Genomic DNA, 57,671 nt, shown 5'->3' with positions numbered 1-57,671 from the left:
GGCAGGGGCTGTGGTTGCTCCACCTTTGTCGCCGCCAGAACAACCGACAAAAAGTACCGTGGCCATTGCCACGAGAAAGAGAAATTTTGAAATGCTTTTCATTTTAAAAAAAATTGTGGGATAAAAATGTGTTGGATAAATAGATTGGTGATGAATCGATTACATGCGTAAACGATGTTCAACGCTACCAAATTAGTCAACGATAGCAAATCCACAAAAGCGCAATCGATTATTTTCGGACCACGCATCTGCGAGAACTAAAAGGGGAATTTTGAATTCGCAGTCGTAACCTTTTGAGCCAAATGCGTTAATTTTCCATGATGCGGCCTCGGGGAATCTTCACTTTGATATTCTGCACCTTTTGGTGCGGCCTTTCTTCCGTTTGGGGCCAAAACAGCTATTCGAAGCGGCTCAACCTCCAAGTTGTCGAAGTTCCGTCCTACGAATTTCAAAACACCGCCTTGCAGCCCTTTGTCTATCCAATGGATTTTGCAGGCAGCCGCATCAACAAAGCCGACTTGGCCGGATTTTCCAATACCAAATTCAGGCAGATCGACTTGGTTTTCACCTTGTATCCCAAAAGCCCCTCCGAATGGAAAGTGGGTTATGACAGCCTGATGGAACGCCGCTTCCGAAGTCTCGAAGGACGGATTGCCCCTGCTTTCCAAGACCCAGAGGTCAAATGGCGACTCGTGATTCAAACCGGCTGCAATTCGTTGGAGGCCGCGAAGTCGATGTTTCATGGGTTTGTGATGTACCCCGCCGATGCGGCTTGGGATACGCTACCTGCCGACTGGTCGATTGACCAGGTTCTCGACGATACCTTCAAAATTTTGCGATTTGATACGGTGAAGCTCCGGGAGAAATTCAACTTGACCACGCGGATCATTTCCGGGGAAAAGGTATTGCCCGACAGCACGGTGATCAAAGTTTTGGAACGCCACCCCGAATGGAAAAATGCCTTGGTGGTGGTCGACTGGACGGCGAGCATGTACCGTCAAGGCGCTTTGTTGGTGCGTTGGCAGCAGGAACATTTGGCAGAAAGCCGCATTCGGCACTTTGTCTTCTTCAACGATGGCGACCAAAAATTTGACGACGAAAAGGTCATCGGGTCCACGGGAGGCATTTACGAGACCCCGGCGGATTCCTTGCACAGGATGATGCAGGCCATCGAAGCCGTTACCATGGGCGGCGACGGCGGCGACCACCGCGAAAACAACCTCGAAGCTGTGCTCGAAGGCATCGCAAGTTGTCCCGAATGCGAACAAATCATCCTGATCTCCGACAATACGGGTCCGGTGCGGGACATGGCCTTACTTGAGATGATCGACTTGCCCGTGCGCGTGCTGCTTTGTGGCGTTTTCAAAGACGAAATCGAAACGGATTACCTCCAAATTGCCGATCAAACCCATGGGAGCCTGCATACGCGCGACCGCGACCTCGCTGATTTGAATTCACTGATGGTCAAAGGAATCCTTGCCGTCGGCGAAAAGCAATACACCAAAAAAGGTCAACGCTGGGTGAAATACGAACCCCGGATGTAAGGAATGAGTATTCAATAAAATCCAATCTTATGCTTGTCTTTTTGGCCCCTGACTGCGTTGCTCGAAACGGCCCGTAGCGCTGCTACGACCCGTTCCAAGCGCCTTGTCTGGAACCAAAAATCCTACGCATCATCATGGATTTTATTAAAAACTCATTCCTAATTGCTGATTTCAAAACAACCATCCGAACCAAGGCTGCATGGCATCTTGCGCAATCGTTGACATTGAACAATCTTAGTTTTCTCAATTCTACTTTCCTCGCTTACCTTTGGCATTCGGAAAAAGCGTCCTTCGGAATGAAGATTTGCCAAAGCATATTCGGTCAACGGGCCAATCTCGGAAATCCAGTAAAGCTGGGGTTCTGGAGAATGAATGTGTTGCTGATCTCCATTCTCTTTTGGGCCTCACAAGTCGCTGCACAAACGCAACCCGGTTCGGCATCCGACTCCGATGAGCCTTATCGCGCGACGTCGGCATCGGCCATGGATGGCTATATCTTGGTCGATTTCTACACGGTGACATTGACCTTGCCCGTGATTCCAAAGATTGGGATGTCGCTACCCAAGGAAATGAACGATGAGGCCTACCGGAACATTTATGCCCATTTTGAAAGCACTGCCTACCACCCGTTTCTCAAAAAGCTTGGCGACTATCGCCGAGGTATGTCAATCGGCGACTGGCATTTCTACCTGATTTTGGCTGAGTACTCCGAATTTGCATTCAAAGACCAAGGAGGTGACTTTCCGATTCTTTTTCAATGGTTTATCCTGCGAAAATCGGGAATCGATGCCCGTTTGATGAAAGCGGCCGGCCATCTTTTTCTGAATGTCCGGACCGAGGACATCGAATTTGGATTTTACCTGATGGAGCAAACAGGGCAAAAATTCGCAAACGTCACAGCCCGTCGGGACGGCCTCAAGCTCGACAATCTGGCAGGCACCATGTCGGCTGCAATGGTGGATGGTGCTGATATGCCCTTCACGATGCGCATGTCGCAAATGCCCCGCTTATTGGTTACCGACACCGTTGAACGGCTGATTGAATTTACGCACAAGGGAAAAGCACACCGCGTGAAGGTCAAGCTCAACAAAAATTGGCTCCAAGTCATGGACGACTTCCCTTATTACAACCAAAAGAGCTACTTTGAAGTGGGCATGAGCCGTGAGGCTGAAAACTCGCTACTTCCTGCGCTTCGCAAGTTAATTGAATACAAATCCGACATTGAAAAGGTAGAATTCCTGCTTTCCTTTACGCGCACCGCCTTTTTCTACAAGGAGGACGCCGGCCGCTATGGCAAGGAAAAACCGATGACACCTGAGCAGACGCTCTACCATTCCTACAGTGATTGCGAAGACCGCGCTGCCCTGTTTTTTTATCTTTGCCGCAAACTGATGGGGTTGCCCGAGATCGTTTTGGACTTTGAAACCCATGTCGGTTGCGCTGTAGCCCTCGAAGGTGTCACCGGCGACTATTACAAGTACAAAGGCAAAAAATTCATTTACTGCGAACCCACAGGACCGCAAGACATTCTCAAACCCGGCGAAATGTGGGAAAAGGTCAAGGCACAGAAGGCAAGCATACTCTTTGAATATTTACCCGAATGAATCCACGCTTTCGCATGTTTCTCAAAACCCTGCCGGCAATTGTCTGGATGGGCATGATTTTCAGCCTCTCCAATCAGCCGGGCGGCGGATCGGGCGCATTGAGCCGCTTGATCATGAGCTATTTGGCAAAATTCGGCATCGATTTTCAAGCTTGGTTTGGTGAGCATGCCGTTTGGGTGCTGCGCAAATGCGCCCATTTCACCGAGTACATGATCCTCTTTTTCCTGCTGATGCTGGCATTTTCCGTCAGATGGGAAAGGAAAACAGCACGTTGGTGGGCCTTGTTGGGGACATTTCTCTATGCTGCCTCCGACGAATTCCATCAATTGTTCATTCCCGGTCGGGTGGGCGATGTCTTTGACGTGATGATTGACACATCCGGCGGACTTTTTGGCTTGGTTTTGATTTCACTGTGGTGGTGGATGCGTTCTTCCAAAAAGGAAACCGGGATTCAGGCTTGACCGATGCGAATTGACATTCAATCACGCGCAGTCTCCTTTGTGATCCAAGCCAAATAATCCGCATTGCCACCGACTATCGGAAGCGCGACCACGCAAGGCACGGAATAACTGTGCAGACTTTTCACTTTCTCCGTCAAGGCATCCAAGAGATTTTCCTGCGTTTTCAGGATCAAAACGGATTCTTTTCCCGATTCGAGTTTGCCTTCCCACCAATAAATCGATTCCATGCCGTCGACGATGTTGGCGCAAGCTGCCCACCGGCCTTCGACCATCGCCTTCCCAATTTCCAAAGCCTCGGCTTTGTCTTTGCACGTGACATAAACAAATAGTGCTTGCATCGTGTTTTTTGATCGAATCTAATGATTATTGTCACGACTTGGGTTCAAAAACCCGCTTAAATTCGCGTTTATGAGCAACATCACTGAAAAAATCATGCACCTGCGCATGGAATATGCAAAAGGGCAACTCGACGAAAATTCGGTGGATACCAATCCCTTTGCCGAATTCCGGCTCTGGTTTGAGCAGGCGATGGATGCCAATTTGCCTGAGCCGCATGCCATGTCACTTGCCACCTGCGGCGCAGACGGGCAACCGACCTCAAGGATTGTGCTCCTTCGGGGATTTGACGAATTGGGCTTTGTCTTCTTCACCAACTACGAAAGCAAAAAGGGCCGCAACCTCGCCGAGAACCCCAAAGCCGGATTGTGCTTTTTCTGGCAGGAATTGGAGCGGCAAGTGCGCATCGAAGGCACGGTCGAGAAAATTTCGGAGGCCGATTCGGATGCGTATTTCCATGGCCGCCCGCGCGAAAGCCGCATTGGCGCGTGGGCGAGTCCGCAGAGCCGCGTCCTCAAAGACCGCTCCGAACTCGAAGACCTCATCCAACAGCAATACGACCGCTTCAACACCGCCGAATTGGACCGTCCGCCGCACTGGGGAGGCTACATCCTCAATCCCACCGCCATCGAATTCTGGCAGGGTCGTCCGAGCCGCCTCCACGACCGCATCCGCTACACCCGCGCAGGCGATGGCTGGAAAATCGAACGACTCGCACCGTAAGTGAAAAGTGAAAAACTAAAAGTGAAAAGTGTGTTTCTTTGAACTTTAAAAGTGCTTTTCACTTCCACGGACTTTTCACTATTCACTAATAACTTTTCACTTGCCAATCGATTCCCATCTCGATTATCTTCAAAAACATGCGGTGATGGCACCGCAGATTTTGGAAGCGCCAAATCCTCAATTGCGTTTGGTGGTCGTGACGACCTACTTCGATGATGCCATGCTCAAGACGTTTGTCGCGGAAATGGGTCGCCTCCGCGAACCCCAAGGTCCGGTCGAGATCATTTGCATTTCCAACCAAGGCGATTTCCAGGAGATCCAAACATTCCTTGGCGAGAAGAACCGAGAACTGGGTCAGGGCGAAGCGCCGCGCAGCATGCGCTTCTATACCATTCAGGCTCCCGATGAATCGGAGCCACAAGGCGGCGGCGGTATGTTGCTCAAAATAGGGATGGATGAGGCCATTCACCGTTTTGAACTTGCCGGTTTACCCGACGGAATCATCCTCGTGGTCGATGCCGGGAAAGTATGTCCGCCAGATCTTCTGGAGAAGGTTGAGCAGGAATTTCAACAACGGCCCAAAGTACAAACCATTGGCATTAAGACCCTTTATGAACAAAGCCCAAACGACCCTGTACTCAGCGTAGGGAAGCTTTTCGTGGACCTTTCAGAGCGCATGTTTGTGACGGGATTGAAGTTTTGCGGGCATCCTTATGCGTTCCCAATGATGGAAATCGCCTTTGCGGTGCGCGCAAGCGCTTACCAGGCGCAGGCGGGGATGAGCAAACGCAAGTTGCGCCCGACCTTTGATTTCTTGCAAAAATTCGTGGAGTTGGGAACCCACCATCATTGCTTGACCACGCAGGTGCAGTCCAGGTGGATTTCGACCAACAACCCAGACTTCGAAATCGGCAACGCCATTTGGAAATATTCGATCAAACCGGACGATCGCTATCCAGTGTTTCATGCAGAAAGTTATATCGCCCTCAAAAACGGACTGAAAGGTTGCCAATCGTGGTTTTCGCTTTCTGAATCGCAATTGCAAGCTGCCGTTTCAGGCTTTCCAAAAGGCTTTCGGGAATTCATGGAGGCCGAAGGTTTTGTTGCCAAGGTTCTGGAAATGAAGCGTTACACCACGAATGCAGAAGCCTTTGCCAAACGTTTTTTCCGCTGGTTCAACAGCCTCAAGACCTTGCAGTATTTCCACTATTGCCGCGACAATTTTTGGCCCGATCAGCCGATCGAGGACGTCGGCAACGAATTGGTCGCCTGGATGGAAAACAATCCAAGCATCTACATGGAATTTTATGAGTTGTCTGTGTATTTTGAGAAGAAGGCACGTCTTAAGTAACGCAACGAATTGGTATGATGCGACTGCCGGCGATGCATCGTTTTTCGCTAACCCTAGGAACAGAACCCTTGAAAAATAGGGCCATGCTGTATTGGTTGTCAAGAATCGTCCTCCTCGGGCTGATGGGTATATGTCCCATGTTGCTGCATAGTCAACTTCCCACCGCAGCGGCACCAACCGAAAATCTTGAAAACCGGTTGACCCAAGCAGGCTATTCAAAATTGTTTGTGCACCATGACGGAGCCGAAGCCCATGCCTTCTGGCAAAGCGATGGACAGCTGGCATTGGAAGCGGTTGCGACCGATACTTCGGCCTCGGCGGTCGCACGGATGTTTGCCTGCGAGATCATCTATGCCGTTGGGAGCACACCTAGGCTGCCGCAGCTACTCCAAGCGGAGATTTACCTCCGGGTGCTTGTATCCTCAGGACTCGACGCAGACAATCCTTGGGGCAAGCCCGAGCATCTTGTCGGGCTGAGCGCACGTGTGACCTCGTTGGGTGAAGCGGCTTTGCCAGCCCTGCGTCCCTTGCTGAAAAACAAGCGATTGCTCTACTACCAGGGTCCCCGCCCCTACATCAAGGGCAAGGACAATGGCCCACGTGTCAAAGACCTCGCCGCAAGCATGATGTGTGCCGTGCAAAACAAATCCTATTCCTTTCAAGAGAAGGCCAAAGAAAGAGATCGTTGGATCAAGGCACAAGACCTGTGAACGAACTGGTCGCCTGGATGGAAAGCGATCCAAGAATCTACTTGGAATTGTATGCGTTGTCGGCGTATTTTGGTGAGAAGGTGCGCGGAGTAGCCCGAAAACGGAGAATTCAGCCGATTCATTCATCCAAATGTACCGGTCAACAGCTGATGCGGTGCATTGCTGCAATTCAGTATTAGCATTGCAGCCATTCACACAACCTACATTCCCATGGAAGCAGTCATTTTTTGCGGCATTCAAGCATCGGGCAAATCCACCTTTTTCAAGGAGAAGTTTTTCAAAACCCACGTTCGGATTTCATTGGACATGCTCAAGACGCGCAACCGCGAGTCCATCCTGCTGAATGCTTGCTTGGAGGCCAAACAGCCTTTTGTCATCGACAATACCAATCCGTCGCGCGAAGACCGGGCAAAATACATCGCCGCAGCCAAGGCCAAAAAGTTCAAGGTGACGGGCTACTACTTCTCAACCAGCCTCGAATCCGCCCTGGAACGCAACAGCAAACGAATCGGCAAGGAAAACATCCCTGAAATCGGCGTGCGCGGCACCCTCAAGCGCCTTGAAAAACCATCCATGGAGGAAGGTTTTGACCAACTTTTTTTCGTCACCCTCGACAACGATACATTCACCATTAACGAATGGAACAATGAAATTTGATGATTTGGAAAGCAAAATGCGGGTTTACGAGACTGCAAAAGACAATTCAGCAGTCCCCGGCATGTATTTGGTCGCGCGCATCGACGGCCGCAGCTTCACACGCCTTACCAAGGAGGTTCACAAATTTGAAGCCCCCTTTGACATCCGATTCTGCGACATGATGGTCGAAACCGTCAAGCACCTGATGAATTGTGGCTTCACCGTTGTTTATGGCTATACCCAAAGCGACGAAATTTCATTGCTCTTTGACCTGAATGAATCTGCATTCAGCCGAAAACCACGGAAATACAATTCGATTTTGGCTGGCGAAGCAAGTGCGAAGTTCTCCTTGTTGCTAGGGGCAATCGGGACATTTGACTGTCGCCTGATCGAACTTCCCAACGCCGGGCTCGTCGTGGACTACTTCCGTTGGCGGAATGAGGACGCGCACCGCAACTCCCTCAACGGGTATTGCTACTGGCGCCTGCGACAAACCGGACTTTCGGAGCGGCAAGCAACCCGAAAAATCGAGGGTATTTCGATCGCAGAAAAAAATGAATTGCTGTTCAGCCTCGGCGTCAACTTCAATGATGCGCCGGCTTGGACAAAACGTGGGGTCGGATTGTATTGGACGGAAGTGGAAAAAGAGGGATTCAATCCCAAAACGCAGCAAACGGTGCAAACCTTGCGTCGCCAAATCCAAGTCGACTACGAACTGCCGATGCGGGAGGCCTACAGTTTGTTGATTGAAAAAATCGTAAGAAATTGATTTTAAATACATTGGTGGTAGGGACAGGTCGCGACCTGTCCCTACCACCAATGTATTTAACCGATCAGAAACCTGAATCCGATCAGCATCCCCCGATCTCACTCAAATATCCCAGCAGCGGCGCCGGAGCGTTCTTGAATGCCTTCGTACCATACGTCCGTGCTGAAGGCGCCGTATTCACCGATGGTCCATTTGCCGTTGACCTTTTTGAATAGGCATTCGACGTGGCAGCAATCCTGATAGTCTTCGAGCTCCAAAGGCTTGTTGTCTTTGCGCTGTGCCGTTGCCATCAACCAGGCAAAATTGCCGCTGACTTTGAAGTGATTGACGACGTATTTGTAGTCGATTCCGCCTTCTTCCGCCTTCATTTTGGCGCGCAGGAGGTCGAGCATCGCCGTGCGTTCGACGGTATTGGTGCTGTTTTTGACTTTGAAATCGGCAATTTTCTGGGCTTGCACGGCCACTCCAACGAAAAGAAGGAACAGCAACAAGGTCAAATGCTTCATACTGAACTTTGTGGTAAGGGTCATTCCAAATCAAAACTAAAATCTGTACCTACTCTTCTGGCTTTTCGGCAATCGCCCCGTTTTTTACTGTGGTCGCTGGTCTCCACGCTTCGTCGCCGAATCTACCAAATTTCGGGCCATTTCAAGATGTTGCTGCGGCTGCAAGCTGAAAATGTCTGATATAAATGGCCTGCATCCACACCCATGATTGGCCAAAAAAGTCGCAATTCGCCTACGAAATTTTCAGCAGCTCTTGTTTGAAAGCTACAAAAGGCGACATTTGAGGAACTACGTCTGCGGCCATACAATTGAATTCAAGATGAAAAGACATTTCTATTGGCTGCTCGGACTCTGTTTATTGGTTTTTGGCCAAGTTTCAGCTCAACCTTGGGATTGGGTGGTCTCTTCCCATCGATTTGGTCCAGCATCCTTTTCTGACAACAGAGTCATCGACATGGCGGTGAATGCCTCGGGCAATGTGTTTGCGATCGGCACCTATACTGCGGGCATCGGAATTCGGCATCTTGATATGAGCGGAGGTGCCGTCAGCCCCTTTTTTACGCGATTGGATACCAATGGCTTTCCGATATGGCTCAAAAATGCGCAATCCCCATCCTGGGTCCTGTTGGCAAAGGCAGTTGCAGTCGATCAACACGACAATACTGTCTCATCAGGCGATTTTTCCGATATAGCGTTGTTTGACACACACCAAATCCATACAACCACCTTCCAATATGACGGTTGGCTCGCAAAAATGGATCCCAACGGCAATTGGTTGTGGGCAAAAGGCTTTGGTGGTGATAGCGTAGATCGGGGGGATGAGGTTGCCATTGACGCCCATGACAATATTTATGCAGGTGGTCAATTTTCAAAATTGGCCCATTTCGACACGATCAACGTAGCCGCAGTTGGAAAGATGGATGGGTACCTCGTCAAGCTGTCTCCATCAGGGGAGATCCGCTGGTTACGGACTTGTGATGGAATCGGCGAAGAATATGTCAACAAAATTGTCCCCGCGGCATCCGGGGATATTTATGTTGCAGGCAGTTTTGAAGATACAGCAACGATTTTTGGGCAACAATTCACAGCCCCGTTGGCCACGCGTGGGCAAAATTTCATTGCAAAGCTAGATTCGCTGGGTAACACGCTTTGGGTAAAGACTGTAGGCTGCCCGACCTATGCTGCAGGAAATCAAGAACTTGAATTCGGGGTCGACCTTGCAGACAACATTTATTTTGCGGCAGACGGCTATACGGAATGCTACTATGATCAAATTAACATCTCAAACCCAGGTCGTGTGACCTACTATGGCAAACTTGATCCGCAGGGAAATTTACAGTGGTTAAGACACGATTCCTATACCAACTCCAACTCGCAGCATGTTCAATTTATGCGCGGCATTGCCGTTGCAGACAATGGTGACGCGGTGGTCACCGGCTATGCAGCATCGCTTGGTACCGTCGATTTTTGCAATCCCTATTCACTGCCAATCAACTCCTATTTTACGATTCATAGCGATGCTGCGGGCAATTGTGTATGCTTTGAGAAGTTCAAACATTTTACCTACCTGATGGAAATCACCGATGACGAAATGTGGCTCGGTGGCGGGTATTTCTATGAGCTGGAATTGGATTCGTTTCATTTACAGGCAATTGACAGCAATGATGTGGAGGCTTTTGTGGCGCATCGCTTTCGCAATTGTGTCCCCGTCGTGTCAGTTGCTGAGGAAAGTCCAGTACCCCAACTCCTCGCCTATCCCAATCCGTCGGATGGCAGTTTTTCGGTCGCGCCATTGGGCGAAAACTATGTACAGCTCCGAATTCTCGATGCCTTGGGTCGCCAAATCCTCGCGAAATCCCTTGATCCGAGAGCGCCAACAGTGATTTCCAATCTGCCTGCGGGAATCTATCTTTTGGAGGCGGATGGTCCGGAGTTCCTTCGAATGAAAGTCGTGGTTCGGAAGTAGGATCAACCCCGTCACGCTTTTGTTGCAAAAAGGCCAATGTTGCAGCCGAATTCGACCTCCTTTGCGCCAGAGATATTTCTCCAAAACCGCAGCGAATTGTCATCTCCAACCGCTATCTTTGCCTCCAAATTGATAATTAAGGTCAAAAATGGATATCACCTACAATCTCATTAAGCCCCTCATCGTTGACGTTGAGGTTCAAGGACAAAGGGTATTTGTCGAATTCCAACAGCCTGATTCAGGCAATTTCGTGGAAGCCCAAGGCCCGATTCGCCAAAGCAATTCCGTTGGCAGCGCCATCGGTCGCTCGGTCAAGCGCACTGCGATGCAGCAGGCCCGCTCCTCCATCACCCGCATGGTCGGCAGCCTCTTCGGCGGCGGATTCCTCGGTCGTACCGCCCGCGCAGCCACAAGCACCGCAGCAAGCGAATTCACCCGCAACCAAAGCAGCAATTCCAACGCTCCTTCGGAAAGCGAAATCGAAGACGCCGTCGTTGCAGCTTTCAAAACCGTGCGCACCCAATTCCACTACGACGAAGGTACCGGCACCTGGGGCAAACCCAAAGCAGCAGCCGCGCCACGCGAAAAGAATGCATTCGAAACACAAATCGATAAAAATCCGATCGTCGACCGTCACGACCGCAAGGTGTTTGCACGTATCCTCGCGGATCTTGCAAGCGCAGACGGCGTGATTCAGGACGAAGAAGTCGAATTCTTCCAGTCCCTCGTCCCAACCGATGCCGGTTCGATCCACGACATCATCGCGAGCGAGCCCGTCTCCAAAGTCGACTGTGAAATGGTCAAGGATGGCGTGCGCGACACGATCTACATCTTCTCATGGGCCATCGTGATGGCTGATTACGAGATCCACGCCAAGGAATTGGAAATGATGGCCAAATACGGCGACATGCTGGGCATCAGCGCCTCCCGCAAAACCGAATTGGAGCACAATGCCAAGATCCACATGCTGGAGCAAGCCCTCAACGTCGACATCAGCCGCGAAGACCTCTTCGAATTGGCCGACAGCTTGAATCTGAACCACGACGATGCCGAGCGCGCCAAAATCGCCTGGGTCCGCCGTCAGGGTTGATTTTTAGCAGGATTAGAATAATTCATTCGCCCTTTGTAGGGACAGGTCGCAACCCGTCAATACAAAGGGCGAATTGATTTTGGACGATTGTCATGTCGAGCGAAACCTGGCCGTGTACCTTGCTACCACCCATCGTCATGTCGAGCGAAACCTGCTGAGAGCGCAGCGAAAGCGGGTGAAGCCGAGACATCTTCGGATTCAGTAACACCCGAACCCTGACGAATTAGACTGACATGCCGCACAAACCCACGCCGCTGTCCAAGTCCGCCGTAGATGTCTCAGCTGCGTTTCGGCGGTGCTGCGCACCCCCTTCACTTCGTTCGACATGACAAAAAAAGCCCCCACATTTTCCTCCCCGCTCTTCCTTACCTTTGCCCAAAATTGAATGCCATGCTGCCTTGGACGCGCTTATTCGGAGTTTTGATTTTGTTGATGTTGGTTGGCACCGCCAAAGGCCCAAGGTTTTGGCCCTTCGACCTTGCAAAAAAGCATTTTCTCCCTAACCGAATTTCATTCGGAGGCGGAATATGACAAAGCAAATGGCATCCAACATACCACCACACGCACGCTCAGCCGCAAATGCATTCTGAATCAGCAGGTTTACGGATGGCATCCCGCGTGGTCGGGAACGGCCTACCAACGCTATGACTTCGCCTTGCTCTCCACGGTCGGCTATTATTCCTACGAAATCGATCCGGAGACGGGCAGCTATACAACGATCCACCAATGGCGGGAAACCGGCCTCGTGGAAATGGCGCACCACGCCGCGACGCAAGTCGAATTAACCGCTTCCCTCGCTGGAATTGCGAATACCACCCGCTTTCTGGGGGATGACCAAGCCCGCAAAACGTTCTGTGACAGCATCGTTGCCCTTCTCCAATACAAGGATGCCGATGGCGTCTGCCTTGATTTCGACCATATTTTGCCCCGATTCGCAGGAAAATTCAACACCCTCGTCTCCGAACTCGCCACCGCCCTGCATGCCTGGCGCAAATCAGCCACGATCACCGTCGTCTTGCATCCCGAAGGACCCGAACAGGGTTACCTCCTCCCCGACCTGTTGCCCCTTGTGGACCGCTTCATTGTCATGGAAAATGAACTCCACGGCAGCGATGCCAAGGAATCCGGTCCCGTTTCGCCTTTGTTTGCAGGGAAATGGGGCGAATCGAGCTTCGAACATTCGATTCAGACTTGGTTGGAGAAGGGCATTCCGAAAGGAAAATTGTTGATCACGGTGCCTTATTATGGCTACGAATGGCCCACAGCAACCGCGCTGCCCGGTTCAGCGACAAAGGGAAAGGGCAAAACCGTATTCCTGCGCGACTACGAAAGGCAGGATTCGAGCGCCTTTTTGCAATGGGACAGCACGAGTACCACGGGTTGGCTGCTCCGCGAAAAAGGCAATGAAAAGCGGCAACTCTGGATCGACCAAGTGAGCAGCCTCGGCGAAAAATACGCGCTCATCAAAAAAATGGACATTGCAGGCGCCGGCATCTGGGCGCTCGGCTACGACCACGAAAGCGACAAATACTGGAACCTGCTCAAAGGCTACTTCGCGGACTGCGGCGCAGGCGAATCCGACCAATTGACCCAAGACACCAAACCCGTCGCCCCCGGCATGGACGGCCAAACCTCCGCCGAACGCAACACCTGGAACTGGGTCTGGATGCTCGGCGGCGGCGTCATCGCGCTGGTGATCATCGTTTTGGTCAAGAAATACCTTTGAGAATTGAGAATTGAGAGTTGAGAATTCGCCATTTCGCCCCGAAGCGGCCGTCTATTGCTAGATGCCCGCGTTGCCAACCCTATCACCACGCGGTGTTTGGGTTGGCAACGCTCTACTGGCAAGATCGGTGTTGCCCCAGCGGGAAAAAAATCGGTGTGGGAAACGGCAACGCCCTGCCGCCAAGATCGGTCTTGCCCCGGAGGGGGTACAGTATGGTAGAACAAACGGATCGAACCATTTGAATCGTCCGCGGGCTCTCGCCCAACGTGAAACGTGATCAGTCTACCATACTTCACCCTCCGGCAGAAATACCTCCATGCCACGATTGGATTTGTTTTCGCAATGCTAGATGCCCGCGTTGGCAAAATCGGCTCGGACACCCGATCCCCACAATAAAGCCCCCACCGCCAAACCGAAAAATATTTCCAATTATTTATTGTTTATCAATAATTATTCACCGATAATTGCAAAACATTTATTGATTGAAAGCAATGAAAACGCAACAGGTTATCGGAATTCTTCAAGTGGTTTCTTGGATCCTATTCATCGGACTCTGCATCCAAACCGGTGCCATGGTGATTTCTTTGGTGATCAGCACATTCATCAACCACGATGGAAGCGCCAATTTTTACCGGGGAATGGACCTCTCCGAATTGATGGCCTACAGTCAGTGGCATTATTTGGCCCATGGAAGCCTTTTGGTCTGGCTTTCGGGACTCAAAGCCTTCCTGTTTTATCAGGTCGTGAAAGCGATCGGCAAAATCAATATCACCCATCCCTTCAGCAAGGACATGGCGCAATTGATCTCGAAGATGAGCGGCATCGCCCTGCAAATCGGGATTACGGCCTTGCTCACGCAGTTGTATGCAGGTTGGTTGGTCGAGGAACACGTACACTTTACGGTCCACGCAGAGGGCAGCGAATTCCTGTATTTGGCAGGGATTCTCTTTGTGATTGCCATGATTTTCAAACGCGGCATCGAAATCCAATCCGAAAACGAACTCACCATCTGAGCCATGCCGATCATTGTAAATTTAGATGTGATGATGGCCAAGCGCAAAATGTCGCTCAACGAATTGTCTGCAAGGGTTGACCTCACGCTTTCCAACCTGTCGATTTTGAAGACCGGCAAGGCGAAGGCGATTCGCTTCAGCACCTTGGAGGCGATTTGCAAAGCCCTCGACTGCCAACCCGGCGACATTCTGGAATTCGAAAACGAAGACAAAAAAGGCGATGCCGCAGTGAAACAGGGGCGTTCCGAAGGGTGATTTTTGAACTTTTGCAGAATGGAACGAACACGTTGGCACATTGACCGCGTTGCCAACCCTATAACCACGCGGTGTTTGGGTTGGCAACGCTCTACTGACCACATAAAACAGACCGGCGTTGCCAACCCTATAACCACGCGGTGTTTGGGTTGGCAACGCGCTATTGACCGGCCGGCGTTGCCAACCCTATCACCACGCGGTGTTTGGGTTGGCAACGCTCTACTGACAGGATCCATTGCGAACAATCCATTGAAACCGCCAAAGGTCCACCTGCGGCGGATGACGGGTATGGCGTTGATGTTAGCGTCTGCGACGCAAAAAAGAACTGCATTGCAGTCATCCTGCGAAGCAGGACCTTTGGCGGATAGAAACAAACATCACCATTGCAACACGATGATTTCGGCATTCACCCATTCGAACTGCCCAACAGTCATTGCTGTCAAAATCGGAATTCTTAACGAGACTCGAATTTACCCCTAAAAAGTAAAATCGGCCTCCATTGCCTCCAGAATGACTTCTGAAGTCACTCAAGGGACTTTGGAAGTCACTCAAGGGACTTCGGAAGTCACTCAAGGGACTTTGGAAGTCACCCGAGGGACTTTGGAAGTCACTCAAGGGACTTTGGAAGTCACCCGAGGGACTTCGGAAGTCACCCGAGGGACTTCGGAAGTAGATCGAGGGACTTCCGAAGTAGATCGAGGGACTTCCGAAGTAGATCGAGGGACTTTGGAAGTCACTCAAGGGACCTTGGAAGTCACTCAGGGGACTCGGTCAAGTCCCTCAAGGGACTTATAGCAGTCACTCAAGGGACTTTGGAAGTCACTCAGGGGACTTGTGGAAGTCACCCATGGGACCTCGGAAGTCACTCAAGGGACTTTGGAAGTCACTCAAGGGACTTATGCAAGTCACCCAAGGGACTTCGGAAGTCACGCGAGGGACCCCAACAAGTCAAACGATGTACTTCGGAAGTCCCTTGGGCCATTTTGACAAATCCGCCTTCAAAAAGAACCATCGCAAACACTGTTTCCAGGAATAAAACCGCGGCATTTGGCTACTTTTGCGCGGATTTGTTCCGTTGCGGCTTGCATTCGGACGTAAAAGCGTTCGCGGATTGGGTCGAAGGTTGGCATTAAAACACAGGGTTCAAAAAGGAGTACCATGTCCATCACAGAAGAATCAGAATTAGTCGGAATGCAAAAGGCGAGCGAAGCCGTCGCTACCACGCTCAAAGCCATGTGCGAATTTGCACAACCCGGCAAATCCACCAAGGAATTGGACGAATTCGGCGGGCAAATCCTCAAGGACTTCGGCGCCCAATCCGCTCCGCTCCTGACCTACAAATTTCCCGGCTACACCTGCATCAGCCTCAACAACGAATTTTGCCACGGCGTCCCCTCCGACAAACGTATCCTGCAAGAAGGCGACCTCATCAACATCGATGTCTCCGCCGAATTGAATGGCTTTTGGTCAGACAATGGCGCTTCGTTTGTCCTGGGCAACGACATTCACCACCACCAACAACTGATCACGGCTTCGGAGGAAATTTTGCGGAAGGCCATTTTCAGCATCAAAGGCGGCGTGAAAATCGCGGACATCGGCCATTTGATGGAAACGGAAGCCAAAAAACGCGGCTACAAAGTGATCCGCAACCTGACCGGCCACGGCGTCGGCAGGAGTCTCCACGAAGAACCCCACGAAATCGCGAATTACCGCGACAAGGACAATCAAACCCGCTTCCGCAAAAATTCGGTGGTGGCCATCGAAACCTTTATTTCCACCCACTCCACCTTCGCCGAAACCCAACAAGACGGCTGGACCATGATCGGCAACAAAGGCGGCTTCATGGCGCAACACGAGCACACCATCGTGGTCACGGACGGGCGGCCGATTGTGCTGACAGCGGGGAATGGGATTTGGGGGTGAGGAGAGGGGTTATCTGCCATTTTGCAAATGATGGGGGCACCTTACGGAGCTCAAAAAGCCGAAGAAGCAGCCGAACTTCAGGTTGCTGGTGGAGCAGCGGCTGGACCCGATGGTGAAGAAATAAGGGGTCGAAAAATGAAAGCCCTCCCGCTTGTTTGATCGTCAAAGAGTTCGTAACTTCGGCTTGAAAACTTAACCTTACAACGCATGAAAGAACACCTTAATGCTGCACCAATACCTTCGGAGAAATCAAGTGAGTCCGGGTTGACGATGGCACCTCCGCCTTTCCAACTGTTGGCCTCGGCGGCGGATGGCAATGCTGGAAGCCAAAGAGCACAGTCCCTTGACGAATCGGGATCCAGCCTTGAAGCTGGTGTCGAAGTATTACCTGGGGAAGTGAAGGTTCCCTTCGAAGAAAGGGCCAAGCCGGGAAGTCATTACATGCCGTTTTGTGACTTTATCGCCCTGTTGCGAAAGGAGGAGGCCCGGTATCCCAAGGAAGCCCAAAATATACCCATGATGATCACGCGGCTACGGCGCATCTTCTATGGGACATCAGGCTGGGAAGATTTTCTGATCCCAAGGCGCAAGGAGGTTCCGTCAAGGTATGAATCCGTGCCGAAAGAAAAACGGGAGGAAGAAATCGATCTTGGGTGGCAGAGCACACGTACGTATCAAGATCCACCTGACGTTTACTATAAACAAGAAGGAAAAAAAGATGAGAAATTGGAACTGATGCAGCCTTTCAAAGGCCAAAAAGACATCTATCCTCAAGAGGTGCAGCTACCCAACGGCCAACTCGTGGATATCGGACATGTACTAGCCGGCTTGGACGCCCTGAATTATCCCTCAGCAGTGGGATTGCCGCTGGGAATCGGTCCAATGGTGGAGGATAATGCCGCAGCCGCGACCTGGATCGGGGACCTGGGGAGTGCCGTTGCTGAGACCGTCATGCAACACTTCAAGGGTGCGGGCCCAGTCGATGACCAAATCACTCCCGCTCAAATCCAAGCACAAGTGGATGCCCTCGCACCTGCAAGAGACATGCGCGGCAACCTGGATGCTTATGTGATCGCATCACATTTTGACACGATGTCAGTGGGACAGATGACGGTGACCGATATACTGGAGAGCTATTACCTGAGCAGCAATCAGAAGCAGTTCAAGCCTTACACCACTTTTGCGGACGCCATCGGCCTTGGATTTCTAAAGCAAGGCGGTGGCGGCGATGCTGAAAATAAATGGATCAATGATGCAGCGGAACAAGTCTCGCAGGCTGCTGAACAATATGTCCTGTTGCAACTGGAAAGCAAGGTGGATCAGGCCGCAGTTGTGGCAAGTCGGATTCACCGAATCGGAAATTTCTGGGAGCTGAGCGAGCGCCTGTTGGTGGGAATGATCAACTACATTCATGGGAAAATCATTCAAGAAAGCAAGCAGGGCTAAGGTGATCGTCGCTTGGTTGGTTTCAATGTGGCTGGTGTCCTGCCAAGAGCTGCCCGCCTACGATCTTGTGAGCGATGTGCCCGATTCCCTGTTCTGGCCAGAACCCGCAACGACCGAGGAGGGTGGACTGTATGCTTACTTGCGTGAGCCCTTGATGATCGGAGGCGTCCCTTGCAAATGCGATCAGGAGAATCCGTTGGGATTTAGTGTCGAATCGCATCCCAATGGGCGGCTAGCACATTGCTGGTTGGAATATCCCGTCACTTTTCAAAATGTGCATTGCAAGGAGTTCATAGCCTTGCATCAAAGTGGCAGACTCGGCTGCACGGTATCGACAAGGGAATACGAAGTCAATGGTGTGGCTTGTAAGGCTGGCCATATTTGTTTTCATGAAAACGGCTGGGTTTCGTCATGTATTCTCGCTGAGGACTGGGAAAAGGGCGACCTTTTCCTGCCCGCTGGTACGATCGTGAGCTTTTGGGAAAATGGAATGCCGAGCTCCGTGTCGGCCTACGGCGTGAAAGTAGGTCAAAAAGAGTACCGCGGATATGATTTAGAGTTCGACGTCGATGGAAATCTCACTTTGGTGCAGGAACGTGGAGGTCACGCTGGTGGCTACTGAACCCGCTGGATGCCAAATGCTTTACAGATTTCAACTAAATCTCCGAACATCAGCAATGCTTCACCAAAGATTGCAACAACTAGGCATAAAAATGAAAGGTCCGAGTGCTCAAATCTGATCCACATTAAGTCAAAATATCACAGCCAAAATATGACGGAATACCCACACGCAATTGACCCAGAAATGGTTGGGGAATACCCTGCAACGGCAAAATCTGGGGGTGGCCATCGAAACCTTCATTTCCACGCACTCCACCTTCGCCGAAACCCAACAAGACGGCTGCACCATGGTCGGCAACAAAGGCGGCTTCATGGCGCAACACGAGCATACGATTGTGGTCACGGATGGGCGACCGATTGTGCTGACGGCGGGGAATAGGATTTGGGGGTGATGGTGCTGGCGCTTTGGGGATCGCGGGTGTTGTTGGCACGGTTGCATGCGTCAGTGAAGGAGGCTGCCATTTTACAGATTCTCGTTGGAGGGGTTGGATTTTTTGCTATTTTAGTAAATATGGTATGGAGTATTTGTCTATTGATCCAATTTGGAGTACTTTATGCAGCAAATAGCGTAAAGCAGATTGTCATGGGAAACCCTAAAACAGACAACAGACAATGAGTATATTTAAAAAGCTATTTGGTGGTTCTGACAAATCGGCCAAAAATTCGGAGAACAAAAAACTCGACCTTGAAAAACTGTTATCGTCTGACGACATAAATGGTAGCATAATCGAACTTGACAATTACATTGGTGACCTTTGCTCGTACGGAGACGAAATGAACAAGCTAACAGAGCAACAGAAGCAATTTTATTATAATCAATGTTTGGAGAGAGAAATAAACAATGGTGGGTTTACCCAATACTTTTTTAACTCAAGTGGCGACTTTGCACATAAGACACTTCAATCTTTGCTGACAATAGGTGCAAACAAAACGGCTGACATTTTACAAAAAGCAATTGACCAATTCCCTAGTGGAAATGTTCCAGAGGACAGAACAAAGCGACAAGAAATTCTAGAGCAAATTCAAGAAACAGCAGACCTTGTTTGGGAAGAACTTGACCAAAAGTTTTTTACATGCGAAGACGACTTGAACACACTGAATATTGAATTTGTAAGAAAAAATAACGACAAATTTTAACTCGATGGAAATAAGGGCAACCCATAACAACACCTACCCAAAAGGCGGGGTTTTGTGTTCCAAAGACAATTTTGTGGTTAACCAAACATTAGCATTTCAAATCAATTTTTGTGGTAAAAGTCCTGGCATTCGGGTAGCTGCAAAACGTTAAAAGTTTAATAGACCACCATGAAACAAAAGAAAATACGTAGACATAAAAGGATATGGAAAGCCATTGAGAATTGGCGTCTTGGCAATTTAGACCTCAATTTGACCGGCTATTTATTAACGCAGGAAGACAGATACTACGCAAAAATTCGCGTTCATCCTTGGAACCGACTCTCATTAACCAACAGTGTCACTCCCGAGCCCAGAGGAATGACAAAACAGAAGATTTTAAGCGGACTTATTGATATCTATGAAGATTGGAAAAACCAACTCGACAAATTAGGACAACCCTATTACCTGAAAATATGGCTATTTGAGCCACGATTTTCTAAATCTCAAGTCGTATGCGCCATCGGCAACAGCATAGCCTTTTATGAAAATACGTTTTTCGAACCCGAAGTGAAAAGAAAATTGATTCCTGCCAACTACGGAAAATTGAAGGACAGACTTGAAAAACTCAATTGGGACTACCGTTTGGACGAAGACCACTACGACAACACCGAAGTTGGAGAACCTGAAATTTATGCATCAAGGCAAGACTATGAAGACGCGAAGAAGTGGTTTGAAAAACTGCTAAAGAAGCCGCATCGAACTTACCAGTTGAAAGTACCAATTGGCGAGCGAACTGAGTCATATTCATTTAAACGTGGTGACCTATGGCTTGGTGGACAGAAATGAAGAGGCCGTTCAAGCCGTGACTTGGGTCAGGGCGGGTGAGTGGCAAAATTGAAGATTTGTGCTTCTATCCCATTTCAGTGCAAGAAGATCGTTTTCGTTTCCAAAATCGGCATATATTGCTAGCAAAAAAAACGTTTGGTATAACTTCTATAAAACAACAACAATTATGGGACTAGACATTGATATCAGGGTAAATAACTACGATGAAATTTTCACGGATGACTACCATGATGAAAAGAACGACTACTTCCACAAGCACAATTTGAGCAGAACATTTTGCAATTTTATCTGTCGACAAAATGTAATCAGCCACGAGGCAGAACTTGATCAGATTGGAAGAATAACGGGCGTTGACATCGCATCCATCTATGAAATGGAAAATTATCCCGACGATGAAGGACTGGAATTTTTTCTTGAGATGGCTGAAAGTGAAGAGGAAAAGCAGAATATCCTGAAAGGCGCAGAAGAGAACAAAGTAGAATTGCAAAGCAACATTGACCAAGTGCTATTGACAGTTGCGAAATTGATTGAGAAGCTCAGCCCCATTGACAATCTTCCATCTTTGCTACTGCCGACAGACTTTGACACGCTGCAGAACGAAGAATATTTTTCAGAATTTAACATCGACAAAGGCGATGGCTATATCGGGAACAACTTCGGCCAAGATTTACGAAATTTTCAGCGGTTCTTGGAATTTGCCAAGGCCAACGGAACAACGACGGTATGGTTTGGCTATGGGTGACGACCATTCTGCGATTTATCACAATAAAAACGTCCCCGGAATTGCCCCAAATTGCAAGAAAATCCCCTTCGACGCCCATCATTTCGAACGCCACGAAAATATTCAAGCGGCTAGACAACGGCATTCCAATATTCCCTATTTTAGACACTAGATGCGCAACGACATTTGGAATTGGATAGGTTTTGGAATCCTTCGTGCCGCGGGACGGCTTAGGCGCAGGGTCGGCAACAAGCTTACCCATCAAAAGATCGTGTACAATTTCATTTTGCTACTCTGCATTTTCCTCTTCGGGTGTCCTTCTATAATCCCCAAAAGGGTTGATGATACAGCTGATGCCAAATCATCAACCACTCCATCAGCTGATTTCACAACCAGCAGGGATAGCCTGATTTCCTTGCTACCCAACATGAAAGCTGAGAACCTTGACTGTTCAGCTGACATTTATTGGAGAATTATCCAACGAGGTCAAGCATCAATTCCTTTGCTGATTGAGAGTTTGACGGACACCACCATGACGCCTGTTTACGATCCCTGCAAAAAGGGCAATTTGAATGTTGGGGAGATCGCTTACTTTGCATTGGCAGAATTGGCCGAATTCCCAGCCTACGCTGTTACGCAAATTCAATTCGACGTAATCGACAAAAATGGCTGTTGGAGTTTCTTTGATTTTCTCTTTGAAAATCACAACAAAAAAGAGTACCAGAAAAAAGTCATGGAATTTTACGCCTCCAACAAGTTTGTTTTCCATTCCTTCGATGCAAGTGAATTGAATGCATGTCGGAAGAAATACCACATAACTGGAAAGCTACAATGGAAAGAATAGCGCCTTCAGAACGACCTGCTTCGTACAACCTGCCCAACTTCAGGAAATATTTCACGCATTCTTTGCCATTCATCCTTATCTTCAAGGTCTATGGCACGGATCATCTCTCCATCGCGGCAATGGTGGATTGGCATTCGCAACGGCTTGTGGCGTGCATTTGACAGTGAGAAAAGCTTTAGAAGCAAGAACATGGATAAAACAATGGCTTCAAGAATAATCCTTCCCCTTTTGCTGCTACTGCTGCTGACAAGTTGTTCTGCAGACCGTTCAAATGCTACCGAGTCAATACTGACTTCACAGGAAGAAAAGGTCCGGCAAGATACTGCCGTGATCGAGGTGGATATCCAACCTGTCGGTATCGACCTGTTTATCGACAGCATGAGGGCTGAAAATTACCTGTTGGATACCAACCGAATAAAACAGACAATTTGGTCATCGATGGCTGATCATCCCAATGCCGTTGACAATGGTCATCCCGTAATTCAATTCCCTTTTCCCGTCGAAAGTTTTCAAGAACACTTCACGCATCCAAGGACATACTTTTTTGCGCATTGGAACGAAACTGAAAAAACATTTAAGAACGGTACCGACTATTTACTCATGACCTGGACCATTGACAGTGCTGGCATACTGAACGAGAAGGAAATCTACGCTTCGCTACATGAATATATGGGCAATTTCCCGTGCTACATTTTCAGGAGCAACAATACCGTGTATGCCATGAGTCACCGCCTTACGACCGCCGCTACTCGGACCCGAGAATTGACTGAAAGGTTAAGGGACTATACAGACAAAAATGCAATCCTGTATAGACCGTTTGGAGGAAGTGAGGCCAAGTGATGGACCTTTGTTGGAGGCCAAAATGCGTCCCATTCGCTTGGGATGATGTTGTGAAACCGCAGACAAATGAATGCGGCACGAACAACCCGCAACAAGTGCGAAAGGATGGTAGCTTTCCTCGAAATTCACCTACAAATTCAATATTCCCAATTCTCCCCCGTAACTTCACCTTCAATGGAAACTGATGGTTACCAATAAAGTGGGCCCCTACCACACCACGCACTGCGAAGACCGCCAACAATTCCACTTCCCTCACGATGGATGTGGAATTGTTAGCGGTGATGGATGGCTGCTGCTCAGAAACTGTATGCTTCCCACGTCTCCACCCTTAATCCCAAAATCAACCACGCATTATGAAAACAGTTTTCCTTTTTCAGCATTCCTACGACGTCGGCGAAAACGACGAATACCAAGAAACAAAGATCATTGGCGTTTGACACTTCTCAATTGAAAGCATCACAAATCACTCAACATTCGCTGCATTCACATCATGGGCATTCAATTTTTCACTATTTTCGATCATCAATGGGAAAGAAAAATTGTCTGGATTTGGGTCTGGGAGAGTATCGGACGCAGTTTTTTGCTGCGATCAAGACTATGAATGCTGGCTTACGAGGCCTTCGAAGGGTATTCCAATTTGATCAATTCCACAACGAAATGAACAGAACTTCTGACAATTTGAATTCGTTTGGAGTGGTCAAACCAACCATTTTGATGATGCTAAAATATGCCGCCAATATTCATCCCTCCAAAGTACTTTTGATGCTTGCCTGGATGATCGTGTATGGAATGTCCAAAGGACAATATCCCTTTGAAAAATATCCAGCGATTGATTGCCAAGAATACAAGAACTGGACCACCTATAATAAGCTGGAAAAAGAAAACAAGCTTCACCATACCATCACGATTCCAAGATTCTTCAACACAATCGACTCTCTTACAACGCAATTGACGCTTTTCGATACGCTCGACTATTCAATTGTGAGGCTTTTCAAAAACAAACAACAAATTCAAAAAATCACATTGCCAGATGCCTTTTATGGAATAACTGACCCTTTACCACTTTATATGGCTGACTTCAACAGTGACAGCCTCATGGATATCAAACTTCTTATTCCAAGCCATGGTTCAGGAGGGATCAACTACTATGCTAGGGTAATCTACTTACTTCAAAAGCCGGATGGCACTTTCAACAAGATTTCCTACACCGATTTGTTTGAGGAATTCAAGAACAGATTGGAAAGAGATGTGGATGGAGATGGCGTTTTTGAAGTAATTACCCAAACATTTCAAAGATATCAAAGTCACAATTATTGGCTGTTTGATTTGTATGCAATCAAAGATGGCAGCTTTGAAAACGTAAATTTCAAGGATAATTACCCGATCATGGTCCAACTGCTTTTCCGCCAAAATTTTGCGGTTACGAACAATATCACACGGGAAAAAATGAAGGATTTTGAGAGAAAGCTACCCATTGATTACAGCAAATAACCTTTTTCACACCAAAAAATGCACCAAGACTCCCACCTCCAAATAGGCTCCTTCCACACCACCCACTGCGAAGACAGCCTGATCGCCACCTCGCTCACGATGGATGTGGAGCTGTTGGCGGTAATGGATGGCTGCTCTTCGGGGACGGATTGTTTCTTTTCGGCGACGATGGCGGCCAAGTTGCTGCGGAAAATCGCGAACGAAATGTACCACCTGGATTTTCGGGAGCCGGTTCAAATGCCGCTTGCCGTGTTGCTGGAAAAGGTGCTTTCGCAGTTTTGGACCGAATTGCGCAGCCTCGTGAACCAATTGCAATTGTCGCGCAACGAGTTGCTGTTTACGTTGGTCATTGCCTTGGTCGACATTCGGCGGCGGACGGCGGAGGTATTGGTGGTTGGCGACGGGTACGTGGGCTGCAATGGGACCGGCCAGGAATTTGACCAAAACAACCGCCCCGATTACCTTGGTTACCATCTCGCGGAGCCCTTCGGCGAATGGTGGCCCCAACAACGGCAACACCTGCAATTCACCGAAGTGCGCGACCTGAGCATTTCCACCGACGGCATTTTCAGCTTCCGCGAAGCCGAAAAAGGCCTTTTCCCAGCCACCTCCGAACAGGAAATCGTGGACAAAATCCTGCATTCGCCCGGCAAAATCAAAGCCAAGGTCGCTGAAATCCGCAGTGTGTATGGATTGGCGCCGGCAGATGACTTGGGGATATTGCGGATTGTGTTGGAGGGGTGAGGCATTGCGGCGTGATCAGCTTTGGGTTGATTTCAACGCCAAGAACGCCAAGGTTCGCAGAGATCGCAAAGTCAACATGAATCGCATCATCCATTTCCCATTGCTTGCGCGAACCCTTCGGGTTTACTGACGTGATATGCTTCGCAATTCTCCATTATCAATTTTCCATTATCAATTCTCCATTAAAAAGCGTACCCCGCCGTCACCACAAACGCTGGCAAAAATTCGGGTTTGATTTCTTTGTGAAAGGTTCCGAGCATGGGGGTGAATGCCGTTTTGAAGAGGATCGGGCAATTGGGATGCTGAAAGCGATAGCCGACGTGGAAGGCCGCGTATTCTTCGACACCGCTGAACCGCATTCCGAACATCGAACCGAAGAAGTTGTAGTCGTTGGTGAGGAGAATGCCAGCGCCAACTTCGGCGTGGTGGCCGCCCGCGATGGTCATCACCTCATTCAGTGTAATCGGCACCTTAAAACGGATGCCCGTCTCACCCGGATAAGCAGGATAAATCCCGACGCCACCGCGCAAAACGGTCTTGAAACGTTTGCCATTGTGCTGCACACGTTCATAATTGACCGAATAAAATCCGCCGTGGCCGAGGAAATCGACTTGGATTGAATTCATCTTTGCAAACGGAAGGGGGCCCGTTTTTTCGGGATTTTGCGCGAGACCGAAGCCTGCAAACGCGATCAAGGCAATCAAAAGGGCGAACTTTTTCATCAGTTTTTGTTGAGAGGTGAATCAATGAATTGAAGTTACCCAATTCTGCTACCGAAAATCAAGCGGGAATCCTGCCTTCCTCGGAAATTGCGGAAGGGCAGATATCGAAAGTCTGTAATCCAGCGAGAAAAATGCGCATCCTTTCTCCGAATGCCTGCAGGGCGCAACCAATTTTTTCCTAGTTTCGGTCAACTGAAAATACGATGAAAGCGACAGAAAATACCGTTGAAGAGATTCTGAAAAGCGTTCCGGCAGACAGGGCGGAGGCATTTAACAAACTGCACGATGTGATTGTGCAGAACCTGCCCGAAGGTTTTGCGCCTGCGATGAGTTACGGCGGACTGGGTTACGTCGTTCCGCATACGCTGTATCCGGCGGGTTACCATTGCAAACCGAGTGAGCCCCTCCCCTTCGCGGGCCTCGCCTCGCAAAAGAATTCGATCAATTTTTACCACATGGGCATCTATTCCGACCCCAAATTGTTGGAATGGTTCGTCGCCGAATATCCCAAACACAGCAAACAAAAGCTCGACATGGGCAAAAGCTGCATCCGCTTCAAAAAAATGGAGGAGATCCCGTACGCACTCATCGGGGAATTGATGCAGAAAATGACGGCGCAGGATTGGGTGGATCGCTATGAGTCTATGTTGAGGAAGTAGGGAGTGCTGGGTTGTTGGATGGGTGTGCGCATGCGTTGTTGAATCGGAGTGCTCATGAGTGCGTCGAATCGGTATGCGCATGGGTTATTGAAGGTGTGTGAGCATAGGTTGTTGAATGGGTGTGTGCATGCATGGGTTTCTAGGCAGGAGGCCTTGAACCATTCACTTTGGCGCAAACGGATCCGCTCAGCTCACAAAAAATACCCCACCCGAATGGACGGACAAATTTGCGCCAAACGCAACCCATAAAACTGGGGCCGGATCCTAAGCAGAAGCAATTCTTGCATTCCCACAAACCATATCGCCACCATAGTACTGATCCTTGCCTCCACAACTATTGCAGAATAAGCATCTTCCTGCCACGTACTTAGCTGGCGTAGGCAGCAAGAAGCCTCATTAGCGAATTCCTGAACGAAATTGACTAATGTCATTACCAATACCTCCATTCTTAGTCAACGCTCAAGGCTATCTTTGCCATAGCTTGTCAATCCTTTCGGTAAAGTTTCTGAAACTCAAACTATTTTTTCTATATGATTGGTAATCATCGTACTTATTGTTACATTGGGGCAATGATTAGAATTGTCAATGCCCTTAACTCCAAGCTAGGTGCATTGAGTTTGGAGTTTGCTGAAAATCCACATTAAAGAGTAGGCATGACAGTTTTTCCCCTCTAATATGAAAATGTCAAGATTTTATTTCGCATTTACTTTCTTCGTATTATTTGCAACTCGAAGTTTCGCCCAAACGGCATGGGATACAATTTTCTATTTGGGTTATACACAATTCGACGAAGTTTCAGGATATGGTAGCTATCCACCGAATTATATGGCACCAGGTCAGGTTTTCTCGCTTTTTCACATAGCATTCCCTGAAGATTTGGACAATGATTGGGTGCTAAATGATCAACGAGAAGATTCAGTTGTACATTTGATTCACTACTATTACCAGCAGACATATAAAGGTCTTAGAGTCGAATTAGCTCGCTATAAAGAACATGTGGACGCTAATAATGAGTTTGTAATACATGGTGATGGGAAGATCGTTTCTGATCTAGATGCAGATGCGACCCCTATCTCTAGCGAGAGTGAAGCAATGGGCCAAATTCTTAATGAATATTCTGGAAATACTTTCGCCTGGATGGATGACGCCTGGGAGGCTCAAATCCAAGAAGATCAAAACGACCCATATGCAACGAATTACCCGATAGGCGAGCTCATATGGGCTGTGGATAGTCTCACTGATTTGCCGTCATATTATATTCCGGGTCAAAGATACATACTTGCTTGGGCCTTTGAAGTTCTGAGCCTTGATCCTGCCTTCCATAGGAGAATTTTTGTAAATGCGAATACCGGTGAGATTTTTAGGGAGGACGAACTAGATTGCTTTAATGGCCCTGGTAGCACATGGTCTCATGGAACGCGGACGATTGACACTCAAAAACCTGGTGGCAATTGGATATTATTTACAGACGATAATAACAGAAATATTCATACAAAAAAAAGCGGCATTCTTGGACCAGGTTGGGGAACAAGCTCCAATTATTCGGATAGTGACGACGATTGGGATGTAGCTGATATTGCTGGAACTTCTACGCATTGGTTTGCATCTGAGAGTTGGGATTTTTTCCAAGATGCCCCATTCAATTACAATGTTCGGGCAGCATTTGGGAACTTTTCTGATCACGAATTGAGAATAATAGTCGATATTGATGACGATGGGGGTGGACCACGAGGCAGGTTGTACAACGGATATCACTATCTCCAAATTATGAAGTATGCACAAGGTGATGATCAAGGCAAAGCGCTAGATATCATTGGGCATGAATTTACACATAGAATGCAGGAATCTCGTCCAAATTATTTGAAAAACGATGCGCAAGCTGGTACTTTGAAGGAAGGACTTGGTGATATTTTCGGAGAGCTAATCGAACTGCGTACCGATGGTTCCATGGACTGGATTCATGGTGGAGATCCAGGAACAGTTGAGACGCGAAATTTTACGGATCCCAAATCTGATGGATCACATAATGTAATCAATTCCCCTTGTTCCACTAAAGTTGCAGGGCAGCCAAATACCGTTCTCGGCGAAAATTGGTACACTGGAGCTTGTGATAATCACGGTATGCATGGGAATTCTGGCGTTGTAAATTATTGGTTTTATTTACTTTCTGAAGGAGGAAATGGCACCAACGACTTGCCACATTCCGACACTTATGACGTACAAGGAATCGGAACAGAAAAGGCGGGATTAATCGCATTCTACATTATGATGTACTATTTAACTGATGATGATGATTTTGAGAAAGCACGTGCATCTTCGATACTTGCAGCGCAGGCCTTATTTGGACCATGCTCAAATGAAGAAATCCAAACCACCAATGCATGGTATGCCGTAGGAGTGGGCGATGTTAGCGCTTGTCCACCAATAACTTCGCAGGATCCGGCACACGCCAAATTGGAACCCATAATGATTTTTCCCAATCCATCATCGGGGAAGTTCTTGGTTGAATTTTCAGATATTCAGGAGTTTCAGTCCTTGGAAGTGTTTGATCTAATGGGAACAAAAATAAGAAGCTATTCACTTACAACATCAAATCAAATTGAAGTTGATCTTAGTAGTTATGCAAGTGGAATATTCATTGCCAAAATCCAAGAAAAAGCTGGGTCAAGATCATTTCAATTGGTTAAGCAATGAGATTGAAGTATTATTTTTTCCAAAGATTAGCCACTGTGATCGCCCTTCAATTGGCGATCACAGTGGCATTAGCCCAAAGTCCAGACTCTCCAAGCGTTAAAAGGCAAAAAAACAATATTTTGGGAGTCATTTTTTCCCTTCACGAGTACTTCGACGGCTCTCCCATCGTACAAAAGCCTTGGCCATCTGGACTGAGGTGGACAAATTTGGCATTCGGCTTGGAATATGACCGAAAAATTGGTAAAAAACATGGATTTGTAGTATCTACAAGCTATAGCTACCTAAGTTATTTTGTCACTTATGTTCAGCAACGAGGTGATGTTTCGGAGCGTCAGAATTGGTTTTTTGATGGGTACTATCAATACAGAATTTTAGATAGAAAGAAAACGAATGTAAGTGCTTTGCTAGGAGCTAATTTTAGATACGGGTTTGAATCTGTGCTTGCATATCGGTTTGGGAACACTTTCGTACGAGATGATTTTGATATGCAAGATTATGGTTTTACGCTTGGCCTAAGAGCGAATCAAGTGATATTTTGGAATTTTGTATTGACTGCAGACCTACGATTCACACAATATCTTTACCGATATGCCTATCATCAGCCGAGATACTCTTCTTATCTTTACCCCAATCGTCCTAATTCCAATATGTTCACGATGCAGATTGGTTTTGGGTATCAGTTTTAATTTGCTTTATTAATTGAATTCGGCAATCACTTGTCAGAGTTGGGAAATGTGCCTTGTTGTGAAGAATAGCCCACACAACCCTGGCCAGCCTCAAAACCATCAGCAACAACGCAATCCAAACAACAAATCGCATCCTGAATCGCCGTATATGTTGTGGTAGGGTCAGGTCGCGACCTGACCCTACCACATCACAATCGTGGATAAAATCCATTCCCCAAACCCTCAAACCCGTCCCAAAATCAACCGAGGCGCATCCACCCGCACATCCCCCAGCACATACGCATGCCGCAATTCCTCCGTCGCACCCGCAATCAACGCCCCATCATTCGCATACAACGTCGCCAACGAATCCCCCTTCCTTACTGCATCGCCCACCTTTTTGTGCAGCAAAATGCCTGCCCCGAGGTCGATGATGCTGTCTTTGGTCGCACGGCCTGCGCCGAGCAACATCGAGGCATGGCCCACTTGCAGGGCCACCAAGTCCACGACAAATCCGTCGCGGTCGGCCAACAATTCCTGCGAATGTTGGGCACCGGGCAGCGTCTCGGGATGGTCCACTTGGCTGCCATCGCCCCCTTGGGCGACGACCAATTCGCGGAGCTTGCGCAGGGCGCTGCCGGAAGTAATGGTCGCTTCGAGCAGCGTGCGGGCCTCTTCCAAGGTCTCGGCTTTGCCGCCGAGCATCACCATGGCACTGCCGAGGGTCAGGCAGAGTTCGTGCAGGTCTTCGGGGCCTTGACCGCGCAACGTTGCAATCGCCTCCTGGATCTCCAGCGCGTTTCCGACGGCAAATCCAAGCGGCTGACTCATGTCCGTGACGAAGGCAACGGTGCGTTTGCCCATTCGCTCGCCGATTTTGACCATCTCACGGGCCAATTCGAAGCTGTCTTCCACCGTTTTCATGAAGGCGCCCGAACCCGTCTTCACATCCAAAACGATGGCATCGCAGCCTGCGGCGAGCTTCTTGCTCATGATGCTGCCGGCGATGAGGCTCACGTTTTCGACGGTGCCGGTCACGTCGCGCAAGGCGTAGAGTTTTTTATCTGCGGGGACAAGATTGGCCGTTTGCCCGGCAATCGCAATCCCGATTTGGTTCACATTTCGAATGAAGGCATCCATCCCCATTTCGATCGTGAAGCCGGTAAACGACTCCAATTTGTCGAGGGTGCCGCCCGTATGCCCGAGTCCGCGTCCGCTGAGTTTGCCCACGGGCACGCCCACGGCCGCGACCATGGGTCCGAGCACGATGCTGGTTTTGTCGCCGACGCCGCCCGTGCTGTGTTTGTCAACTTTGATGCCTTGGATGCCGCTCAGGTCGATCGTGTCGCCGCTGTGAATCATGGCTTCGACCAAGGCCTGCGTCTCCTCCCCTTCCATTCCCTTGAAAAAGATCGCCATCATCAGGGCAGAAACTTGGTAATCAGGAATTTCGCCGCTCGTAAATCCCTTCACCATCCATTGGATTTCAGCCGTGGTCAGCACTTCGCCTTCCCGCTTTTTCAAAATCAAATCGACCATTCTCATAAATCAGGCGATATTTTGGACGATGCCATTGACAAGACGAATGAATTTAGGTTTGGCTTGATTGGCGACCGCCACGACGTGGGCATGTTCCAACGGCACAAGGTTGTCGGGGTCGGCCATGTCGGTGATGCAACTGATTCCCAACACTTTGATGCCCATGTGAACGGCCACAATCGTTTCAGGAACGGTACTCATGCCGATGGTGTCGGAGCCGAATCCCTTGACCATGCGGAGTTCGGCTTTGGAGAAATAATAGGGGCCACTGACCGCAGTATAAATGCCTTCGACGGTCTCGACGCCCAATTCGGCAGCGACCTTTTTACCCAGCGCGATCAGCCCCTTGTCATACGCCGAACTCATATCGGGAAAACGGGGGCCGAGGTCATTGAAGTTCTTGCCAATCAGCGGATTGTTTCCGATGAAATTGATATGGTCGGTGATGAACATCAAGGCGCCGGGATAAAAACTCGTATTGAGCGCGCCACAAGCGTTGGTCACGATCATCGAGGTGATTCCCAGCGCTTTAAAAACCCGCACGGGAAAGGTGACTTCTTGCAGCGAATAACCTTCGTAGAAGTGAAATCGGCCTTGCAAGGCAATCACGGGCTTTCCCATCAACATTCCGATGACCAATCTCCCCGCATGCCCTTCGACAGTGGAAACCGGAAAATGGGGAATGTCGTGGTAATCAATGCGAACGGCGTCCGTGATTTCGTCGGCAATGTCCCCGAGTCCTGAGCCCAAAATGAGGCCGATTTGCGGGGAAATGCTGCTGCGACTGCGAATGTAATCGGCCGCGGCCTGAATTTTTTGAAGGAGAGAAACTTCCATTGCTGTGCTCACGCTGCTTTTATGTTCTCACATGACCTGCACGACGCCGCGCACGAGGTTGATGAACTTGTCTTTGATGGATTCCATGGTTTCGACGACTTCCGCGTGGCTCAATGCCTTGTCGGAAATGCCGGCTGCCAAATTGGAAATAAAGGAAATGCCCAACACTTCGATGCCGCAAAAGGTGGCGGCATGCACTTCGGGGACGGTGCTCATCCCGACGGCATCCGCGCCCAAGGTCCGGGCCATGCGCACTTCGGCAGGCGTTTCGTAACTCGGACCGGTATTGCAGAGATAGACACCCTGCTGAATGCCAATGCCTTGCTGCGCTGCGACATTTTTAGCGACGCCCATCAACCGCTCCGAATAAGCCCGCGAAGTGTCCGGAAAACGGGGACCGAGTTCGCTGAGGTTGGCGCCGATCATGGGATTGTCGAAGAACATATTCAAATGATCGGTGATGAGCATGAGGTCGCCTTCCTTGAATGCCGCATTGACCCCGCCGGCGGCGTTGGTCACGATCATCATCTTGATTCCCAGCAGTTTCATGACCCAAACCGGCATGGCGAGGGCCCGAATCGGATAGCCTTCGTAGTAATGGAAACGCCCTTGCATCACCAATACATTCCGCCCGGAAAGCCGCCCGATCACCAAACGACCGGCATGGCCTTCGACCGTCGAAACCGGAAAACCGGGAATTTCACCGTAGGGAATATGAACCGGATTTTCGACTTCCTCGGCCAACAAACCCATTCCAGAGCCCAGAATCAGGCCGATTTCTAGTTCGAGCCCGTTGATTTTGCTGCGAATGTAATCCGCCGCAGCGCGAATGGCCGGCATCCCAAACTGATCTTCCGTTGCTGATAAACTCATATTGATTGGGGCTGCGATTTGGAATTCGAATCGTTTTGGATCTCCGCCCAGAAGCTTTGGCCCTTGGTTTCGCCTTCGACGCCGAGCATCTCGAGGATGGAAGCGCCCATGTCGGCAAACGTCGCGCGTGTTCCGATGTCTTTCCCGCCCGCGACCGCCTGCCCGTACACGAGGATGGGCACGTATTCGCGGGTATGGTCGGTGCCTTTGAAGCTGGGATCGTTGCCGTGGTCGGCGGTGATCATCAGCACGTCGTCGGGACGCAAGGCCGCCAAGATTTCGGGGAGGCGCTGGTCAAATTCTTGCAGACATTTTCCGTAGCCGGGCAGGTCGCGGCGATGCCCGAAATGCATGTCAAAATCGACCAAGTTGGTGAATACCAGCCCTTCGAAGTCGAGTTTCATCCATTCCAGGGTATTGTCGATGCCTTCTTGGTTGTCGTTGCTTTTTTTGTTGGCGGAGATGCCGCGGCCGTTGAAAATGTCGTAGATCTTGCCGACGCCATAGACCTTTTTGCCTGCATTGAAGAGGTGGTCGAGCACGGTATCGGTCGGCGGATCAATGCTGAAGTCGTGGCGGTTGGATGTGCGTTTGAATTCGCCGGGGATTCCTACGAAGGGACGTGCAATCACCCGCCCGACGGCCCAATCGCCTTGCAGCAATTCGCGGGCGATTTCGCAGATTTTGTATTGACGCTCAATGGGAATGATCGATTCGTGCATGGCGATTTGGAAGACGCTGTCGCTGCTCGTGTACACGATCGGGTAGCCGGTGCGCATGTGTTCTTCGCCCAATTCGTCGATGATCACGGTGCCCGATGCCGGATAATTTCCGAGGGTGCGGGTGCCGATCAGTTCTTCGAATCGGTCCATGATTTCCCTTGGAAAACCCTCCGGAAAGTACGGAAAGACCATATCCGGGACGAGTCCTGCGATTTCCCAATGGCCGGTGATCGTGTCTTTGCCACGGCTTTGTTCGGCAGCGCGCCCAAAGGCGCCCGTCGCCGAATGGGTACTTTTCAGCCCGACGCCGGGCAAATTTCCGAGGCCAAGCGCCTCGAGATGCGGCAAGGCGAAGCCGGGAAGCCCCGCAGCGATATGCCCCAAGGTATGGCTGCCTTCGTCGCCAAATTGCGCAGCGTCAGGGAGTTCGCCGACTCCAACGCTGTCCAAAACAATGAGTATTACCCTCCTGATCACGTCTATTTCCCCATTTTTTGGTGTGGGGCTGGAAGTTACGAAGTATTGGGAAGGTAAAAAATTTGCAGAAGGACAGGTTTTGCCTTCCACGCCCTTTTTCGGCTGAGCGTTCCCGTCGTTGCCGTTAAATCCTAGCTTAGAACTGAGAATTCCGCGGAAAGGATGGTGGAATGAGGCAACATTTTTTCTAAATTCGCAAAGAATCGTTTTTGTTTACCTTCGAAGGTTTTAATTCGGCAGTTATGATCTATCAATTCAAAATAACGCTTTTGGGCATCGAACCGCCGGTTTGGCGCTCGGTTCTGGTTGATCCCACCATGGCCATGGACGAATTGCATTTTGTGATGCAATCCGTAATGGGTTGGGAATCGGAATTTGAATACCAATTCTCCTCCGGAAAACGAAAAATCATTGATCCTGAGGTCGAAGGAGAGGAAGATGATGAGTTTGCCCCCGACATCCTGATCGGCCAAGCGTTTCGCAAAGTCAACGACAAGTGGCTCTATACCTACGACTTCGAGGACAAATGGGAGCACGAAATCGTCTTGGAAAAGATTGTCGAGATCGAGCCCGGCGTCGAATATCCTGTCTGTTTGGACGGTGCCCGCGCTTGTCCGCCAGAAGGAACCGGTGGTGCTGCGGTGTATTTGAATGACCTTGCGATTCTGAAAAACCCCAAAGATCCCGAGCATGCAGCGACAAAGGATCTGTATGGCGACTTTGATGCAGAAGAATTTGACAAGGACATGGTCAACGAAGAATTGCATGATCCTGAAAACTGGGTCGAAGACGAGGAAGACGAAGATTGAGGAACAAAGCAGTTGATCCTTTCAGAAGAATAAGAAAATCGGCACCCACGGGTGTCGATTTTTGTTTTGGGTCATCCGGAAAGCCGAAAATCAATTATCCACAACGATCGAAATGGATGGCGCGGGTCTGAACCCTAGCAAGACCTTAGAAATGTGGGGGAAAGCGGATACCCTTGTCTTGAAACCACAAATCAGGCGGAAGAAAGCCGGCTTCGGAGGCGTCAAAGCGGTTTGGTGTGCATAAAATCCCAAACGTTTGGCTGGGCCGCTTACTTATTTTGGGGCAGAAAAGTCAAGAATTCAAATGGGATTGCACATCGCCGTCGCGGGCAATATTGGAGCGGGAAAAACGACATTGGTGACCAAATTGGCCAAGCATTATGGCTGGGAGGCTCATTTTGAAGCGGTGGACGAAAATCCCTATCTCAGCGATTTCTATCAGGACATGAGCAAGTGGTCGTTTCCGCTGCAAATCTACTTCCTGCACAGCCGTTTCAATCAGGTCAGGTCCATCCGCGATGCCGAGCATACCATTATTCAGGACCGCACGATTTACGAGGACGCCTATATTTTTGCACGGAACCTGCGCGACTCGGGTTTTCTGAGCAAACGCGATTTTGAAAACTACTTTTCGCTGTTCAGGTCCATGACCACGGTGATCCAACCGCCGGATTTGCTGATTTACCTGCGTGCCGGCATTCCAAAGCTCACCGAGCAGATCAGCAAACGTGGCCGCGACTACGAAAGCAGCATCAGCATCCGGTATTTGGAGGACTTGAACAAACAATACGAATCCTGGGTGGGTGACTACAAAGACGGAAAATTGCTCGTGATTGACGTGAACAATGCCGATTTTGTGGGGAATCCGGAGGATATGCACAACATTGTCAAGCGCATCGACGCCGAATTGCATGGTCTTTTCAGCGATCCCAATTACAGCCGCCCCGCGATGTTCACGGAGCCGGATGTGTTGTAGGAATTCGGAAACACAATTCAAATTCGTTTAGTCAAGCCCTATCTGTTGCCCCGTAGGGGGTGCAATTCATGATCAAATGCCATTGAAATGCAAACACTTACATCTGCACTTTCATGCCGGCCATGCGGTCGTAGTATTCGGTGCCGGGCTTTGCACCTTTGGCCGAAAGCATCCATAAAATGGGCATCCGTGGCCGAAATTTGGTCGCTTGTGCAAACCCGTCGGTGAAGTAAATCAAGGCATCGGGATGGTACGTCTCATTGGCGAATTCGATGGGGGGATCGAAGCTTGTGCCACCACGGCCATGAATTTCCGTTGGCGCAAATCCGCGGTAGGCGTAGGTGGCAGCAATCGCCATGTCGCATTCGACCACGAGGATTTCTGCACCCTGTTTCCAAATATGGTACAATTCGGCAAAAAAGTCGGCGAGCTCTTCTTCCGTGATCGACCCCGAGGTATCGACCGCCACAAGTAATTTTTGCCGCTTTTTCACCTTGATCCCCGGCGTGGTTCCGTAGCGCTTGCTGGGGCGTTTGAGGGTACTGCGAATGAATGTGCGGCTACTGCTTTCCGTAAAGATGCGCAAGAGCCGACGCCAATTCACAACGGGCATGCGCGATTTTTCAAAAGCTTCCAAATGTGCCCGCAGACCGGCGGGAAGACTTCCCCATTCCTTGGAATCCCGGCGCACTTTGTCCATGGACGATTGAATCGCCTCATTGATCTGGTCCTCCAAAACCTCCCGTAAAGCGGTCGGCAATTGATCCAAATCCACCCAAAGCGCGTGTTTTCCTTGCCATTCGTCGCCCTCACCAAGCATGCGTTTCAGATTTTCCCAGGCTTCTTTCCCAGGATCCTTCTCCGAATCCGCTGCTCCCCCATCCTCGGTTTGTGCTCCGAGTGCTTCCATCCGCTCCTTGAGGGCCATCAACTTGCGGTAATATTCGTCGGCATCGCGCTCAGGTTCCAAGCCAATCCCGGGAAACAGCCCCAAATGGAGCCGATTTTCAGGCAACCAATCCTGCCGGATGTATTGATTGACCACCAAATCGCAGGCGATGTTGAAGATGTCCCGATGGCTGTAATCCTTCCCGCGGAAGATGTGTTTGAAGACCACGTGCAAGATTTCGTGTTTCACCAAACCCATTTTCAACTTGTTGGACACCAATTGCCGCGTCCAAAATATCGGATTGATATGCAGTTTGACGTGGTGCCCGGCTGCACCGATGGCCATGGTTTCGATTTTTTCGTGTACCTCCTTGAGCATTCCCACGAAAAAATGCCCGTAAAAACTCTCCTCCAAAATCAGGTTGTTGGTGGCTTTGGAAACATCGTCGAGGATGTCGGAGGCGTTCCAAGTCATGGGTTCAGAGCAGGTTTTCGAGGAAAATTTGACCCAATTCCGGGTGTTGCCACAAGGATTTGAGGCTGTCGTTGCCTTCGCGCATGAGGTCTTGCCCGATCATGAAGCGCATGTCATTCGGGAAAAAGTCCATGAGCAAAAACTGAATGACATTCTCCCGCGCATTGCCCGCCAAGACGATTTTATTCACGATCAAGTAGTTGAACAAACGCGTGGAAATGACGGAGAGAATATCAACGCGTTTGGTTTCGCCGGAGACCATTTTGCGAATGGGTTCGGCAATGTCATTGGCAAAATCGCCGGAGTTCAAGATATCGAGGGGCGAAGGAAGTTTGCTGAGGCGGTTGCTGATGAAGCTGATGAAGGACGTCACCGTAGCGCTGTCCAGGCAGGCATCACCCAACATTTTGACGAGGCCGAGATTTTCCTGCAAATCGTCGATGCCGGCAATGCTTTCAAAAAACTGCACCAAGGTCCGCGGCGTGGTGCGTTCGCCCGAAACGACCTCCGGATAGGTGAGCACAAAGTTGATGCCTCGTGGATCGACATTGTTTTGCTCGGCCCAAGCGGCCCAGCGTTTCAGGTCAAAAACCATCGAAACGTGCATCATGCGGGTGAGCATGGCAAAGTCCATGGGCGTGACGCTGTAGTCGCCGCCGTCGGGATTGGCGGTCAAGACCACCTGCCATTTCGCAGGAAGTTTCCAGGAAACCAATTCGAAGTTTTGCAGCAACTGCATGATTCCCCGCAAGATGCGGTCATCAGCGCGGTTGACGTCGTCGATGAGGAGGATTCCGGGACCTTCTTCTTGAGGGACCCAATCGGGCGCGACAAATTCGGTACTTGCCTTGCCGTGGGCTTGGTCGGCAATCCGTGGCATGCCCACAAGGTCGCCCATTTCCTCAAATTGGGCGGGCGCGATGTAGGCCCATTTGAAGCCACGTTCACGCGCGATTTGCTCGACCAATTGAGTTTTGCCGATGCCGTGTTGGCCCCAAATGCAAACAGGTGTTTTGCGCCTTCCCGCTTCCTCTGCACGTGCATTCACATCAAAAGAATGTAGCAGAAAGTCTTCCACTTCCTTGCTGCTGCACTTGGTACCGTAGTAAATGTAGTTGTATTGGGCCATCGCCCACGAAGGTAATTGATTCTCCCCAATTGCGCGGCGTTACTCTTTGCCTTCCGTCATTGCTGCATGCACTGGAACAAAAATGCCTTTCACGCGATTGAAATGTCCCTTTTTGTGCAGGCAAACCTTCGCCCTTGATTTCGCCAGACCTTTAATTCCCCCGATTGGCGTCGGCGATCATCCCTGGAATCAAAAACAGGTCGATCAAGGCGCCGATGCCAAACAATCCGCCGGTGAAGAACCAGAGAACTCCGGTTCCGACCCTGCCTGCATAAAAACGATGGATGCCCAACACGCCAAATCCTCCCAAAAACCACAACAAATAAGCAATACCGACTGATCTCATTTTGATGAATTATACTTTCAGGTGAACGAACAATCGCTTTTCACAGCGCATCATTCAACGATAACGCATCCAATTGGTTGTGGTCACAACGTAAAATTTTTGAAAGCTTATTTGCCAGCGACAAATTCGACCTTGATGCCGGGGAGACGCTGCACGATCGCTTCACGGTCAGATTCTCCGGGCAATACGTTGCCAATCAGACGCAAACGGCGCATCTGTGGCATGGCACGCAATTGCTGAATCAAGGTATCCAAGGACTTTCCCGTCAAAATCGGAAGGGAAAGTTCGCGGAGACGGCCCATCGAACCCAAGTCAATGGTAAGCTGTGTGAAACTATTGCCGTTCAAACTCAGGATTTCCAAGCTGCGCAGGCCTTCGATCGATTTGGGAATTTCGCTGAATTGGTTGTCGCTCAGGTCCAACCAACGCAATTGCTGCAATTGGCTGAAGCTTTCCGGCAGCGCCTTCAGCTTGTTGCCGGCCAAATAAAGATCATGCAGCAATCCAAGTTGGCCGATTTCAGATGACAATTCGGTCAGGCGGTTGTGGCTTGCAGCGATGAAATTCAGCTGAGCAGCCTTGCAAATCGCGACCGGAAGCTGCTCCAAATTGTTGCCGGTGATGTCGAGTCGCTCAAGTTGATGCAAATCGCCGATCGAGGCCGGCAACTCATTGAAATAGTTTTCGCTGAGGTCGAGTTGGGTCAAGGCTTGCAATTCGCGAATCGCATCCGGAAGCTGTACAAGCCTGTTTTTGCCGACCAATAGTCGTTCCAAACATTGCAAAAGCGCGATGCCATCGGGCAAGTCATGCAGTTGACAATCGGTCAATTCAAGTGTGCGCAATTGCCGGAGACCGCCGATGTTGACGGGGAGACTTTGGAGCTTGGTACCATTGAGCAGCAAGGTTTCCAACTTTTCGAGCTTGCCAATCTCTTCGGGAAGCCTTTCAATGGGGTTTCCAAACAGGTGCAACTCCTGCAATTCGCTCATTTCGCCGATTTCAGCGGGCACGATCCGAATCTGATTGCGGTCTGCCGCGAGAAATTGCATGCCTGTCCATTGGCTCATGCCGCTGGGAAGGGCCGGGATTTTGTTGCGGGAGAGGTTGAGCGTTTGCAGCTTCGACGCCTCGGTCATGTACCCTGGAAATTCATCGAGGGCGTTGTCGCTCAAGTCGAGGAACTGCAAAGCAGCCAATTTGGAAATGCCGGGGCTCAGGCGGCTCAGTCGATTTCCGTGCAGGTCCAAACTCCTCAACTTGGCCATTTTGGCCATGATCGGTGTGAGCTTGTCGATTTTATTGCGGCTCAGATCCAATTCTTCGAGGGCCTCCAAACGGCAAACCTTCTGGTCCAAAGAACTCAACGCATTGTCGCTCAAATCCAGTCGTGTGACTTGCTCGATTTCTGCGAGGTTGTCGGGAACTTCCTGCAAGCCCATGTTGCTGAGCTTGAGGGTGCCGTCCAAGGCAAACTTGGATGCAAATTCGGCAGGATCCTCGACGCCGTAGCGCAGCAAAAAATCGAGGCTGAGGTCGCGGAGGCGATACAAATACTGTGCGAGCACAGTCCTGTCGATGGTTTGCTTACGCCGCATGCGGCGGTACCAATCGACGATCGCAGCCTTTCCACGGAAATGGTCGGGATGCAATTCTTCGGTGAGGTCGCGGAAGAGGCGGCGCGGCGCTGTGGTTTTGAAGAGTTCGGCAGCCCTTCGGCGAATCTGGACGTTGCGTGTGAAGTAGGTCAGCGCCAAAAGATCCGTCAAAGCAAACCCTGCATCGGGCAATCCAGCAAGAATTTCGAGGCCAAGTGCCACGTTTTCCTCGCGCGGACTTCGCAACAGCTGCAAAAGATTTGCGGCTGGGTACTGCTTCCCGACTTTTTCGCTGACACTCATGAAATAGGCGACATTAATCCTAAACCCGAAGGTAGGCTATTTTTTCAAAAGTTGCCGAGAAATATGCCGGAACCGGTTCATCCAAGGATGCGATTTGCGCAAAAGTCAGCGCCTGATCGTTGCATTCACCAAAGAACTTCCGATATTTCAAGGGAAACACTGAACGGATTCTATGTTGTTGAATTTCCTCGAATGCGCACATTGATACATCTCCTACGTTGCATTGCCTTGCTGTTCTTTGTCGAGATACTTTCTTGGTATACAACGCTTCATGCACAAAGCCCGGTATTGGATTGGGCATTGAGTACGGGTGCGACATTGTCAGACAATGGCCATGCAGTTGTGATCGATGATGTGGGAAATGCCTACTGTGCAGGCTATCACCAGCAAACGGTGGATCTTGATCCCGGCGCGGCGGTACTCACTGCTGTCGGAAGCGGGATTTTTCTTCAGAAGTTGGATGACCTTGGGAATCTCCTCTGGGCGGTAAATTACCCGTCCACAGGCTTCTTTCAAATCTATGACCTCGCCTTGGATGGCAATCAGGATCTTCTTGTGGTAGGGACATTCACCGCAACCATCGACTTTGACCCCGGTGTTGGCACAGCGAATTTGACGGCACAGGGTTCAAACGATATGTTCTTGCTGAAGCTGACGTCCGCAGGCAATTTTGTCTTTGTGCAACAAATCAATTCCGGTACCGGCTCGAATGAAATTCCGCAGGCGATGAAGGTGGATTCGCAGGGAAATATCTTGATTACAGGTTGGTTTGATGGCAGTGTCGATGCGGATCCCGGAATTGGAACAACCATGCTCAACAGTGCGGGAAACAACGACATTTTTGTCGCCAAATACGACGCCAATGGTAATCTTCTCTGGGCCAAATCAATAGGAAGCCCAAGCAACGATAGCGGTTGGGGGTTGACGGTCGATGCTCATGCGAATGTCACCCTCGTTGGCAGATTTGGGGGCACCGTTGACTTTGACCCTGGAAATGGCGTTTCCAACCTTGTTGCCCTCGGTACGTTTGACGGATTTGTTCTACGCCTAAACCCCAATGGAAACTTCGTTTGGGCCAAACCCCTCACTACCAATATCAATCACAGCTGCACGGTCATGACCCTTGACGCCGATACCGCCGGAAATTTGATTCTCGGTGGCATCTTTTTTGGTTCGGTAGACCTTGATCCTGGCCCTGCAATGGCTACGACGCTCACTCAAGGCACGTATGACATGTTTCTTCTGAAGACTGATTCGATGGGGAACTTCCTTTGGGGCCATGGCATCGGCGGAAATACCACCGACGGACTCTATTCCATTTCAACGGATGTAGATGGCAATATTTACGCGGGTGGGACTTTTGTTGGAACGGTCGATTTTGATCCGGGTATCGGAACTAGCAGTGAAACCGCGGTCTCCTATACAGATATCGCGGTGATGAAATTTGATCCGGCCGGCAATTTTGAATGGGTCGCGATCGCAGGTGGTTCCAACAATGATTTCATCGAGCAGCTCCGTCTTTCTCCTCAGAATGCGCTGTATGTCACGGGCAATTACACTTGGACGGCGGACTTTGCCCCGGGGCCGCAAGTACACAACATGACCTCGGTCGCCGGGGCAGATGCTTATGTGTACAAGCTCAAATTCTGTCCACAAGCCGACACGCTGACGCTCACGGCAACGACCTGCGATGAATATGTGCTCAATTCGGTGGTGTATGACAGCACCGGCACCTATTTCCAATCGTTTCAAACAAACGAGGGTTGTGACTCTGTCTTGGCTTTGCACCTGACAGTGAATCCGCTGATCGCGAGTGTGCAAGCAAATGTAGGCGTTTTGGAGGCTTTGCCGAATGGTGCCTCCTATCAATGGATTGCCTGCGACAGCGGCAATGCCGCAATTGCGGGCGCAAATTCGCAGAGTTATGCACCGACAACTGCTGGAAATTTTGCAGTGGTTGTCACCCTTGGCAATTGCATCGACACCAGCAACTGCGTTTTTCTGAACCCGGTGGGACTTCCAGAAGACAAAAGCGATGGGATTCGAATGCAACCCAATCCTGCAGCAGAATGGGTACAAATCCTATCGGACGACGATATTCATCGCATTGTGATCGTTGACGGCCTAGGACGCATCCTTTGGAACGAGCAGGGCTTCCCAACTGCAAAAACTACCGTCGACGTAAGCAGATGGCCACGCGGAATCTACATCGTTGGAATCCAAACCGAGGATCGAATGGAACTCCTGCGATTGATTTTGGAATAATATTTTGTACCAAACCCACTCAGCACTGACCCTTGAGTGGACTTCATTCACAATCAACGACATAAAATTAACACATCGAGACACATTTGGATTTCCGTAAATAATGCATTGCCGATCCGTCAGTTCCAGTCTAAAATTCAGCCAACAAAGGCTTGCCGCATCCAATCTGGATCGAGCCAATGACTTGACAACTGCGATTTGGAGTTGTATATTAGTTGAATCATCGTTGGTTTTCGGATTCCAATAGAATAAGGTCCGCCTATGGGCGAGACATTTGTAAATCATCTTTTAACGTTTTAATCATCTCAGTATTTATGAAAAAGCAATCAGCATTGGTGCTTGCTATGCTCTTGTGCATATTGGCCGTGAGCACGTTATCCTCGTCAAAATACGCAGGATCTGACCCGCTTCCACCTGCCGATGCGGTCGGACAGCCCAATCCCAACGGTCCGCCTACCGTATTTGTCAACGCTTTAAAAAAATCATTCAAGGAGGGTGGCACAATTCTGGCATTTAACATCGTCAATCTTTCAGGAAATTGGAAGCTGCTGCGCAAGGGCAATATCAATGGTGGGCAACGGACAGAGATCGTTCCGGTGTCTTTGGTTGGTGGTTATTTCCGTTTCATTTCTCCCGCGCCGATCAAAGTTTGTTTTGTGATCAATTGCCCAAGTGAGCCTGCGCCACAGTTTTGCGATCCCAAAATGGATGCAAGTGGTTGCGATTGCAACTACACGCATACGCCTTGTGAATTCGGCATTCCGCCATACGAAGTGGTGACGGAAGACATCTTCGGTATGTAGTCAAAGGAATTCCTGTTATCGCAGTTCGAGGGCGACGGCCTCAACAGCCAAATGGCTTGGGGCAGGTTCGCAGTCCACTTGTATCTCTCTACCTTTTAATTCCCTATGAAAAAGCAATCAGCATTTTTGCTGGCAGTACTCTTGTGCCTCGTTGCAATGAGTACGCTGGCTTTCACATCCGCATCCACGACCAAAGAAGCCTTGCCTCCGCCGGACGATGCCGTGGGGCAACCCAATCAAAACGGTCCGCCGACGATCTTTGTCGACAAGCTCGTGAATGAATTTCAAGGAGGTGGCAGCATCACCACATACAACATCGTCAATTTGAGTGGCAACTGGAAACTGCTCCGCAAAGGAACGCTGAATGGCATGAAGCGCACCGAAGTTGTACCGATTGCCTTGTCTGCGGGTTACTTCCGATTCCACGGTCCCGTATGGTATGTGGTATGCGACTTGGGTGCCCAAAACTGTTCCAGCCCGGGATTTTGCGATCCCAATGCTGCCAATACCGCCTGTGTTTGCAGCAACGGCGGCGCAAACTGCAACTTCGGCAATTCCGGTGTGCAGCTTTTTGACACTGAAGTCCTACGCTGACGGCACCACTCTCAAGACTTCCGCTGACATTTTTATCGTTCCCCTGTCGAGATCTTGCAGCAATGCGGTTCCGGCAGGGGACATTTTTTAAATGGCCGCACCAATTCCAACCGAGCCTCACCAAAATTATTTCGGGTTCAAACCATGCCGCTGCCCCTCTACTAAGAAGTCAGGCGATCCGCCAAAGTTTGACACAGCCGAGTGTTCATAAAACTATCCCATTTAGTTCAGTTATCCACATATCCACGAATATCTCCTCCTCTCCAAGCCCAAAACATCTCCCTAACTTGTGCCCTTATCGGTAGGCGTGAGGTGCCCGAAAGAAGCCCGGAATCAGACCTGGGTGAGACTTCGGTTGCTGAACAATTACTGACGAGTTCTTACATAGTTTCAAAAACATTGCATTTTGGGCAACCGAGGGCATTTCGATGCCGTAAGAGGCACCAAGGTACCCCGCTAATTGGTTAATTCTCATCAACGAAAACATCTCGTATGAAAAGTATGAAGCGTCTGATTTCTGCACCAGTCATGTTGGTTTTGCTGGCATTCGTAGGCTCCAATGCCTTTGCCCAAAACACCAACGATCTCCTGTTGCTGCAATCTCTCGAAAATCCGCTTGCCAGCACAACGGTTGATTTGCAGGCACGCGTCTATCAAAACTGGCGCGACAAAGGCGCCCTGAAGATCAGGACGCAACACGAAGGCGACCAACCCGGCACCTTCAACACACTCTATGAGTTTGACAAAGCCGGTAACTTGCTCCGCAAGGTCGACGGTAAAAATACCCAAAGCATCTCCTACGATGCAGACGGGCACTTGCGCAAAATCAGCAACTTCGACAGCAACAAGCTTGTCAGCGCCCAGTACTTCTACTATGACCGCAACGGGTCGCTGCGGAAATCAGTGCTGAAAAATGAGGCTGACAACAGCGAACTCGAAGGCACCTACGACACCCACAATCACCTGAAGACGGTGCGTTGGTTTTCCAAGGGTATTGCCACCAAAACCGTCAATATCCAGTCGACTTACGACGCAGACGGTCAGCTTGTGGCAATGAATGCACCGGGCCTGAGCGCAACCTATCTCTATGCAGACGGCAAATTGTCCGAATTGCGTGAAGAAAAAGTGGGTCAAAACAGCATCACCAACTTCTTCTGGGACGGCAACATGGTCAAGGAATGGAAGAAGTACCAAGAAAAAGACGGTGACTTGATCCTCTCCGAAACCGTTTCTTTTGAAAACAATGCTGCCGGCATCGCCGCGCGCAAGACGGTCAAGGGCCGCGGCCCAAGCGTGAACCCAGTGGTCACCAATTTCTACTACGACAGCTTCGAAGCCGGTTCAGTAGCCATGCGTGGCGATGACTGGGATGGCGGTGGCTACGGCTATGGTACCCCGGTTGTGATCACCTGGTCCAATCCTGATTCCGATACCCGCGTTACCGACAGTATCTATTCGTTGAGGATGACCTTGAAGCCCGGTGTCGGTCAGCAGATGCCTGAAATCAAGAACATGACCCTGCGCCTCAACCACCAATTGACCAATAAGGAAATCGGTCACGTGGTTCTGAAGAAAGTCGGTACCGGCAACGAATACTTCATCGAAGAAAAACTTCCTTTGTTGGAAGGCAGCAACACGATCTATTTGGATGTAGAAACCCAATTGGGCCGTTTCAGCTCCGGTGAGCGTTTCATCACCTACAAAAATCCCAACCGCGAAATCAAAGTCAAAGACTTGCACGTGTTGGCCATCGGCATCGATGACTACACCAACGATGACTTGGACTTGACCAACGCCAACAAAGACGTGCAGTCCTTGGTGACGACTTTGGAAAACCAAAAAGGCCGCATGTTCAACGAGGTGAAAACCAAAGTGATCAGCAACCAAGAGGCTACCAAAGCCAATATCGAAGAAGCCATTCGTCAGATCAAAGGCAAGGCAGCCAAAGACGACCTCGTGTTGATCTACTTTGCCGGCCATGGTGCAGAAAGCGGTGGCAGCTTCTACCTGAAGCCAACCGACGTAAAATCCGATCCGTCTGAAATGGAAATTTCCTCGATCGACAACCGTTGGATCATGGAAGAAATCAGCCGCTACAGCGCCCCGACCCTCTATTTCTTGGATGCAAGCTATCCATCCAAGTCTGACGCCAATGGCGCAACGGTTGGCAACGCCAACATGGATGCCGTGCAAAACGACTTCGGCAAAGTCATCGACAACGACGACGAAATCCGCATCTTCGTGAGCAGCACGAGCTCCAAGCAAAAGAGCAACGTCGGCGCTGACAAAGGAAGCCTCTTCACCGTGGCCATGTTGGAAGGTTTGGACGGCAAAGCCGACCTCAACGACAACGGATTGGTGACCGTCGAAGAATTGGGCGACTATGTTTCTGACCGCGTGCTCGGCCAAACGAGCTGGAAGCAGAAGCCTACCCTCGTCAAGCGTGGCATCGGCATGGTGCCACTCGCAAAAGTGAAATGAGAACTGCGTTAGCAGTTAATTATTAACGGTTAGCAGATGAGAGGGAGTATGGGTGATGAGGAGATTTTCTCATGCTCGACTCCCTCTCAAACTTTTGGGATTTGGAACGGGAACGATTCACGCAAAGAAAACCTGCACGAATTTGACATCCGTTCAAGCCCAAAATGAATTCCAGCCTTGCCAACTGCTAATTGCTAACTTCTACCTGCTAACTCTCCTGACTACTTCCTGAAAACTGAACCATTTTTTTCGCGTATATTCGAAGTGTGACGCTTGGCACATTCTTCAAGATCTATGTTTATGAAGCTTAAAGCCGTCTTTTCTCTGTTTCTACTTCTTCTGGCCGGATTGAATGGGCTCATGGCGCAGGAGCGTGTGATCTTTCAAGACGATTTTAAAGCCAATCATCATGGTTGGGCGATCATCGACGACGAAAAGGCGCACGGCGACGTCATCAATGGACGGTATCAACTTGAAGGACGTCTTCCCGACGGCGTTGCGGTTTTCCTGCTTCCTGAGTTACCGCTCAATGCCACACAGGATTTTACCATTCAAACCAAGCTCACCCAAAAATTTGGCAATCAAACCGACGGCTACGGATTTGTCTGGGGCGCCGCTGACGAAAGTAATTTTTACGCCATCAAAATCAATGGTGCGGGGCAGTTCCGTGTCATCCGGTACAACCAAAGCAATGTCGAGGAAATCAAGGCCTTTACGCAAACCACTGGCGTACTCAAAGGCATGGGCGAAAGCAACAAGGTGAGTCTGCGCAACGTGAACGGCATGATGTCGTTCTATTTCAACGATCAGTTTGTCTGGAGCATGCCCAACCGCAGCTTCATGGGCAACCGTGCAGGCTACATCGTTTACGGCAAGATGGAAGTCGAAGTCCAAAGCCTTGAGGCACTGGAACTTCAGGCCATGCCCGAAATTTTTGCGGAAACTTTTGACGACAACAGCCGCGCTTGGTGCGTGACCACCACCGACAGCTCCTACTGCATGATGGGAAAGGGCAGAATGCGCATGAAAAACCTCAAAGGTGAGGCCCATACCTATAAACTCCGCGAAATTCTTGTGAATCCTGAGCGTGACTTCGAAATCGAAGCTCACATGAAACAGATCAGTGGCAGCCAAGAATTTGGCTATGGCATTGGCTGGGCAATGAAGGATGAAAACAATGGATACCAATACCTGATTCGGGGATTGGGTTCATTTTGTGTGCGGCAAGTAGAAAATGGCGTCGCCAAGACGCTGGTGAACTGGACGCCGAGCAATCAAATGCTGCATCTGCGCGGAACGCCCAACAAGTTGGTGATTCGCAAAACGGGTATCCGCTACAATTTTTACCTGAATGATATCTGGATGGCCGAGGCGCCTTTTGTGAACCTTCCAGGACACAAAATTGGCTTTGCCTTGGACAACGAGCACCTGATCGAGATGGATTACCTCGCAGTGCGCGAAGGTCAAAAAAGCTACGTTCCACAACCGCCCGTTGTGACCTTGATTTCCCCGCAGGGAGACGACATCACGGTCGATGCCAAAAGTATTCAGTTCAAAGCCGGGATCAAAAGTGACTCGAAGCTCAACGGCGTGAAACTGATGGTGAACGACGAGCAGGTACAAATCGTCGCCAAACGCGATGCCGAAGGCACGTTTGACATCTTGGTCGATCAAGAATTGCCCTTGAAGCCTGGCTACAACGACATTCGCTTGATGGCCAAGAATGAAGATGGATTGATCCAACGTTTTGGAATCCGCATTGCAGTCAAAACACCCGATCAACCAGTCAAAAGAACGGGTTCGGACTATGCCTTGTTCATTGCAACGGATGACTATGCGGAGTGGACCGATTTGGTGAATCCTGTGAATGACTGCCGCACAATCGCGCAGGAACTCGAAACCAACTATGGTTTCAATACCGAATTGCTGATCGATGCGCCACGCGCCGAGGTTCTGAAAAAGCTGAAGGAATATGCCCGCAAGGCCTATACCGACAATGATCAATTGCTGATTTTCTTTGCCGGCCATGGCAAGTTTGACGATTTGTTTGGCGAAGGCTACGTCGTTTGCACCGACTCCGAAAAGGACGATGAAGGCAACGACAGCTACGTGGCGCATAGCAACCTGCGTACGATCGTCAACGCGATTCCTTGCAAGCATACGCTGCTGATGATGGACGTCTGCTTCGGCGGCACGATCGATCCATTCATCGCCGGTGGCGGCGGTCATCGCGGCAATGAAACCGCCGATGGCGGTGGCAAAGAACTGACGCAGACTGATTTCATCAACCGGAAATTGCAATTCAAAACGCGTCGCTACCTCACATCGGGCGGCAAGGAATACGTTCCTGATGGCGCACCGGGAAGCCACTCGCCTTATGCAAGGAAGTTTCTCGATGCCCTGCGCAACTACGGCGGTCACGACCGCATCATGACCCTCGCCGAATTGGTGCTGTACTTTGAACGCCTCATGCCCGAGCCGAGATTTGGCGAATTCGGAGGCAATGAGCCCGGAAGTGACTTTTTGTTCATTGCAAGGTAAGAAGCAATTCGATCAGGCAACTGAACGAGAACGAATGCATGGCAAGAATTTTGCGATCTGATCGAGCTGTGCAATTGAAAATTTAATATCATTGTAGTAGTGTTGCGGCACGCAGCAATGGATTTCATTGTACCCTAAGCGGTTTTTAAGCTTCTAGCCTTCTTCCTGACGACAGATGTCCACTCCCACCCTCCTCAGATGCCCCTATTGCCTTCAAAACGTGGAGAAATTTCTCCGTGATACGAAGACCAATGTGCCGCATTGCCCCAATTGCCGCACCGATATTCCCAAGACCTTTTTGGATTCGGCCTTGATGTTGCGCACCATGGTGGGCGTCGTCGGATTTTCAGGCCATGGGAAAACAGTCTATTTGACTTCACTTTTCAGCACACTGAAACGCTTCTCCAACTTCTGGAACGGTTATTATTTCCGAAGCTTGGACGATTTCACGCACCGGATCATTTATGAACAGGTCCCGTTGTTTGAAAAGGGCGCACTTCCAGAAAGTACGCCAGCCAACTTCCCCAGTCCAGCGTTGGTCCATTACCATCAATTGCCGGTCTTTGAGGATGCCTTTGTAGGCTACTACGATACGGCAGGTGAGGTTTTTAACGATGCCACACAGATTGCAAGGGCAGGATTTTTTGTGGCGCATTCCGATACCGTGTTGTTCATCATGAGTATTCCGGATTGCGATGCAAATGAGCTCGATGACCAAATGAGTCGCTTGCTCGACACCTACATCCGTGCAGCCGACGATAAACTCAATACGAATACCCGCACATCGCAACGGGTGGTGGTGATTTTTACCAAAAGCGACCTCCCCTCTGCAAAATTAAGCCCTGCATTGCGCAAATGGCTGTCTGAGGGTGCCACGGACTACTATGCGATGAACCTCAACGACAAGATTCTGGACTTGGGATTGACTTCCATTCGCATTGAAGAATGGTTGCGGCAGGACTTGGGTTGTACGCGTTTTGCCAACATGGCCCGCGATCACTTCCTCGAGGTCAGATATACCGTTGTGAGCGCCATGGGCTTGGCAGATGACGATGAAGACGGCAAATTGAACCCGCTCCGGGTGCTCGATCCATTTCTTTGGGTGCTGGACTTTGCGCGTAGAAAGGAGACTTCGGCCGCGAAGACAGGGCTTTTCCAAAAAATGCTCGCGTGGTTCCAAAGCAAAAGGGAAAAGAACCAAATTCCACAAACATCCTCAGCAGGAAAATAGAACAAAACCCCATGAAAATCCATCGCTACATCTATACGCGTCTCACCAAGGACCTTTCTCCAACCGGTAAAAACGGATTTCAATCTGCTTTTTTGCCGGGGGATTTGTTGGGCAGCAAGGAAGTCCTTGAAATCGAGTCCCATATTCACTTTCCAGAAGCGCTGGAAACCGACAATTCGACGGTATTTTACAAGCAGGTCAAGGGCGAATTGTACTTGGTATTGCTGATTTTGAGGGCATTGCCTGAGGTGCGCGACGAACATGGGCGCGGAGGCGCCTTCCTCTGCGAAGGATTTTTGATTGGCGAAAAAGACTGGCGGCAAATGAATACCGTCGCTGAATTGCGGGAATTGGTGCAGGCCCACCGTTTTCCAAGTCTTGAAGCCTTGTTGTCATCACCTGATGTCGATACCCTGGCTGGCAAAATCAAGGATTTGGACCTGCCCTTCGAGCCCAATCAAGGCCGACGGCTTGACGAAGAAGAGGACGAACCTGCTGCGGAACTGCTCATGGCAGTGTACCATGTAGCACATACCCAAAACCGCGAATTGGCCATCGTGCTCCAAGGCTCCCCTGCCGAGGTCAGCGAAATCTTTGAGATTTGTTCGACGTTCATGCCCGATTCCCTCCGCACATCGGTCGCTTGGGACGACGCCTTTGACGGTGGCAAAATATTCTTTTCTCCCCTGCGCATCTTTGGTTATACCGATCAACCACCGGTAACCGGAAGACCGGCAATGTTTTCCGGGCGAGGGACCAAAGTAAAATGGCCTGACGCTGAAATTGCTGCTTTTGGACAGCCTTCGGATCCCTTTTCCAATTGGCTGTTAGAGGTTTGTGTCAATCCCGTTTCGCGACAGCTCCTGAATGCAATGTATGCCTTGTCGCAAGCGATGGTTTCCAAGTCCCCAACCGGACCCGACATGCAATCGGATCCGTTGTTTGAATTGGTCAATCGCGATGCCATTGGAAACTTGTTTGAGTCGGGATTATTGCCACAACTCGGGGCGAAATGGACCGCGCAACTCAAGGATGCCACCAATTACCACGACCAATTGATTTGTTGGATGCGCGGATATCCCATCCATGAGATCACAGAGGGATTGCAATGGGCGATTTTGTCCAAGGAAATCTCACCGGAGATGATTGCCGATGCCCCCAATGCCAAAATCGTGGGGCAAGGCAGCCCGACCCTGCAATTGCTCGCGGGCATGTGGACGCAAAAATTTCCGAGTGAAGAAATGCTGTCTCAGATTCCCGAGGGACAGCAGTCTGAGGCACTGGGCGTGATTCTGAGGCATGGAGATCACAAGAGTCTGACCTTTTTGCCCGCGTTGGCAGCCATGCGAAAAAGCATCTCAAGTCTTCCGCGCGAACCGAAAATCGTTGAAAACCTCGGATACTATATCCAAACCAAAATTCCAGCCAAGTATTTGGACTTTAAGGTCGGCTTGGTTGCCACGGTGATTGAATTGGCTGATTATGATTGCCTTGCCGACGGAGAAATTGACTGGTTGATGCATCTGAACCGTTGGTTGGCATTGACGGGCGGAAACGAGGAAAGCTGGAAAGCCGCGAAGCGGCTCGGAAAAACCGAGGATTTCACCCAATACCCCAACATTCGCGCGTTTGCACTCGGCACCTCACTTCCGCTTGAGCTGGAAAGAAAGGGGAAAGGACGCTTTGGCTTAATTTCAGCCTTGGTAAAGGTGCATGGGATGAAAATGGACGAGTTGATGGACATGGGATTTTTCAAGGCAGAAATTGAGGAGGCAGGAGGCAAAGCCGGTATTCTGAACCGGATCAAGCGCCTATTTGGGGGTTGAATGCACAACCGCTTCGGCAACTTCGGGCAATTCCTCGGCAAATCTTTTAAGAATATGCCTTGCATTGATGCCCAGCTTCGGCACTCCAATAAATCGAATGCTGATGCGTCCTTTTCCACGCAAATGCTTGTTGTGCAGCATTTCCAGCACCGCGCTCACGGCCCAGTCAAGATCCATCGTCGGGTCATTGTGAATTTCCAATCCTTCGACTTCCGCATAGATCGCACGATTGACATTCCGGTCCCAAAGGCTGATGTACAAAACTCCTTCACGGAGATCCCAATCCTGAGCTGCCCCGATCGTCCCAACGACCTTTTCTATCCCGGATCTCAGGTCAGTGGCATCGTGACAAACGGGACAGGTGACCCATCGCCAGTCATCAAATGCTTTGAGCTCGGCAAAAACATGGCATTTCTCACAAAAAACATGCGGAAAACCTTGACGCAGCCACAACTGCGAATAGACGATCCGGTCAATTTCTGTGCTGATGGCAGCCAACTTTGGAAACCGCTTGAGGTTATCCCAACCAAGCCTGTAACGGGAAGACTTTTTCTCACGCTCAAATTCGACCAAAAGCTGCGCAAGCGGGGCGAGGCTGAGTACCTTTTGCCCTTTCAAGACTTTGAGCAATCCTTTGTAGGCCTGCATTGCCGCGATGGAAACTCTTGTGTTGCGGTCGCCGCAGAGCCTTCCGAGCATCTCTTCGGCGGCACCAGTGCCAATTTCCTTAAGTCCGACGGTAGCAGCGAGCCGCAATACCTCCTGCCGCGAACCGCCGGCACGGAGCAGAATCGGCTCGGCAAACGCAGGCTCCTCGGTTTTAGCCAGTTTTTCGGCTGCATACAGCATGAATTGCTCCCTGAATTGACGGAGGCGCTTGCCAAGATAGGCGGGATAAAGCATCAACGACAATCCAACATAACCAGCCAAACATCCCAAGGCGACGTCTTGAGAGGGGCCATGTGCAAAGGCGAACAAGTAAAATGGATTCAGCAAACCCAAAAACCAAGGCGCGTACATTGGCAATCGGTTGCGCGACAAAGCCATTTGGATACGCCAACGAAACCCACGTTTGCTTTTTTTGGACCACGGACGGCACCATAACGCCGTAAGTCGGTGCTCCACGGCTTCAAAGAGGTACATGACCACCATCACCGAAACCATTCCTAGACAAACTCCAAAATAAAACATGGCGATGAGCGCATTTGTTGGATTTGTCCTTTCTACGGAATTCAGAAACAAAATGGCATTCGAAGGAAGGAAATTTTGAAAACGCAGGCCAATTTGGATCAGGATTTGATCAACCCGGGATCCAAGGTACGGAGCAAATGAATCGTATTGGCTTCCAGGATCGGATTGGCTACAAACCTCACCGTCAGCATATTGGCAGGACCTTGATGTTGGTTGTGAAACTTCTCGATGACGGCGCTGATGGCCCAGTCATAATTGATCGCATTCCCGCCGATGATTTCCAGCACCTCGATTTCGCCGTATCGACCCTTTTGGGTCTTTTCATCCCAGAGACCAACGTGCAAAATGCCATTCACCAGGCTTCCCTCATTTGGCAACGGGTCCCCTCCGATTTGGCCATACACTTTTTCGACCCCCAAGCGGAGGTCATGTACCTCTTTGCATTGCTTGCAGCGCACCCATTCCCACTCTTCGTAGTGTTGACTTTCTGCGCGGGCATAACATGCGGTGCAATACACATCGGGAAAGGCTCGCCGGATGGCCAACTGCGAATAAACGATTTCGTCGATTTGCAAGGAGATTTCGTGCAACTTCTCAAAGGCCCGCTTGACTTTGTCTGAATTGGACGATTTGAGACTTTTTTGCAGGAATCGATGCTCCTCCACATAGGTATCCATCGTACGGACGCTCAAGACAGATTCGCCTCTCAGGACGGGCAAAAGGTCACGCATGGCATCCTTGGCTTGCAAAGCCACCTCATTCTGCTTGTCATCCGCCAATTTTTTCAAGGCTTCAATCCCGGAATTCGTACCGAGTTCGCGCAAGCCGGCAACAGCGGCAAGGCGTACAATCGCATCTGAATGAACAGCCGCAGCAATCAGAATTTTTCCGGCGGCTTCAGGTCTTGCGCTTCGCGCCAATTGCTTTGCTGCAAATCCGGAGACTTTTTTGCGGAAATCGATGAGCTGCAAGTGCATCAAAAAAGGATAACAGCAGACGACCGACAAGGCAAATCCAAGTAAAAGTTCATAGTTCCATGTCCCGGTTGCAATCCCGATTCCTGAAAAATAGGCCAACAGTCCTGCTAGCGTGAACAATACCGGCAACATTGGCAGCGCCAGTGTTTTATGAAACCGCTGATTGATCGCTGATTCAGCACGTTGCAAATAAGCCGATTCCGCATTTTGTCCTTGTGGATGCAATAGCCGCTTGATCCAGGAATTGGGTGTGTTTCCGAGCAATTTGCTTGTCGCCCACATGGAGAAAATTCCTGCTACGACACCTGTGATCATCATTCCAAATACCATTTGTCAACGTCAATCCCTTCAAATCTAAGGATTATCACCGAAAATGCACCAATGGAATTGCCTGCCTGACGGTTCCGTTTTCAAGCAGGATTTGATAGTGGCCGGATGGCAAATCGGTGAGGTCTATCCGCATTTCCGCTGGCTGATTGGCCTTCAATTTCAACCTTTTTGACGGCAAAACCTGCTTTCCCGAGGCAGGATCCATTACCAGAATGTTCACAGTTTCAGTGCGTGCAGCGTTTAGCCGCAAAGTTGCCGATTCACCCGCCGGATTTGGAAACAATGATGTGGTGACATTCTGCAGTGTGGCATCCTCCGAGGCGACCAAGACTGTTGTAGGGTTGCTGAGTGCCGCTCTCCGCCAATGATTTTCGCCCGTCCGGCATTCGTAGCCCGTTGCAAACGATTCTGAATTAGATGCTTGCAAGATAGGGGAATACCAATACTCAGCGGTGACAACATCAGGTCGGATGTCCAGAATTCCATATCCATGGCTCGTGAGTTCGGAATAAACATGGTGAGCATTGGCCAATGCAATCGCACCTTGGACCAATTGTGCAAGGAATCCGGTAACGCCCTGCTCGTCAAAATTCCCTCGGGTAATGCTCGTCGGGAGGAATTCAACGGCCACCGAACCCGCTCCTGTTTGATCGTCATAGCTGCCGTAGTCGATCGGCAAGTCGCAAAGAAACGAAGTGTGGATGTCACCGCTCAAGATCACGTTGTTGTCGATCCCATTCTGGTCCAAGTGGTTGAGCAAGCGTACGCGTTCGCCATTGTAGCCATCCCAAGCGCCGGAATCCGCCACGGGTCCGTCCCCATAATTGATCAGCGAGCCAAGGCCCGCCGTGGAAAATTCGGCCATCATCCGCTCCTGCCCGATCACCCGCCACAGCGCCGTCGAACTGGACAATTCCTGTGACAACCAATTCCATTGGGCATTGCCGAGCATGGAAAATTCGCCATTGGGAAGGGTGTCGATGTCCCGCAGGGTCGTTGCATCCACGAGCAAAATGTCGAGCAGGTCGCCATAGGCCAAGCGACGGTAGATCAGATGCGGCAAAATCGCGTCGGTGAGGCGCATCGGGACATATTCCTGAAACGCCTGAATGGCATCTGCGACATGTTGCGGCGAATCCCCATCGACATCGTGATTGTCCCAAATCACGGCCCAAGGATGATTTTGGCGGGCTGCGCGCAAGTCGGGATCGAGCAAATAATAGCTGTGACGGTCGCGCCATTCGGCAAGCGTCTGCGGATCCACGGGCGCAGGCGAGGGCACGCGCACCTGCTCGTCGGCATCGACAAAATCGTAGATATAGTCACCCAGATGCACGACGAGGTCGATGTCGTTGCGCGTCGCAATGCGCTGATAGGCATTAAAATACCCCGAATAAACACTGCTGCAGGACATGATCGCAAGCCTTGCCTGTGCATCCGCGCCCTGCGAAGCCGTTTTGGTGCGGCCTACGACGCTGAAACGGCTTTGACTGTCTTTCCAACGGTACCAATAAAACCGCTCGGGGTCGGGAAAATCAACATCCGCCTGTGCGGTCCAGTTGCTCGTCACGGAGGCAGTTGCAGTTCCGGTCGCCAATTGCTGCGTCAAATTGGCGTCGGCAAACGTTTCCCAAGTCAAGGTGATGGGTCCACTGTTGATCTCCGGATCGACTTTGGTCCAGAGAATCACCTTTGTTGCGGTCGGATCAAACGATGCCACGCCATGCAAAAACGGCGCGTGTGCACTGTCTGCATAGATATTCGGAGGCAACGTTTGCGATTTCAAGGACAAACCCGACACAGTCAGGCTAAGCAATAAAAACAGTTGGTGGATTCTCATGAGACGCTCGATCTGAATGCAATATAGGAATGGATTCGGAGGAAGTGAATCAGTTTCTCAACGAACCAAATTCAGCCTGAAATCCACATTCGAGGCGATTTCCGGCAAATGCAGGTGTCGATCGAGGATCGGCGGATTTACAACGGACTTTGGCCATCCGCGAGAAACCCGCTATCTTGGAGAACGATGATTTTCGCCAGCAATCTTTTCCTGCTGTACTTTCTCCCGGTGTTTTTGGCGGTGTACTTGGCGACGCCACAGAAGCTCCGCAACTACGTCGCCCTGCTGGGCAGCCTCGTTTTTTACGCCTGGGGAGCTCCAAAATTTGTCTTTGTCCTGATCGGGCTGGCATTCGCAGATTATTGGGTCGCCCTGCAAATCGGCAAGCGGGACAAAAACGCAGGCAAATGGCTGGCTTTCGCTGTGGTCTACAACCTGGGAACCCTGCTTTATTTCAAATACGCCAACTTTTTTGTCGAGAATACCAACGTCTTTTTGAAAGGAATCGGGGTCGAGGCGATCGGTTGGACACAAGTGGCTTTGCCGCTGGGCATCTCCTTTTTCACTTTTCAGCAGCTGAGTTACCTGATCGACGTGC

The 57,671-nt window shown here is 50.0% G+C and carries 52 protein-coding genes and 1 pseudogene (2 of these 53 running past the window's edge); 38 read left to right on the top strand and 15 right to left on the bottom strand.

The window, feature by feature from the left end; translation table 11 throughout:
- Positions 1-102 carry the start of a hypothetical protein gene (locus IPN95_09010; protein ID MBK9449540.1) on the bottom strand. It extends 369 nt beyond the left edge of the window, so the window shows 102 of its 471 coding nt (coding positions 1-102); its start codon is at positions 100-102; its stop codon lies off the left edge, out of view.
- A 218-nt stretch (positions 103-320) separates the two neighbouring features.
- Between IPN95_09010 and IPN95_09005 the strand changes: the two genes are divergently transcribed.
- The 3 genes from IPN95_09005 (at position 321) to IPN95_08995 (ending at position 3,609) form a co-directional block, all read left to right on the top strand.
- A complete protein-coding gene (locus IPN95_09005; GenBank protein MBK9449539.1) occupies positions 321-1,544 on the top strand; it encodes a hypothetical protein in 1,224 nt (407 codons plus the stop codon).
- Between the two features lie 296 nt (positions 1,545-1,840).
- Positions 1,841-3,148, top strand: a complete 1,308-nt coding sequence (locus IPN95_09000) for a hypothetical protein (protein MBK9449538.1) — start codon at positions 1,841-1,843, stop codon at positions 3,146-3,148.
- Positions 3,145-3,609, top strand: a complete 465-nt coding sequence (locus IPN95_08995) for a VanZ family protein (protein ID MBK9449537.1) — start codon at positions 3,145-3,147, stop codon at positions 3,607-3,609. The genes IPN95_09000 and IPN95_08995 overlap by 4 nt, the downstream gene beginning before the upstream one ends.
- Positions 3,610-3,626: 17 nt before the next feature.
- On the opposite strand, the gene IPN95_08990 is transcribed toward IPN95_08995, so the two are convergent.
- On the bottom strand, positions 3,627-3,947 hold the full coding sequence (locus IPN95_08990) for a divalent-cation tolerance protein CutA (protein ID MBK9449536.1): 321 nt from the start codon (positions 3,945-3,947) through the stop codon (positions 3,627-3,629).
- A 70-nt stretch (positions 3,948-4,017) separates the two neighbouring features.
- Here IPN95_08990 and pdxH point away from each other — a divergent pair, with 70 nt between their 5' ends.
- The 5 genes from pdxH (at position 4,018) to IPN95_08965 (ending at position 8,134) form a co-directional block, all read left to right on the top strand.
- Positions 4,018-4,668 (top strand): pyridoxamine 5'-phosphate oxidase, encoded by a 651-nt coding sequence (gene pdxH, locus IPN95_08985; protein MBK9449535.1) that lies wholly within the window; start codon positions 4,018-4,020, stop codon positions 4,666-4,668.
- Between the two features lie 145 nt (positions 4,669-4,813).
- Complete coding sequence (locus IPN95_08980) at positions 4,814-6,019, top strand: hypothetical protein (protein ID MBK9449534.1); 1,206 nt, start codon at positions 4,814-4,816, stop codon at positions 6,017-6,019.
- A 68-nt stretch (positions 6,020-6,087) separates the two neighbouring features.
- Positions 6,088-6,729 (top strand): hypothetical protein, encoded by a 642-nt coding sequence (locus tag IPN95_08975; protein ID MBK9449533.1) that lies wholly within the window; start codon positions 6,088-6,090, stop codon positions 6,727-6,729.
- A gap of 210 nt (positions 6,730-6,939) precedes the next feature.
- A complete protein-coding gene (locus IPN95_08970; GenBank protein MBK9449532.1) occupies positions 6,940-7,386 on the top strand; it encodes an AAA family ATPase in 447 nt (148 codons plus the stop codon).
- Positions 7,376-8,134: a guanylyltransferase gene (locus IPN95_08965; protein MBK9449531.1), complete on the top strand. Its 759-nt coding sequence runs from the start codon at positions 7,376-7,378 to the stop codon at positions 8,132-8,134. The genes IPN95_08970 and IPN95_08965 overlap by 11 nt, the downstream gene beginning before the upstream one ends.
- 98 nt (positions 8,135-8,232) lie before the next feature.
- Here the strand turns inward: IPN95_08965 and IPN95_08960 are convergent, their stop codons facing one another.
- The gene (locus IPN95_08960; GenBank protein MBK9449530.1) at positions 8,233-8,640 is read right to left on the bottom strand and encodes a hypothetical protein; all 408 of its coding nucleotides are present in this window, start codon (positions 8,638-8,640) and stop codon (positions 8,233-8,235) included.
- 319 nt (positions 8,641-8,959) lie between these two features.
- Between IPN95_08960 and IPN95_08955 the strand changes: the two genes are divergently transcribed.
- From IPN95_08955 to IPN95_08875, 17 genes and pseudogenes are all read left to right on the top strand, one after another.
- Positions 8,960-10,606: a T9SS type A sorting domain-containing protein gene (locus tag IPN95_08955; GenBank protein MBK9449529.1), complete on the top strand. Its 1,647-nt coding sequence runs from the start codon at positions 8,960-8,962 to the stop codon at positions 10,604-10,606.
- Positions 10,607-10,754: 148 nt separating this feature from the next.
- Positions 10,755-11,696 carry a TerB family tellurite resistance protein gene (locus tag IPN95_08950; GenBank protein ID MBK9449528.1) on the top strand — a complete coding sequence of 314 codons (942 nt, stop codon included), beginning with the start codon at positions 10,755-10,757 and terminating at the stop codon, positions 11,694-11,696.
- A 439-nt stretch (positions 11,697-12,135) separates the two neighbouring features.
- Entirely contained in the window at positions 12,136-13,422 is a 1,287-nt protein-coding gene (locus IPN95_08945) for a hypothetical protein (protein MBK9449527.1), read from the top strand.
- Between the two features lie 491 nt (positions 13,423-13,913).
- Positions 13,914-14,435 (top strand): DUF2975 domain-containing protein, encoded by a 522-nt coding sequence (locus IPN95_08940; GenBank protein MBK9449526.1) that lies wholly within the window; start codon positions 13,914-13,916, stop codon positions 14,433-14,435.
- A 3-nt stretch (positions 14,436-14,438) separates the two neighbouring features.
- On the top strand, positions 14,439-14,690 hold the full coding sequence (locus tag IPN95_08935; protein ID MBK9449525.1) for a helix-turn-helix transcriptional regulator: 252 nt from the start codon (positions 14,439-14,441) through the stop codon (positions 14,688-14,690).
- 1,158 nt (positions 14,691-15,848) lie between these two features.
- On the top strand, positions 15,849-16,613 hold the full coding sequence (gene map / locus IPN95_08930) for a type I methionyl aminopeptidase (protein MBK9449524.1): 765 nt from the start codon (positions 15,849-15,851) through the stop codon (positions 16,611-16,613).
- Between the two features lie 207 nt (positions 16,614-16,820).
- Positions 16,821-18,059: a hypothetical protein gene (locus tag IPN95_08925; protein MBK9449523.1), complete on the top strand. Its 1,239-nt coding sequence runs from the start codon at positions 16,821-16,823 to the stop codon at positions 18,057-18,059.
- Positions 18,025-18,681, top strand: a complete 657-nt coding sequence (locus IPN95_08920; GenBank protein ID MBK9449522.1) for a hypothetical protein — start codon at positions 18,025-18,027, stop codon at positions 18,679-18,681. The genes IPN95_08925 and IPN95_08920 overlap by 35 nt, the downstream gene beginning before the upstream one ends.
- Positions 18,682-18,886: 205 nt before the next feature.
- Positions 18,887-19,072, top strand: a pseudogene (locus IPN95_08915) (type I methionyl aminopeptidase).
- Positions 19,072-19,296 (top strand): hypothetical protein, encoded by a 225-nt coding sequence (locus IPN95_08910; protein MBK9449521.1) that lies wholly within the window; start codon positions 19,072-19,074, stop codon positions 19,294-19,296. The pseudogene IPN95_08915 and the gene IPN95_08910 overlap by 1 nt, the downstream one beginning before the upstream one ends.
- Positions 19,293-19,817, top strand: a complete 525-nt coding sequence (locus IPN95_08905; protein ID MBK9449520.1) for a DMP19 family protein — start codon at positions 19,293-19,295, stop codon at positions 19,815-19,817. Before IPN95_08910 ends, IPN95_08905 begins: the two co-directional genes overlap by 4 nt.
- A gap of 168 nt (positions 19,818-19,985) precedes the next feature.
- On the top strand, positions 19,986-20,642 hold the full coding sequence (locus IPN95_08900) for a hypothetical protein (protein ID MBK9449519.1): 657 nt from the start codon (positions 19,986-19,988) through the stop codon (positions 20,640-20,642).
- 166 nt (positions 20,643-20,808) lie between these two features.
- Positions 20,809-21,384, top strand: a complete 576-nt coding sequence (locus IPN95_08895; protein MBK9449518.1) for a hypothetical protein — start codon at positions 20,809-20,811, stop codon at positions 21,382-21,384.
- A gap of 496 nt (positions 21,385-21,880) precedes the next feature.
- Positions 21,881-22,207 carry a hypothetical protein gene (locus tag IPN95_08890; GenBank protein MBK9449517.1) on the top strand — a complete coding sequence of 109 codons (327 nt, stop codon included), beginning with the start codon at positions 21,881-21,883 and terminating at the stop codon, positions 22,205-22,207.
- 90 nt (positions 22,208-22,297) lie between these two features.
- Positions 22,298-23,047 carry a hypothetical protein gene (locus IPN95_08885; protein MBK9449516.1) on the top strand — a complete coding sequence of 250 codons (750 nt, stop codon included), beginning with the start codon at positions 22,298-22,300 and terminating at the stop codon, positions 23,045-23,047.
- A gap of 525 nt (positions 23,048-23,572) precedes the next feature.
- Positions 23,573-24,538 (top strand): hypothetical protein, encoded by a 966-nt coding sequence (locus IPN95_08880; protein ID MBK9449515.1) that lies wholly within the window; start codon positions 23,573-23,575, stop codon positions 24,536-24,538.
- An 18-nt stretch (positions 24,539-24,556) separates the two neighbouring features.
- Positions 24,557-25,282 carry a protein phosphatase 2C domain-containing protein gene (locus IPN95_08875; GenBank protein MBK9449514.1) on the top strand — a complete coding sequence of 242 codons (726 nt, stop codon included), beginning with the start codon at positions 24,557-24,559 and terminating at the stop codon, positions 25,280-25,282.
- A gap of 182 nt (positions 25,283-25,464) precedes the next feature.
- Here IPN95_08875 and IPN95_08870 read toward each other — a convergent pair whose 3' ends face one another.
- The gene (locus IPN95_08870) at positions 25,465-26,004 is read right to left on the bottom strand and encodes a hypothetical protein (GenBank protein ID MBK9449513.1); all 540 of its coding nucleotides are present in this window, start codon (positions 26,002-26,004) and stop codon (positions 25,465-25,467) included.
- Positions 26,005-26,207: 203 nt separating this feature from the next.
- Here IPN95_08870 and IPN95_08865 point away from each other — a divergent pair, with 203 nt between their 5' ends.
- From IPN95_08865 to IPN95_08855, 3 genes are all read left to right on the top strand, one after another.
- Positions 26,208-26,663: a DUF1801 domain-containing protein gene (locus tag IPN95_08865; protein ID MBK9449512.1), complete on the top strand. Its 456-nt coding sequence runs from the start codon at positions 26,208-26,210 to the stop codon at positions 26,661-26,663.
- A 681-nt stretch (positions 26,664-27,344) separates the two neighbouring features.
- Positions 27,345-29,357: a M4 family metallopeptidase gene (locus IPN95_08860; GenBank protein ID MBK9449511.1), complete on the top strand. Its 2,013-nt coding sequence runs from the start codon at positions 27,345-27,347 to the stop codon at positions 29,355-29,357.
- Entirely contained in the window at positions 29,354-30,043 is a 690-nt protein-coding gene (locus tag IPN95_08855) for a hypothetical protein (protein ID MBK9449510.1), read from the top strand. The genes IPN95_08860 and IPN95_08855 overlap by 4 nt, the downstream gene beginning before the upstream one ends.
- 222 nt (positions 30,044-30,265) lie before the next feature.
- Here IPN95_08855 and IPN95_08850 read toward each other — a convergent pair whose 3' ends face one another.
- Genes IPN95_08850 through IPN95_08835 form a run of 4 tightly spaced genes read right to left on the bottom strand, consistent with a single transcriptional unit; the run spans position 30,266 to position 34,467 of the window.
- Entirely contained in the window at positions 30,266-31,567 is a 1,302-nt protein-coding gene (locus tag IPN95_08850; protein ID MBK9449509.1) for a pyrimidine-nucleoside phosphorylase, read from the bottom strand.
- Between the two features lie 3 nt (positions 31,568-31,570).
- The gene (locus IPN95_08845; GenBank protein ID MBK9449508.1) at positions 31,571-32,398 is read right to left on the bottom strand and encodes a purine-nucleoside phosphorylase; all 828 of its coding nucleotides are present in this window, start codon (positions 32,396-32,398) and stop codon (positions 31,571-31,573) included.
- A gap of 27 nt (positions 32,399-32,425) precedes the next feature.
- A complete protein-coding gene (locus IPN95_08840; GenBank protein ID MBK9449507.1) occupies positions 32,426-33,238 on the bottom strand; it encodes a purine-nucleoside phosphorylase in 813 nt (270 codons plus the stop codon).
- A gap of 29 nt (positions 33,239-33,267) precedes the next feature.
- Positions 33,268-34,467 carry a phosphopentomutase gene (locus IPN95_08835; GenBank protein MBK9449506.1) on the bottom strand — a complete coding sequence of 400 codons (1,200 nt, stop codon included), beginning with the start codon at positions 34,465-34,467 and terminating at the stop codon, positions 33,268-33,270.
- A gap of 245 nt (positions 34,468-34,712) precedes the next feature.
- Here IPN95_08835 and IPN95_08830 point away from each other — a divergent pair, with 245 nt between their 5' ends.
- Positions 34,713-35,279, top strand: a complete 567-nt coding sequence (locus IPN95_08830; protein ID MBK9449505.1) for a plasmid pRiA4b ORF-3 family protein — start codon at positions 34,713-34,715, stop codon at positions 35,277-35,279.
- 310 nt (positions 35,280-35,589) lie between these two features.
- The gene (locus IPN95_08825) at positions 35,590-36,255 is read left to right on the top strand and encodes a deoxynucleoside kinase (GenBank protein ID MBK9449504.1); all 666 of its coding nucleotides are present in this window, start codon (positions 35,590-35,592) and stop codon (positions 36,253-36,255) included.
- Positions 36,256-36,352: 97 nt separating this feature from the next.
- On the opposite strand, the gene IPN95_08820 is transcribed toward IPN95_08825, so the two are convergent.
- From IPN95_08820 to IPN95_08805, 4 genes are all read right to left on the bottom strand, one after another.
- Positions 36,353-37,618, bottom strand: coding sequence for a hypothetical protein (locus IPN95_08820; protein ID MBK9449503.1), 1,266 nt, complete (start codon positions 37,616-37,618; stop codon positions 36,353-36,355).
- 4 nt (positions 37,619-37,622) lie between these two features.
- Positions 37,623-38,747, bottom strand: a complete 1,125-nt coding sequence (locus tag IPN95_08815; GenBank protein ID MBK9449502.1) for an AAA family ATPase — start codon at positions 38,745-38,747, stop codon at positions 37,623-37,625.
- Positions 38,748-38,898: 151 nt separating this feature from the next.
- Positions 38,899-39,093, bottom strand: a complete 195-nt coding sequence (locus IPN95_08810; GenBank protein ID MBK9449501.1) for an NINE protein — start codon at positions 39,091-39,093, stop codon at positions 38,899-38,901.
- A gap of 107 nt (positions 39,094-39,200) precedes the next feature.
- Positions 39,201-40,994 (bottom strand): leucine-rich repeat domain-containing protein, encoded by a 1,794-nt coding sequence (locus tag IPN95_08805; GenBank protein ID MBK9449500.1) that lies wholly within the window; start codon positions 40,992-40,994, stop codon positions 39,201-39,203.
- Between the two features lie 192 nt (positions 40,995-41,186).
- On the opposite strand from IPN95_08805, the gene IPN95_08800 reads away from it, so the two are divergent.
- The 7 genes from IPN95_08800 to IPN95_08770 all read left to right on the top strand — a co-directional run bounded on the left by IPN95_08800 (position 41,187) and on the right by IPN95_08770 (position 52,735).
- On the top strand, positions 41,187-43,259 hold the full coding sequence (locus IPN95_08800; protein ID MBK9449499.1) for a T9SS type A sorting domain-containing protein: 2,073 nt from the start codon (positions 41,187-41,189) through the stop codon (positions 43,257-43,259).
- Between the two features lie 314 nt (positions 43,260-43,573).
- The gene (locus IPN95_08795; GenBank protein MBK9449498.1) at positions 43,574-44,062 is read left to right on the top strand and encodes a hypothetical protein; all 489 of its coding nucleotides are present in this window, start codon (positions 43,574-43,576) and stop codon (positions 44,060-44,062) included.
- Between the two features lie 105 nt (positions 44,063-44,167).
- The gene (locus IPN95_08790) at positions 44,168-44,656 is read left to right on the top strand and encodes a hypothetical protein (protein ID MBK9449497.1); all 489 of its coding nucleotides are present in this window, start codon (positions 44,168-44,170) and stop codon (positions 44,654-44,656) included.
- A 501-nt stretch (positions 44,657-45,157) separates the two neighbouring features.
- The gene (locus IPN95_08785; protein MBK9449496.1) at positions 45,158-47,137 is read left to right on the top strand and encodes a caspase family protein; all 1,980 of its coding nucleotides are present in this window, start codon (positions 45,158-45,160) and stop codon (positions 47,135-47,137) included.
- Between the two features lie 300 nt (positions 47,138-47,437).
- Positions 47,438-49,678, top strand: coding sequence for a caspase family protein (locus IPN95_08780; GenBank protein ID MBK9449495.1), 2,241 nt, complete (start codon positions 47,438-47,440; stop codon positions 49,676-49,678).
- A 220-nt stretch (positions 49,679-49,898) separates the two neighbouring features.
- A complete protein-coding gene (locus IPN95_08775) occupies positions 49,899-50,909 on the top strand; it encodes a hypothetical protein (GenBank protein MBK9449494.1) in 1,011 nt (336 codons plus the stop codon).
- Between the two features lie 11 nt (positions 50,910-50,920).
- Complete coding sequence (locus tag IPN95_08770) at positions 50,921-52,735, top strand: hypothetical protein (protein ID MBK9449493.1); 1,815 nt, start codon at positions 50,921-50,923, stop codon at positions 52,733-52,735.
- On the opposite strand, the gene IPN95_08765 is transcribed toward IPN95_08770, so the two are convergent.
- From IPN95_08765 to IPN95_08755, 3 genes are all read right to left on the bottom strand, one after another.
- Positions 52,721-53,926 (bottom strand): hypothetical protein, encoded by a 1,206-nt coding sequence (locus tag IPN95_08765; GenBank protein ID MBK9449492.1) that lies wholly within the window; start codon positions 53,924-53,926, stop codon positions 52,721-52,723. The genes IPN95_08770 and IPN95_08765 overlap by 15 nt on opposite strands.
- Positions 53,927-54,024: 98 nt before the next feature.
- Entirely contained in the window at positions 54,025-55,221 is a 1,197-nt protein-coding gene (locus tag IPN95_08760) for a HEAT repeat domain-containing protein (GenBank protein MBK9449491.1), read from the bottom strand.
- 46 nt (positions 55,222-55,267) lie between these two features.
- Positions 55,268-57,073, bottom strand: coding sequence for an alkaline phosphatase D family protein (locus IPN95_08755; GenBank protein ID MBK9449490.1), 1,806 nt, complete (start codon positions 57,071-57,073; stop codon positions 55,268-55,270).
- Between the two features lie 524 nt (positions 57,074-57,597).
- On the opposite strand from IPN95_08755, the gene IPN95_08750 reads away from it, so the two are divergent.
- Positions 57,598-57,671 carry the start of an MBOAT family protein gene (locus tag IPN95_08750; GenBank protein MBK9449489.1) on the top strand. It continues 1,024 nt past the right edge of the window, so only the first 74 of its 1,098 coding nucleotides appear in the window; it begins with the start codon at positions 57,598-57,600; its stop codon lies off the right edge, out of view.

It is taken from the genome of Bacteroidota bacterium (assembly GCA_016718825.1).
In the GTDB taxonomy this organism is placed as follows: Bacteria; Bacteroidota; Bacteroidia; order J057; family JADKCL01; genus JADKCL01.
This window is presented reverse-complemented; position numbering and strand designations above follow the sequence as displayed.

Excerpts from the sequence above, each read along its gene's own strand:
- IPN95_09005 (MBK9449539.1), top strand. The coding sequence starts at position 321 with ATGCGGCCTCGGGGAATCTTCACTTTGATATTCTGCACCTTTTGGTGC.
- IPN95_09000 (MBK9449538.1), top strand. The coding sequence starts at position 1,841 with ATGAAGATTTGCCAAAGCATATTCGGTCAACGGGCCAATCTCGGAAAT.
- IPN95_08995 (MBK9449537.1), top strand. The coding sequence starts at position 3,145 with ATGAATCCACGCTTTCGCATGTTTCTCAAAACCCTGCCGGCAATTGTC.
- IPN95_08990 (MBK9449536.1), bottom strand. The coding sequence starts at position 3,947 with ATGCAAGCACTATTTGTTTATGTCACGTGCAAAGACAAAGCCGAGGCT.
- pdxH (MBK9449535.1), top strand. The coding sequence starts at position 4,018 with ATGAGCAACATCACTGAAAAAATCATGCACCTGCGCATGGAATATGCA.
- IPN95_08980 (MBK9449534.1), top strand. The coding sequence starts at position 4,814 with ATGGCACCGCAGATTTTGGAAGCGCCAAATCCTCAATTGCGTTTGGTG.
- IPN95_08970 (MBK9449532.1), top strand. The coding sequence starts at position 6,940 with ATGGAAGCAGTCATTTTTTGCGGCATTCAAGCATCGGGCAAATCCACC.
- IPN95_08965 (MBK9449531.1), top strand. The coding sequence starts at position 7,376 with ATGAAATTTGATGATTTGGAAAGCAAAATGCGGGTTTACGAGACTGCA.
- IPN95_08960 (MBK9449530.1), bottom strand. The coding sequence starts at position 8,640 with ATGAAGCATTTGACCTTGTTGCTGTTCCTTCTTTTCGTTGGAGTGGCC.
- IPN95_08955 (MBK9449529.1), top strand. The coding sequence starts at position 8,960 with ATGAAAAGACATTTCTATTGGCTGCTCGGACTCTGTTTATTGGTTTTT.
- IPN95_08950 (MBK9449528.1), top strand. The coding sequence starts at position 10,755 with ATGGATATCACCTACAATCTCATTAAGCCCCTCATCGTTGACGTTGAG.
- IPN95_08940 (MBK9449526.1), top strand. The coding sequence starts at position 13,914 with ATGAAAACGCAACAGGTTATCGGAATTCTTCAAGTGGTTTCTTGGATC.
- IPN95_08935 (MBK9449525.1), top strand. The coding sequence starts at position 14,439 with ATGCCGATCATTGTAAATTTAGATGTGATGATGGCCAAGCGCAAAATG.
- map (MBK9449524.1), top strand. The coding sequence starts at position 15,849 with ATGTCCATCACAGAAGAATCAGAATTAGTCGGAATGCAAAAGGCGAGC.
- IPN95_08925 (MBK9449523.1), top strand. The coding sequence starts at position 16,821 with ATGAAAGAACACCTTAATGCTGCACCAATACCTTCGGAGAAATCAAGT.
- IPN95_08920 (MBK9449522.1), top strand. The coding sequence starts at position 18,025 with ATGGGAAAATCATTCAAGAAAGCAAGCAGGGCTAAGGTGATCGTCGCT.
- IPN95_08910 (MBK9449521.1), top strand. The coding sequence starts at position 19,072 with ATGGTGCTGGCGCTTTGGGGATCGCGGGTGTTGTTGGCACGGTTGCAT.
- IPN95_08905 (MBK9449520.1), top strand. The coding sequence starts at position 19,293 with ATGAGTATATTTAAAAAGCTATTTGGTGGTTCTGACAAATCGGCCAAA.
- IPN95_08900 (MBK9449519.1), top strand. The coding sequence starts at position 19,986 with ATGAAACAAAAGAAAATACGTAGACATAAAAGGATATGGAAAGCCATT.
- IPN95_08895 (MBK9449518.1), top strand. The coding sequence starts at position 20,809 with ATGGGACTAGACATTGATATCAGGGTAAATAACTACGATGAAATTTTC.
- IPN95_08885 (MBK9449516.1), top strand. The coding sequence starts at position 22,298 with ATGGCACGGATCATCTCTCCATCGCGGCAATGGTGGATTGGCATTCGC.
- IPN95_08880 (MBK9449515.1), top strand. The coding sequence starts at position 23,573 with ATGGGAAAGAAAAATTGTCTGGATTTGGGTCTGGGAGAGTATCGGACG.
- IPN95_08875 (MBK9449514.1), top strand. The coding sequence starts at position 24,557 with ATGCACCAAGACTCCCACCTCCAAATAGGCTCCTTCCACACCACCCAC.
- IPN95_08870 (MBK9449513.1), bottom strand. The coding sequence starts at position 26,004 with ATGAAAAAGTTCGCCCTTTTGATTGCCTTGATCGCGTTTGCAGGCTTC.
- IPN95_08865 (MBK9449512.1), top strand. The coding sequence starts at position 26,208 with ATGAAAGCGACAGAAAATACCGTTGAAGAGATTCTGAAAAGCGTTCCG.
- IPN95_08860 (MBK9449511.1), top strand. The coding sequence starts at position 27,345 with ATGTCAAGATTTTATTTCGCATTTACTTTCTTCGTATTATTTGCAACT.
- IPN95_08855 (MBK9449510.1), top strand. The coding sequence starts at position 29,354 with ATGAGATTGAAGTATTATTTTTTCCAAAGATTAGCCACTGTGATCGCC.
- IPN95_08850 (MBK9449509.1), bottom strand. The coding sequence starts at position 31,567 with ATGAGAATGGTCGATTTGATTTTGAAAAAGCGGGAAGGCGAAGTGCTG.
- IPN95_08845 (MBK9449508.1), bottom strand. The coding sequence starts at position 32,398 with ATGGAAGTTTCTCTCCTTCAAAAAATTCAGGCCGCGGCCGATTACATT.
- IPN95_08840 (MBK9449507.1), bottom strand. The coding sequence starts at position 33,238 with ATGCCGGCCATTCGCGCTGCGGCGGATTACATTCGCAGCAAAATCAAC.
- IPN95_08830 (MBK9449505.1), top strand. The coding sequence starts at position 34,713 with ATGATCTATCAATTCAAAATAACGCTTTTGGGCATCGAACCGCCGGTT.
- IPN95_08820 (MBK9449503.1), bottom strand. The coding sequence starts at position 37,618 with ATGACTTGGAACGCCTCCGACATCCTCGACGATGTTTCCAAAGCCACC.
- IPN95_08815 (MBK9449502.1), bottom strand. The coding sequence starts at position 38,747 with ATGGCCCAATACAACTACATTTACTACGGTACCAAGTGCAGCAGCAAG.
- IPN95_08810 (MBK9449501.1), bottom strand. The coding sequence starts at position 39,093 with ATGAGATCAGTCGGTATTGCTTATTTGTTGTGGTTTTTGGGAGGATTT.
- IPN95_08805 (MBK9449500.1), bottom strand. The coding sequence starts at position 40,994 with ATGAGTGTCAGCGAAAAAGTCGGGAAGCAGTACCCAGCCGCAAATCTT.
- IPN95_08800 (MBK9449499.1), top strand. The coding sequence starts at position 41,187 with ATGCGCACATTGATACATCTCCTACGTTGCATTGCCTTGCTGTTCTTT.
- IPN95_08795 (MBK9449498.1), top strand. The coding sequence starts at position 43,574 with ATGAAAAAGCAATCAGCATTGGTGCTTGCTATGCTCTTGTGCATATTG.
- IPN95_08790 (MBK9449497.1), top strand. The coding sequence starts at position 44,168 with ATGAAAAAGCAATCAGCATTTTTGCTGGCAGTACTCTTGTGCCTCGTT.
- IPN95_08785 (MBK9449496.1), top strand. The coding sequence starts at position 45,158 with ATGAAGCGTCTGATTTCTGCACCAGTCATGTTGGTTTTGCTGGCATTC.
- IPN95_08780 (MBK9449495.1), top strand. The coding sequence starts at position 47,438 with ATGAAGCTTAAAGCCGTCTTTTCTCTGTTTCTACTTCTTCTGGCCGGA.
- IPN95_08770 (MBK9449493.1), top strand. The coding sequence starts at position 50,921 with ATGAAAATCCATCGCTACATCTATACGCGTCTCACCAAGGACCTTTCT.
- IPN95_08765 (MBK9449492.1), bottom strand. The coding sequence starts at position 53,926 with ATGTTTTATTTTGGAGTTTGTCTAGGAATGGTTTCGGTGATGGTGGTC.
- IPN95_08760 (MBK9449491.1), bottom strand. The coding sequence starts at position 55,221 with ATGATGATCACAGGTGTCGTAGCAGGAATTTTCTCCATGTGGGCGACA.
- IPN95_08755 (MBK9449490.1), bottom strand. The coding sequence starts at position 57,073 with ATGAGAATCCACCAACTGTTTTTATTGCTTAGCCTGACTGTGTCGGGT.